Below are 55939 nucleotides of genomic sequence, written 5' to 3'. Positions count from 1 at the left end.
GACGCCTCGACCTGGTCGCGCGCATCGACGGCAAGCTCGATCAGCCGAAGGGGTGGGATGCACGCATCTATGCCAAGGGGGATGGGATACGCCTGCAGGGCATCCCCGAACAGGCGTTGATCAAACGGGCCGGCATCAAGCAGGGCGTGGTGGACGCCCGATTCTGGGCCAACTGGAGTCAAGGCCAACTCGTGTCCTTGAGCGGGGATGGCGCGGTGACGGATCTGGCACTCACGTCGAGAAACAGGCCTGCCAACGGGTTGACCGGCGTGAGCGGCAAGTTCCTCTGGTCGAGCGAGGCACAGGGCTGGCGTCTCTCCCTTGACGACTTCCAGCTGCAGCGCGACGGGCAGAAGACGCGCCCCGCCGCGCTGTTGCTGGTTTCGCATCTGGACGATACCGGCCGTTCCTATCAACTCAGTGCGGCGGATGTGAATATCGGCGATACGTTGGCAGCGGTGCTGCCTTATGTAAAGGACCGGCTGCCGAAGAGCCTGCCGCTGGAAAAGCTCGCGCCGCAAGGTGCGATTCAGAAAGTGGTGGCGGCCGCACACATTCCCGCCGAAGGCGCGCCGACTTACCGGGCCAGCGGCGTTTTTCAGGGTATATCGGTCAAGTCGCTGAAACATACGCCGGGTATCGACAGCCTCGACGGCCAATTCTCGCTGACCCAGCAGGGCGGTTCGGTACTGCTTCGATCCAAACACATAGATGTCGATTATCCGATGATCTTCTCGCACCGCGTGAGCCTGGATCATCTCGAAGGTGAGATCGGCTGGCATAGGGAGAAGGACGGATGGAACGTCTACGGACATGATCTGGCGTTCGGCAATCAGGATATCAAAAGCCAGGGGCAGTTCACTCTCGTCAGTCATGGCACGGCCTCGCCCGAACTCGATCTGCAACTGAAGTATCGTGACGGCGATGCCGCGAAGGCGCGCCAGTATCTGCCCGACCACGTCATCCCCGCCGATGCGATGAAATGGTTGAAGCAGGCATTTGTCGCCGGACATGTAACGGACGGGGCGCTGGTGTTTCACGGTCGTCTGAAGGACTTTCCCTATCACGGCAATGAAGGTGTGTTCGAGACGCGGTTTCACGTCGAGAACGCCGTGCTCAACGTCGAGCGGGGCTGGCCTGCCTTGCAGGGTATCGACGCGGAGGTCGTGTTCCGCAACGCGGCGATGCACATCGACGCGACCCGCGCCAAGGTGTTCGACACCGAGCTCAGTAACGTGCACGTGGCGATACCCAAGCTGGCCGCCCCGGTGCTCGATATACAGGGAACGGCGCATGGTCCACTGCAGGATGTGTTTCGCTATCTCGCCGCCAGCCCGCTTTCGCGGGGGAGGGAAAAGCTCCTGGCCGACGTGCGCGCCCAGGGTACGAGTGATCTCAAGTTGCGTTTGACTCTGCCGCTGAACCACACCCTGGCCGAATCCTCCCAGGTGGACGGCAAGCTGCAATTGAAAGGCGCCGACCTCGGTCTGGCATCGGAGCCGGTCAAGCTGACTCAGCTGCAGGGTGAGGTCGATTTCGGCCGCGGCCGGCTGGCGTTTTCAAAACTCAGCGGCCAGTTCAGGGGGGCGCCGATCGTGCTCGACGCGCATACCACGGCCAAGGGCGTGCTTCAGGTGGGTATGCGTGCGCATTTGACCGCCGCGCAGTTGTTGCAGAACGCACCCAAGGGAACGGCGGATTATCTCGATGGCGACAGTGACTGGGAGGGACGGCTGACCATCCCGCTCCAGGAGGAGAAGCAGGGCGGGGGAGCGGTGCTGACCCTGGCTTCCGATCTGCGCGGCACGGCGGTGAATCTGCCGGCGCCGCTGCACAAACCGGTGGGCGCGTCACGCAGCGTGATCGTATCCATTCCCCTGGCGCCCGATCAGACGGTGGTGCCGGTAAGCGTGCGCTATGGGCGGAGCCTGCAGGCGGTGCTCGGCTTGGCGGATTCGAACGGGCGACGCCATGTGGTTGCCGCCGGCCTGAGTTTCAATGACGGGGTGCCTGCGTTACCCAAGCAGGGGGTCCGTATCACCGGCCGGCTGACCGATTTCTCGCTCCAGCCCTGGCTGGGGCTGGCGGAAGGCAAGAGTGCCTTGGGTGAAGGCGCGAAACTGCCGCAACTGAAGGAACTCGATGTCAGCCTCGACGGCCTGCGGGCCTACGGTCAGAATTTCAAGAACGTCAATCTCAAGGTGCGCCGGGGCAGCAACGCATGGGAGGCCGACGTTCAGTCCTCGCTGGTGAGCGGTCATGTCACCGTTCCGTACAACCTGCATACCGCCCAGCCGTTGAAAATGGATTTGCAGAAGTTGTCGATTCCCTTGCCCAAGGGCGAGAAGGAAGCGCAGGGAGAGGAAATGCATGTGCTTAAATCGGTACGTCCCGCCAAGCTGCCGCCATTGGAAGTCCGGGCCAAACAATTCAAGCTGGGTTCCTATGCGTTCCGCGATCTGCATCTGAGCACCACCTCGGATGCGCAGGGCATGCAGATCCATTTACTGCAGCTCGGCGGCGAGTATTTGCATGCCAAGGCCAGCGGTAGCTGGTCCACACTTTCCGACGGGCGGCAAAAAACCAGCCTGCACGTCGATATCAAAACCGACAACCTGGCGAGGACCACGGAGAACCTGAACCTGCACCTCGGCCTGCGCGACGGCAAGACCACCTTGACCGGAAATCTGTCCTGGCCCGGGGCGCCCTGGCAGTTGGGCTGGAAGGGTCTGCGCGGGGAAGGAAGTTTCGAGATCCGCGACGGGCGCATCGAGAAGATCGAGCCGGGGGTCGGGCGTCTGCTGAGTCTCATCAACCTGTCGGCACTGCCCAAGCGTCTGACGCTCAATTTCTCTGATGTGTTTTCGCAGGGCTACAGTTTCAATAAGGCGAGCGGGAACTTCCGGCTCGTGGATGGCGATGTGTTTACCCACAACACGCTGTTCGAAGGTTCGGGGGCGGATATCGCCATCCAGGGGAGGATTGGTCTGCAGGCCCAGGATTACGACGCCAAGGTTGCCGTCACGCCGCAGCTGACCTCGACACTGCCCATCGCCGGGGCTCTGTTCGGTGGTCTGGGCGTCGGTGCCGCACTGATGATCCTGGAAAACACGCTGGGGATCGGCAAACGGATCGATGAGAGCGCCATCGTGCGCTATACGGTGATGGGGCCTTGGAACAACCCCAAGGTCACCCCCCTCAACGAGACGCCGCCCAAGAACACACAATCAGCGGTGCCTGCGCCCGGCGGTTTTTTGTGATTCCCGCTGTATCCGTCCGGGCATTGCTCGCTTCGGATGCGGCGCGCAGGTTATATTTAGCTGTAGATGTTTAAGCCGAGTCTTTTGCTTGGGTTGTTCCTGGCCCTGAGCCCATCCTGGGTATTGGCGCAGCCGCAGCCGGTCGGGTTCACGATCAGTGCAGATCAATGGGCCTTGCCCCGTTCCGCGCGTGAAGTTGCCCGATTGCCCGCTGTCCAGGCGGCCATGAAGTTATTGAACGCGCATCCTGAAGCCCGATTGCGAATCCTTTATCCCAACGGTGAGGCAGGGACGTTGTGGGGACGTGAGCTCCACGACTGGCTTGTGACCCTGGGTGTGTCTTCGGAGCGCCTGCAGCTGGTCCCGCAGGTTTCCCGCTCGGATACCGTTACCCTGATCGTCGATACAAAAGGAAGTCAAACTTGAACAAGGCAGCCGCCATCCAGATGGCCTCCGGGCCCAATGTACAGGCCAACCTGCACGAAGCGGACCGTTTGATCGCCCAGGCGGTCGAGGCCGGTGCCGAGCTCGTGGTGCTGCCCGAGAACTTTGCGTTCATGGGCATGAAGGAGAGCGACAAGCTCGGCGTGTGCGAACAGGAGGGTTCGGGGCCGCTGCAGGAATTCCTGTCGGATCAGGCGCGGCGTCACGGCATCTGGCTGGTGGGCGGGACCATCCCGTTGTGCAGCACCAGTTCCAATAAGGTTTACGCCGCCTGCCTGCTGTTCGACGACCATGGGAAACTCGTGGCGCGCTACGACAAGATCCACTTGTTCGACGTCGAGCTGGTGGAGAGTGCGGAGAGCTACAACGAATCCGCGACCACGGAGCACGGCAAGGATATCATCGTGGTCGATACCCCGTTCGGCCGGCTCGGCCTGGCCGTCTGTTATGACCTGCGTTTTCCTGAACTTTTCCGCGGCATGCTCGACCAAGGTGTAGAGATCGTCGCGCTGCCGTCGGCGTTCACCGCCATTACCGGGCGGGCCCATTGGGAAAGCCTGATCCGGGCGCGCGCCATCGAAAACCTGACTTTCCTGATCGCCGCGGCTCAGGGCGGCTATCACGTCAACGGCCGCGAAACGCACGGCGACAGCATGATCGTCGATCCCTGGGGCAATGTGTTGGACCGTCTGCCGCGGGGTTCCGGCGTGGTGCTGGCCGATATCGACTGTGAGCGACTCAAGAGCACCCGACGTACCTTCCCGACCATTCAGCACCGCCGCCTGACTTGCAGAATTACCTCCACGACATGACCGATACCAGCTTACAGATTGCGCAAAACCAGATCCTGTCACCGGCGGGGCTGGGCGAAAACGACCTCAACCGGGTACTGAACGGCCTGCTCGGGGCATCCGTGGACAACGGCGACCTGTATTTCCAGGTCAGCCGGCACGAATCCTGGGTGCTCGAAGACGGGCGGGTCAAGGAAGGCAGCTACAACATCGAGCAGGGCGTCGGTGTGCGCGCCATCGCCGGCGACAAGACCGGTTTCGCCTATTCGGACGAGATCGTGCTGCCGGCATTGCTGGAGGCCGCTCAGGCCGCCCGCGCCATTGCGCGGGGCAACGTCTCGGGACAGATGCAGGCCTGGCAGGCGCATGCCGGGCATGACCTGTACCTGCCGGACGATCCCCTGGCCAGTCTGGCCGAAAGCGACAAGATCGATCTGCTGCGACGGGTGGATGCGCATGCGCGCAAGCAGGATCCACGCGTCCAGGAGGTCATCGTCAGCCTGTCCGGCGTCCACGAGATGATCCTGGTGGCCGCCAGCGACGGGACGCTGGCCGCGGACGTGCGTCCCCTGGTGCGCATGAATGTCAGCGTGATCGTCGAGCAGAACGGTCGCCGCGAGCAGGGCGGTACCGGCGGTGGCGGCCGCTACGGCTACGATTATTTCCTGGAATCCGAGCGCGCCTTCGGCTATGCCGAGGAAGCGGTGCGCCTGGCCCTGGTCAACCTGGAGTCGGTTGCCGCGCCGGCCGGCACCATGAAGGTGGTGCTGGGGCCTGGCTGGCCGGGCGTGTTGCTGCACGAAGCGATCGGCCACGGCCTGGAAGGCGACTTCAACCGCAAGGGTACCTCCGCCTTCAGCGGACGGTTGGGCGAGCGGGTCGCGGCCAAGGGCGTCACGGTGGTGGACGACGGCACGCTGCCGAACCGCCGCGGCTCGCTCAACGTGGACGACGAGGGCGTCCAGACCCAGTGCACCACGCTGATCGAGGACGGCATCCTGCGCGGGTACATGCAGGACAAGATGAATGCGCGCCTCATGAACATGCAGCCCACCGGCAACGGGCGGCGTGAGTCCTATGCGCATCTGCCCATGCCGCGCATGACCAATACCTACATGCTGGCCGGCGACTACGTGCCCGAGGAGATCATCGCCTCGGTGGACCACGGCCTGTATGCCGTCAATTTCGGCGGCGGTCAGGTGGACATCACCTCGGGCAAGTTCGTGTTTTCGGCCAGCGAGGCCTACCTGATCGAAAACGGCAAGGTGACCCGCCCCGTCAAAGGCGCGACTCTGATCGGCAACGGGCCGGATGTGCTCACCCGGGTCAGCATGGTCGGCAACGACCTCAAGCTGGACGAGGGCGTTGGCACCTGCGGCAAGGAAGGCCAGAGCGTGCCGGTCGGGGTGGGACAGCCCACCCTGCGTATCGACGGGCTCACGGTGGGCGGGACGCAGCACGGCTGAGGCCGACGGGCGCCATGTCCTCGCCGGTTTTCGCATCTAAACTCAATAGGTGTGTTCGATATTGAGTGGTGAACCGCAAAGGAGGAGTCAGGCAATGGTCGATGAAGACATTCTCAGTCACGAACTCTCGCTTCCCGAGGGGCACGGCAGGGACGGCGTCGTGCATTGGCACATCTTCCGGGACAGAGATCAGGCCGAGCAGTTTCTCCCGTGCATCAAGCTTACCGACAGCCAGCAGCTGGTCGGCGGCTATACGCGTGACAGCCTGGGCAAGATCTGGTGGTTGGGTGTCCAGGTCAGCAATGTGGATCAATGGGGCAACCGCACCGCGGTGAACAAGCACGGCGCGAGTCCGTAGTCGGCGCGACCCGTCAGTCCCCGTGGCGGCGTTTGGCCAGGGCGGCGCGTATCGGTTCGGGATCGATACCGCGCATCAGCTTGCCGATGTACTGGCGTTGACGGCGCAGCGCGCCGCGGGCGCGGATCTGGCGCCCCTCGGCGAGCGCCTGGCGCAGTTCGTCGGGGAGGGGTAGGGCTGCCAGCGTCTCTTCATTGAGGGTGAGCAGGCGCTCACCCAGTTCCTGCAGCGCATGGGCCTCGCGCTTGAGCTGGGATTTGCTTTTTCTTTCGTAACTCGATTCATCCTGCATGGCGCGAGTTTACACCGTGCAGGCGGATTTTTTTGCTTTTCAGACGGAGTGAAACATGAGTGAACTGCAGCGTGCCGAAATCCAGTTCGAACGGCTGGAGCAGTCGGTCCAGGATGCATTGGATGCCGCCCGCGCCGCCGGCGCCACGGGTGCCGAAGCCAGCGCCAGCGCCGGGCAGGGCCTGTCGGTGAACGTCCGTCTGGGCGAGGTGGAGACGCTCGAGTACCACAAGGATCAGGGCGTGGCGGTTACCGTCTACATCGGCAAGCAGAAAGGTTCGGCCAGCACCTCCGATCTCAAGCCGGAGGCCATCCGGGAAGCGGCCAAGGCCGCCTGCCGCATCGCCCGCCAGACCGCGGAAGACGATTGCCACGGGCTGGCGGATCCCGCGCGCATGGCCATGAATTACCCCGACCTCGACCTGGACCATCCCTGGCAGCTGACCGGCGAACAGGCCATCGATCTGGCCCGCAGCTGTGAGGAAGCGGCGCGCCGTGCGGATCAGCGCATCGTCAATTCCGAGGGTGCCGGCGTCGACAGCTATCGCGGCACCAGCGTGTACGGCAACACCAACGGATTCATCGGCGGTTATTCGGGAACCCGCCACAGCCTGAGTTGCTCGGTCATCGGCGAGCAGGACGGCGCCATGCAACGCGATTACTGGTACAGCGTGGCCCGCAACGCCGACCTGCTGGAATCGGCCGAGGCCGTGGGTGCGGAGGCCGCCCGCCGGACGGTGGCGCGGCTCGGTGGGCGCCGCCTGGGGACGCGCAAGGCCCCGGTCGTATTCACGGCGGACCTGGCGCGCGGTCTGCTGGGGCATCTGGTTTCGGCGGTGCGTGGTGCGGCGCTGTACCGCAAGGCGAGCTTCCTGCTCGATCACCTGGGCCGTCCGGTCTTCCCCGACGGCATCCGCGTCTACGAGGAGCCGCATCTGCCGGGCGCCTTGGGCAGCGCCCCCTTCGATTCGGAAGGCGTGGCCACGCAGGCCCGCGACCTGGTCCACGACGGCCGGCTCGAAGGCTACGTGCTGGACAGCTATTCCGCCTGCCGCCTGGGCATGCAGACCACCGGCAATGCGGGAGGCGTGCACAACCTCGGCATCGATGCGGGGCAACGGCACGATCTCGCCGGCTTGCTGGGCGAGATGGGTACCGGACTGCTGGTGACCGAGCTCATCGGGCATGGCATCAACATGGTGACGGGCGATTATTCGCGCGGCGCGGCCGGTTTCTGGGTGGAAAACGGCGAGCTTCAGTATGCGGTCGAGGAAATCACCGTCGCCGGCAGTCTCAAGGACATGTTCATGGGGCTGGCGGCGGTGGGCACGGACACGGACCTGCGCGGCAACATTCGCACCGGCTCCTGGCTGCTCAACGAAATGACCATTGCGGGCGAGTGAACTCGCCCGGGGTGCTATCCATCTGACCGAAGCGGCGCGTATGCAAGGTTACGATTTTGTAACGATTTGATTTTCAACAATGGTTTTTGCGATCCAGTGTGTTAATTTTTTTAATCAAAATGTAACAGTCATTGGATGAAACTTAAGCTGGGTGGTCTGCAGGTCGGCTGCTCATCGAGGAGAATCGCAATGAACGTCCAGTCGCATCTCGAAGTCATTCGGCGAGCGAAGTCATCCCATCTGCGCTGGCGCGCCTATGCCCAGGCCCTGGCGGCCGGAGTGCCCGTCCAGGAGGATCAGGCCCCGCTGGCCCACACCCAATGCGCGTTTGGGAAATGGTATTACGGTGAAGGGCAAAGTGCGCTGGGGCATTTGTCGGTATTCCAGGATATCGAGACGCCGCACGAGCTCCTGCACGCCATCTATGCCCAGGTGCACGAGGCCGCCGCGAGCGGCAAGCTCGACAAGGCGCACGAGCGGCTTAGCGATCTCGTCGAAATGTCCAAGACCCTGTTGCAGGCCATCGAACTGCTGGAAGCGGAAGTCCGCGATATGGGATAAGCAGGCCGGCCCGCTGTAATCCGGGCCGATCCGTGCTTGTCAGTCTGCCGCCGTTACCGCGGCGGCTACCCGTTCAACCGAAGATTTCTCCCTGCAGGCCCCACTTGCTGGCCAGGGTCTCGGTGGCGTTGATGATCTCCTCGGCCCGCGCAGGGTGGTTGTAGGTGCCCGAGGCGAGCCAGCGCAGTGCGGTTTCGTGGTCCGGCGCCAGTGACAGGATGGTGATCAGCTCCCCGGCCTCGGCGCCCACGATCTCGCCTCCCAGCAGGCGGCCGCTGTCCATGTCGCTGAGCAGGCGCACGAATCCGTCCGTATCGTCCTGGCCCAGGGCGCGCGGCGAGGTCTCGAAGGCGGCGAAACCGATTGCCGGTTCCAGTTCCTCGTCCTCGGCCATGTCCTCGTCCATGCCCAGGCGCGCCAGTTCGACGGCGCTGTAGACCACGATCGGCACCCACAGACTGTCCTGGCTGCGGGTGTTGCCCTCGATGATGTTGTCCACGGCCACGGTGGCGTCCGAGATGGCGTGATTCGCGGTCATCATCTCGCAGGCGACGTCGCCGATGGCGTAGATGTTGTCGGCATCCGTCTGCAGATGGGTGTTGCGTTGCACGAAACCGTTCGCATCGGTCTTGACGCCTGCGGCCTCCAGGCCCAGCCCTTCGGTGTAGGGGACGCGACCGGTGCCGAGGCAGACCCAGTCGACCTCCACGGTCTCACCCTCGGCGAGATGAATGCGCACGCCGTCGCCGTCGGTATCGACGCGCTCGAAATGCACGCCGTTTTGCAGCTCGATGTCGTGGCGCTTCAGGGCTTCGCGCAAGGTGCCGACGGCCTGCGGGCTGAAGGGGATCTTGCGCAGCATGGGCGAGCGGGCCAGCCAGACAACCTCCTTGCCCAGCATGCTGAAGATAAAGGCGAATTCGGTGGCGATTACGCCGCTGCCGATGACGGCGACCCGTTTACCGGCCGGTGGCGGGCTGTCGAACAGCATGTCGGAGGTGAGCACCTTGCCGTCCACCTCCGCGAAGGGTTCGGGTATGTGGGGGCTGCCGCCGGTGGCGATGATGGTGTGCTTGGCGTGCAGCGTGCGCTCGCTGCCGTCGCTGGCAGTGACGGTCAGGGTCTCGCGATCCTGGAAACGGGCCGCGCCCTCGATGGGGGTGACCTTGAGGCGCTTCATGTAGTCGACGTAGCTGTCCTGTACCGTCTTGACCACCGTTTCCTGGTGTTCCCAGGCCTGCATCATGTCGCCCTGCAGCGTGCCGCTGATGCCGCGTTCGGCGAAGGCACGCTGGCCGGCGATCAGTTGGGCCGTGTGATGCCAGGCCTTTTTGGGCACGCAGCCGCGGTTCAGGCAGCAGCCGCCCCAGTCGTTCTTTTCGATAATGGCGACGGACAGGCCGCGCAAGGCGGCGAGAATGGCGGCCCGGTAACCACCGGGACCGGAGCCGATAATGGCGAGGTCGAAACGGTCGGACATGATTTTCTGTTTACAGCGGTTGGTATGAATCGATGGTCAGTACCAGCGGCGATTCGTCCTTGTGCTGCTGGCGTATGCGCACCGGCAGATAGCCGTATTTCGGTGCGTACCAGGCGTCGGTCTTGTAGGACGGCTTGTCCTTGATGCGCCTGACGTGAACGGTCTCGATCTCGCCCAGGCGGGTGTCCAGCTTTTCCCGGCCGACGATCTGGAATGCGTAATGTTTGAGCTTGGTCTTCTCCAGGGCGTCGAATTCGACCTGCTTTTCGCCGCGCGCCACGGCCTGCATGATCTTCAGTTGCAGGGAGAAGCTGTCGTCTGTGTCGGGTTTGATGTCCTGGTAGCTGAACTGTTCGTTGCCCAGCTTGCCCGTGAGCGTGCGGGTGGACCAGTCGAAGCGGGCGGTGCCGGTTTGAGGATGTTTGATGCCCTGGTGAGAATAACGGATGCTCAGCGGGCGCAGGGTGCCGTCCACCATCCCGAGCGTGGTCTCTTCGGTGATGACGTCATCGCGGAATATGGCCACGATGCCCATCGGCTTGGTGACGGTCCTGAACAGATATTCGTTTGCCTTCTGGGGGCGCAGGGACATCCACGACTTGGCGACGGGTACTTCGTCGATGCGCAGGATGTACTTGGCCTCGTAGGGGCGCAGGGGCGCCGGCAGGCTGGCCGCCATGGCCGGTGCCGTGAGCAGGAACAGCACAATCCCCGTGATCAGACGTTTCATGCTGGCACCTCCGTGAGTTCGAGGGGGTGATCAAGCGGTGCGCCGTCCAGTATCACCCGGCCGGCATTCAGTTTCAGCCGCCCGGCGCAAAACCAGGTCGTGGCGGCGGGATAAAGCCGGTGTTCCTGTTCCAGCACGCGGGCGGCCAGCGTCTCGGGGGTGTCGTCGGCGTGCACCGGCACCCGTACCCGCACGACGACCGGGCCGCCGTCCAGGTCGGGCGTTACGAAATGCACGCTGGCACCGTGTTCCCGGACGCCGTCCGCCAGGGCGCGGGCATGGGTGTGCAGCCCGCGATAGTCCGGGAGCAGGGAGGGGTGGATGTTCAGCATGCGCCCTAGGTAGTGGGTGGTGAAGGCGGGGGTGAGGATGCGCATGAAACCGGCGAGGCAGACCAGGTCAGGGGCGTAGCGGTCGATGACCTGCATCAGCGCCTGGTCGAATGCCTCGCGGGTGGCATAGTCGCGATGGTCCAGGCATTCGGCCGGGATGCCGGCCCGGCGGGCGCGTTCCAGTCCGCCGGCGCCGGGGCGGTTGCCGATCACCGCCACGATTTGCCCGGGGATCTCCCCGGCGCCGCAGGCGTCGATCAGGGCCTGCAGATTGGTGCCGGTGCCCGAGATGAGCACCACGATCTTGCAGGAGGAAGGGCTCATGCGCCCTGGTAGCGCACTCCGGGTGTCTGGCCCGGCGTGGCTTCGATGCGGCCGATCGTCCAGGCCTCGATACCTTGCTCTCGGCAATATTCGCTGGCCGTCGCGGCATGTTCTTCGGGCAGCACGACCATCATGCCGATGCCGCAGTTGAAGGTGCGCAGCATTTCCTGTGCTTCCACGTTACCGGCTTGCTGCAGCCAGTCGAACACCGGGGGGCGCACCCAGGCCCGGGGATCGACGACGGCACCGGTGCCCTCCGGCAGCACCCGCGGCAGGTTCTCGGTCAGGCCGCCGCCGGTGATATGGGCCAGGGCGTGGATCGGCAGTTGTTCGAGCAGGTGCAGCAGGGGTTTGACGTAGATGCGGGTCGGCGCCAGCAGGGCCTCGCCCAGGCTGGTGGTGCCGCAGGGCTGGTCGAGGTCGGCGTGGCTGACCTCGACCAGCTTGCGGATCAGCGAATAGCCGTTGGAGTGCGGGCCGCTGGAGGCCAGGCCGAGCAGGACGTCGCCCGCCTGTACGCCCTGTCCGTCGAGGATGCGGTCCTTTTCGACGATGCCCACGGCGAAACCGGCCAGGTCGTAATCCCCTGCTTCGTACATGCCGGGCATTTCGGCGGTCTCGCCGCCGGTCAGGGCGCAGCCCGCCAGTTCGCAGCCGTCGGCGATGCCTTTGACGACCTGGGCGGCCACTTCGACGTCGAGATGGCCTGTCGCGTAATAATCGAGGAAGAACAGGGGCTCGGCGCCGGTGACGACGATGTCGTTGACGCACATGGCGACCAGGTCGATGCCGATGGTGTCGTGGCGGTTCAGCATCATGGCCAGCTTGAGCTTGGTGCCCACGCCGTCGGTGCCGGAGACCAGCACGGGCCGGCGATAGCGGTCGGTCGGGAGTTCGAACAGGGCGCCGAAGCCGCCCAGGCTGCCCAGCACGCCGGGACGGCGGGTGCGCTCGGTATGGGATTTGATGCGTTCGACCAGTTCGGCACCGGCATCGATATCGACACCGGCGTCACGATAACTCAGGGGCGGGCGCTGGGATTCCTGGCTCATCGGGCGGCGGGGCAAGGGAAAAGAAGGCTGTGGATGGTAGCCCCGCGTTCCGGGACTGTAAACCGTGAATACGGGATATGCTATCGTACCCCGCTTGCAAGCCCAAGCTCACGGCCCGTGTTGAACATGATCCAGGACGCCCGCGGTTTTTCCCTTTTCCATCGGCTCGGCCTCGTCTTCGCCGGGCTTTGTTTCGCACTGACGCTGCTGCCCCGTCCCGCGCATGCAGTGCTGGTGAACAACCTCTATAAGGACAGCGTCGCGGTGGCCACCCGCGACCGGGATGAACGCCTCGACGCCTTCAAGCAGGCGCTCGCCCAGGTGCTGGTCAAGATGACCGGGGACGGTCAGGTGTCGGCCCAGCCGAACGTGGCCAATCTGCTCGACACCGCCACGCGTTACGTGCAGCAGTACGTTTATCAGGAAGCGCCCGGCGGGCAGGGCTACAACCTGACCATCACCTTCGACGGCAAGGCGCTGACCCGCGATCTGGTCGACCTGGGCCTGCCGGTCTGGCCGGCGGAACGGCCCGCGACCCTGCTGTGGCTGGGGGTCGAAAACCAGGGGCAGCGGTCCATAGTGAGCGGTTCCAGCAGTTCGACGGCGGCCCAGGCCGCGCAACAGGCGGCCCAGGCGCGCGGTGTGCCGATTCTGCTGCCGCTGATGGATCTGCAGGACAAGGCGCAGGTTTCCTATTCGGATATCGCCGGCGGTTTCTACGACGACGTGCTGAAGGCCTCGCAGCGCTACAAGGCGGACGACGTGCTGGTCGCGCGGGTGCAAAACCAGGCCGGCGGCTGGGTCGGCCGCTGGCATCTGTCCATCAACGGCCGGACCGACGACTGGCAGGACAGCGGAGCGACTCTGCAGGCCGTGGTGCAGGACGGCATCAACCAGTTGTCCGACCGCCTGGCGGCGCGCATGGCCTCGTCCGGGACGACGGACCAGGCCTCTGCCCTGGAGGTTTCCGTCAAGGGTATCGACACCCTGAGCCAATACGTGAAGGTACGCGATTACCTCAAGCAGGTCGGCCTGATTACCCTGGTGCGCGCCGTTATCGTGAAACCCGACGAGGTGGTCTATCTGGTCAGGTCGCGCGGAACCCCCAAGGACCTGGAGCGGGTATTGCTGCTCGGGGACACCCTGCAGAAGGCGCCGACTCCCGCTCCCGAGAGCTTCGCGCCAGCGATGCCGTCGCCCACGCCATCGGCGAATAACGCGCCGGGCACGCAGCCTGCAGCCCCGGCGGCGCAGCAGGCCCCGATGCAGCCGGTCATCCTGCACTTCATGCTGCAATAGTGAGCCCACGCGACATACCGAATCTGATCACCTTCCTGCGTCTGGCTCTCGTTCCCCCTACGGTCGCTTTCCTGTTTCTGGGGGATTTCGGCCGGGCGCTGGTGTTGTTCGCCGTCGCCGGCCTGTCCGACGGCCTGGACGGTTTCCTCGCCCGGCGTTTCGACTGGGGGTCGCGGCTCGGCGCCTTCCTCGACCCGCTGGCGGACAAACTGCTCATGCTGGGCACCTATCTGGCCCTCGGCTGGCGCGAAATGCTGCCGTTGTGGCTGGTGGGGCTGATCGTGCTGCGTGATGTGGTGATCATGGGCGGGGCGGTCGCTTACCATTTCAAGACCCATCGCCTCGAGATGGCGCCGATGCGCATCAGCAAGATCAATACCGCGCTGCAGGTGCTGCTGGTCATCCTGGTGCTGGCCGGGGTGTTCTGGCCGGCGATCGAACCGGTGGTGCAGGGGCTGATCTGGATCGTGGCGCTGACCACCCTGGCCAGCGGCGTGCAGTATGTCCGGGTATGGAGCCGCCGTGCCGCGCAGGAAGAGGAGGGGGCATGATCGACAACAGCCGTCTGATGTTCTGGTTCGTCCTGGCGCTGGTCGGGGCGGTGCTGGTATACCTGCTGGCGCCCATCCTGACGCCGTTCATCGCCGGGGCGCTGCTGGCCTATCTCGGCGATCCGCTGGCCGACCGCCTGGAGGCCCGCAAGCTGTCGCGCACCGCTTCCGTCATCGTGGTCTTCGTGCTGCTGCTGGGCGGCGTGCTGGCGCTGCTGGTGCTGATCGTGCCGGTGTTGGAGTCCCAGCTCCTCGATCTGATCCGCAAGATGCCGGAATGGCTCGGCTGGCTGAACGCACAGCTCAAGCCCTGGCTGGAGTCGCATCTGGGCATCAAGGCGGTGCTGCCGGACCCGACAGAACTTAAATCCATGTTGCAGAGCCACCTGGCCGGGGCGGGCAGCCTGGCCAAGGTGGCGCTGGATACGCTGGGGCGCTCCGGGGCGCTGCTGTTCAGCTGGCTGGCGAACCTGTTTCTGATCCCGGTGGTGACCTTCTACCTGCTGCGCGACTGGGACCGGCTCATGGCTCACTTGCGCGAGTTGCTGCCGCGGCGGGCCGAGCCGATCGTCACCGCCCTGGCACGGGAGTCGGACGAGGTGCTGGCGGCCTTTTTGCGCGGGCAGTTCCTGGTCATGCTCGCCCTGGGGGCGATTTATTCCATCGGCCTGTGGCTGGCAGGCCTGCAGTTCGCCCTGTTGATCGGCATGCTGGCCGGCCTGGTCAGTTTCGTGCCCTACATGGGCTTTATCGTCGGCATCGTGGTGGCCGGGCTCGCCATGTTCCTGCAGACCCAGGAATGGCTGGAGCTGTGGAAGGTGCTGCTGGTGTTCGGCATCGGGCAGGCCCTGGAGGGCACCGTGCTGACCCCGCTGCTGGTGGGAGATCGCATCGGGCTGCATCCGGTGGCGGTGATTTTCGCCGTCCTGGCCGGCGGCCAGTTGTTCGGTTTCTTCGGCGTGCTGCTGGCCCTGCCGGTTGCCGCCGTGATCGCCGTTCTGCTGCGTTACCTGCACCGGACCTATAAGCACAGCGGTTTGTACGGCAGCGCCTCGCCCTCGAAGTCGGAGGAGTGATGGCCGAACAGTTGGCGCTCAACGTCGGCCTGCGCGACAGCGCGGTGTTCGAAACCTATTACGCGGGGCCCAACCGGCCGGTCGTCGGCGCGCTGCAGGCCCTGGGGCTGGGGCGGGGCGAGCTGCAGATCTTTTTATGGGGCGGTGCCGGCGCGGGCAAGAGCCACCTGCTGCAGGCCGTCTGCCATCTGGCGGCCGGCGAGGGGCCGGGTGCGGTATTCCTGCCCCTGCGGACGCTGGGGGTGCATGGACCGGACATCCTGGACGGCATGCTCGGGCGCGGCGTGATCTGCCTGGACGATGTGGATGCGGTGCTGGGCGATCCGCAGTGGGAGCGGGGCCTGTTCAATCTCATCAACGATCTGCGTCTGCACGAGCAGCCGCTGCTGATGAGCGCGGCGCTGAGCCCGGTCCACTTGCGTGCCGGCCTGCCCGATCTGGCGTCACGATTGCAGTGGGGGGCGGTTTTCCAGCTGCATCCCCTGGACGACGAGGCCAAGCTGGAGGCCCTGAGCCAGCGTGCCCAGGCGCGCGGTCTGGCCCTGCCCGTCGAGGCGGGACGCTATCTGCTGCACCGTTATCCGCGTGATCTGGGTACGCTGCTGGGGGTGCTGGACCGGCTGGATGCGGCGAGCCTGGCGGCTCAGCGCCGGTTGACCGTTCCCTTCATCAAGCAGGTGTTGGGCGGGGATCTCTGAACGCTCTTAGTTAGCTTAGTGGGATTGTTTCGCGCATTTATGGGCGTGCGTTTCTAATAGACTTTTATCTCAATGCGCGAGCCGGGTTCTTTGCTCGCCCAAAGAACCCGGCGGAAGAAAGGGCGCCCCACGGCCGCGCTGTACCAACGCGCTGCCTCCTTGGTGCGTCGGCATTCGTGCATTCCTGCACATCACCTTCACACCCCGCGGTCTGACCGGAGGTCTTTCGACAGGCCATCCCTGGCCTGACGAAAGACGCGCGTGATCCGTCACGCGCCCTGACGGCTCCTGGTCAGTCCATTGCGGGGCGTTCCGGGCGCGGCCAACGGGGATTAATCGGTGAAGCGTCAGGTGTGAAGAGCCAAACCAAAAGACGGGGTGTAGAGAGGCCTCATTGGGCGCTGTCGCGCAGGCTGCGGGCCTTGAGCCGGGTGAACAGGACGGCGCCGATGAACAGCAGCAGGCTGGCGATGATCTCCGCAATGCCCCAGGGGCGCGACGCGCTGCCGGCTGCGTTCCATACCCCGATGGTGAAATAGAACAATGCCGCCATGCTGATCCAGGCATGGGTATAGGGTCTGGCGGCGACCAGTCCCGGCAGCCCCGCGACCAGCGGGGTGAGCAGGAGCAGCAGCAGGAAGCTGCGCAGACCGAGGTGGGGCCCCGTGACCGGCAGCAGGATCTGCAGCGCCAGGCTGAGGGTCACGCCCGCGACGCCGGCAAGCGTCATCCAACGGGTCAATGCCAACATCAGGCCAGCATCCTGGCAAAGCCCGCCAGGCGCCGCCCCAGCGCCAGGCAGAGCTGTTTTTCCTCGTCGCTGACCGGTGCCTTGCTGTCCGGGCCAGCGGTATGGCTGGGGCCGTAAGGGGTGCCGCCGCTGCGGGTGGTGAGCAGGGCGTTTTCCGTGAACGGCAGGCCGGTGATCAGCATGCCGTGATGCAGCAGCGGGAGCATCATGGACAGCAGGGTGGTCTCCTGGCCGCCGTGCAGGGTGGAGGTGGAGGTGAACACGGCCGCCGGTTTGCCCGACAGCGCACCCGAGAGCCACAGGCCGCTGGTCTGGTCGAGGAAATACTTCATCGGGGCGGCCATGTTGCCGAAGCGGGTGGGGCTGCCCAGCGCCAGGCCGGCGCAGTCGCGCAGGTCGTCCTGGGTCGCGTAGGGTGCGCCTTCCGGCGGTACCTCGGGATCCACGGCCTCGCAGGTGGTCGAGACGGGCGGCACGGTGCGCAGGCGGGCCTGCATGCCGTCGACTTCCTCCACGCCGCGCGCGATCAGGTTGGCCATGCGGGCCGTCGCGCCGTAGCGGCTGTAATACAGCACCAGGATATCGGCCATGGTCAGAGGATTCCCAGCACGTTTTCGGGGGGACGGCCGATCGCCGCCTTGCCGTGGGCGACCACGATCGGGCGCTGCAGGAGTTTGGGGCGCTGGACCAGGGCGTGAATCAGGGTTTCCCGCGTCAGACCGGGGTCGTCCAGGCTTGCTTCTTTATACTCAGCCTCGTTGGTGCGCATCAGTTCGCGGGGGTCGAGGCCCAGCAGGTCGAGCAGGTGAGCGATCTCTTCAGCGTTCGGCGGCGTCTTGAGATATTCGATGACATGCGGATGGATGCCGCGTTCCTCGAGCAGTTTGAGCGTTTCCCGCGACTTGGAGCAGCGCGGATTGTGGTAGATGACGACTTCGTTTTCGCTCATGATATTCAATACTCTCCTTGACGCTCTGTGTGCCTGGTGCTAGCGTTTTTTCAAATATACGAACGGCCGATGCATTATAAAGACGCGGCGTTGACTCGAACCACCCTAATCATACCTGTGCAACAGAAGTTGCCCGTACGTCAAATAGCACTCCTGTTCCTGCTGACGTTGATCGTGGCGGGATGTGCCGGTGCGCCGGTGCAAGAGATGTCGGATGCGCGTCAGGCGCGCCAGGCCGCCGTGGCCGCAGGGGCGCCGCAACATGCCGCAGCGGTTTTCGAACAGGCCGAAACGGCGCTGCATCATGCCGAAGAGGCATTGCATATCCAGGATTACGACACCGCGCATGAGCAGGCGGCGCGCGCCAAGGACCTGTACATAGAAGCGCGCGTTGCCGCGTTGCGTGCCCGCGGTAGCCCCTGATTCCATTTCTTGACAGGGGTTTTGAGGGGGTGTTAGCTTTCCGACAGCCGTTCTCGAACTCTAATTACCACCCGAAAAGAATAGGAGCGATTTTATGAAATCAACCCTCCTGAAACTCTTGGCCGTGAGTATGCTGGCCATGGGCTTGGCAGTAGGTTGCGCAACCACCAGCGAGCAAGCTACCGAAGCGGCTCCTGCGGGCAGCCAGGCTGCGGCCGAACAGGCCATCAACGCCGCCAAGGCATCCCTCGCTGAAGCCAAGAAGCTGGGTTTCGAGTGGACCACCGGCGTGAATCTCCTGAAGGACGCCCAGAAGGCTTATGACGCAGGCGATTATGCCAAGGCCGAAGAACTCGCCAACAAGGCCAAGAAGATGGGTGACGGCGGCGTGAACCAGTATTACCTGAATCAGGCCAAGTTCAAGATCGATGAATACAAGAAAATGAACAACCTGAGCGCCGAGCAGCAGGATCTCCTGAAGCAGGCCGAGGAAGCCTACGCAAACAGCGAAGGCAAGAAGGCCTACGATCTGGTCATGAAGATCGGTGCCATGTCCGCGGCGAAGATGATGAGCTACACCGTGATGCACGGTGACAACCTCTGGAACATCGCCAAGATGCCGTCCACTTACGGCAACCCTTACGAGTGGCCGCTGATCTACAAGGCCAACGCCGGCAAGATTCATGATCCCGACCTGATCTACCCCGGTCAGGTGTTCGCCATCAACCAGAGCCCGACTCAGGCCGAGGTCGACAAGGCGGTCGATCACGCCAAGCATCGCGGCGCCTGGAAGCTCGGCGAGCCGACCGCTTCCGACACATGAGGCTGGATTTCAAACGTCTGCTCCAATTCGTGACTGCGGTAGTGCGGCGCTTCAATGACGATGGTTGTCTGCGCATGTCCGCGGCCCTCTCGTACACCGCGCTGTTGTCGCTCGTGCCGCTGGTGACCGTGGTGCTGTTGTTTTTATCCACACGCCCGGAATTCGAAAGCATCGGCAATCGGATCATCGACCTGGCGCTTGAACATCTGATGCCGACCTCCGGCCAGGTGATTCACGATTATCTGCTGGGATTTACCTCCAAGGCCTCCAAACTGACCCTGCCGGGTATTTTCGGGCTGCTGGTAACGGCCTTGATGACGTTGTTCACGATCGATATGGCCTTGAACACGATCTGGCGCTCGACCCGCCATCGCAACGTGTTGACGGGATTCCTGGTCTACTGGGCGATTCTGACCCTGGGCCCGTTCCTGATCGGCGGCGGGTTCGTGATCACCTCCTACCTCACCACCCTGTCGCATGGCTATTTCAGCAGTTACAGCCCGGGCTGGCTGAACACCATGCTGATTCGCATTCTGCCCGGTTTGCTGGAGACCGCTGCATTCACCATGTTGTATCTGGCGGTGCCACGGGCACGGGTCCAGTTCAAGCATGCCCTGGTCGGGGGTGTGCTGGCAGCGGTCCTGTTCGAACTCGCCAAAAAGGGATTCGTGCTTTATGTAACGCATTTCCCCGGCTACGAAGCGATCTACGGCGCATTTTCCGCCATCCCGATCTTTTTGTTATGGGTTTACATCTCCTGGGCGATTATCCTGCTGGGCGCACAGGTTGTGTTCTGCCTGAGCCATGATTGCCTGTCCCATCACATTCAGCGCAGCGAGTCGGCCATGACCCTGGTCGATGCCTACCGGGTGGTGGGATTGTTGTGGGAGGCGCAGCAAAAAGGCGAAGCGCTTGCGGTTTCCCAGTTGTCGACGCGCGAGCCTCAGCTAACCCAGGATGCGACGCGCCGGGTCCTCGAACGGCTGCAATTGCTACAGTACGTCATTCGTTCCCAGGCGGGCAGGTGGGTATTGAGCCGCGACCTGCATGCGGTCAGCCTGCACGAACTCTACGAGCATGGCGGGTTTATGCTGCCGACGCTGCACGGTCCCTGGCGGGAGCGCGATGTCTGGAACCGGCGTCTGGCGGAGCGTCTGGATAGCATCTCGGATGAACTTTCCCGCGCCCTCGACGTCCGTTTGGCGGACATGTATCTCCCCGAACAGCCGACGCCTGCCTCCTCTGCCGACGAAGAGCCTGAATCTTCATGAGCGACTGCCGGCGGTATCGGGTTTCGGGTCGGGTGCAGGGCGTGTTTTATCGCGCCTCCGCTCAGGCGCAGGGGCAGGCGCTCGGTCTCTCCGGCTGGGTGCGCAACCTGCCCGATGGCGATGTGGAGGCAGTGGCCTGCGGCGCCGAGCCTCAGCTCGAGGCCTTCGAACGCTGGCTGGCGCAGGGACCGCCTCACGCCGTGGTGGATCTTGTGCAGACTCGTGTAGCGCATCCCGAGGAAACCGCGTCGATCGCGACCTCGGACTTCGAGATCAAAAGGACACTAATCTGATGTTGCAACCTTCCACCCTGGCGAATGGCAAACACCTCGGGCTCGACGAGGTCCTCGACGACCTGGTCGGCGACGGGATGCTGGAGAACGAAAAGGCGGCCATGCTGAAGCGCGTGGTGCTGCCGCAGGAACGCCGGGAGAAACACCCCCTGTCGGTGGTTGCGGAACGCGGCTGGCCGAATCTGCGCGATCCGAAAACCACCCTGTCGCTGGAATTCCTGAGTCAGTGGCTGGCCGAACGCAGCGATCTGCCGTATCTGCGCATCGATCCGCTGCGCCTGGACGTGCGCGCCATCACCGGCGTCATGTCCTATGCCTATGCGGCGCGTTTCAACATTCTGGCCGTCAAGGTGGAAGACGAGAGCGTGACGATCGCCTGCACCACGCCCTATCAGGGCGAGTGGGTCGAGGAGCTGTCGCAGTTGCTCGGCAAGCAGATCAAACGGGTGATCGCCAATCCCGAGGACATCAAGCGCTATCTGCTGGAGTTCTACACCCTGTCGCGCTCCGTCATCGGCGCCACCCAGGAGGACAGCAGGGGCGCGCCCGGCGCCGGTATCCAGAACCTCGAGCAGCTCATGGAGCTGGGCCGGCGCGGCCAGCTGGACGCCAACGACCAGCACGTGGTCAGTATCGTCGACTGGCTGCTGCAGTACGCCTTCGATCAGCGCGCCAGCGATATTCATCTGGAACCGCGCCGCGAACATGCCAACGTCCGCTTTCGTATCGACGGTGTGCTGCATCAGGTCTATCAGATCCCCAGCGCCGTCATGGCCGCGGTGACCAGCCGTATCAAGATCCTCGGGCGCATGGACGTGGCCGAAAAACGCCGGCCCCAGGACGGCCGCATCAAGACCCGTTCGCCGGACGGGCGCGAGGTGGAGCTGCGACTCTCGACCATGCCGACCGCCTTCGGCGAAAAGCTGGTGATGCGTATTTTCGATCCCGAGGTGCTGGTCAAGGATCCGCATGCCCTGGGATTCAGCAACGCCGACGTCGAAACCTGGCGCTCGCTTATCCATGAGCCGAACGGGATTCTGCTGGTGACGGGGCCGACCGGCTCGGGCAAGACCACGACCCTGTATTCGACGCTCAAGGAGCTGGCCCGCCCTGAGGTCAACGTGTGCACGGTGGAGGATCCGATCGAGCTGCTCGATGCGAGCTTCAATCAGATGCAGGTGCAGCACAACATCGGCCTGGATTTCGCCAGCGGCATGCGCACCCTGCTGCGCCAGGATCCGGACATCATCATGGTCGGCGAGATCCGCGACCTGGAGACCGCCGAAATGAGCATCCAGGCCGCGTTGACCGGCCATCTGGTGTTTTCCACCCTGCACACCAACGACGCGCCTTCCGCCATCACCCGCATGCTGGATCTGGGCGTGCCGCCCTATCTGCTCAATGCCACCCTGTTGGGCGTGCTGGCACAGCGTCTGGTGCGCACCCTGTGCCCGCACTGCAAGCGTCCCGGCGAAGTGGATGTCGCGGCCTGGCAGGAGCTGGTCAATCCGTGGAAGGTGGCGCCGCCCAAGACGGCCTACGAACCGGTCGGATGTCTGGAATGCCGGCAGACGGGTTACATGGGGCGGGTGGCGGTCTACGAGCTGTTGCCGGTCAGCAAGACGATCCGGGCTCATATCAAACCGGATACCGATCTCGACGAACTGGGCCGCATCTGTCTCAAGGACGGCATGAAGCCGCTGCGCATCAACGGCGCCCAGAAGGTGGCGGCCGGCCTGACCACCATCAGCGAGGTGATGAAGGTCGCCGCACTGGAACACCAGCACTAGCGCCCGTCTCTGAAGCGGGCGCCGCTTGCCGATGCGCGCGGCTTCAGTTCTTCAGCCGGTCTTTCAAAAAGCCGATCAGTTCCGCCATCGGGACCTGCATGCTGTCCGTGTCGCGGCGGCCCTTGTATTCCACCTCACCGGCGTCCAGGCCGCGTTCCCCGAGCACCACCCGATGCGGAATGCCGATCAGTTCCATGTCGGCGAACATGACGCCGGGCCGCGCGTCACGGTCGTCCAGCAGCACTTCGATGCCGGCATCCAGCAGGGTGTCGTGCAGTTGCATGACGGCCTCGCGCAGGCGCTGCGACTTGTGCATGTTGATCGGGACGAGCACGACCTGGAAGGGGGCGATGGCTGCGGGCCAGATGATGCCCTGCTCGTCGTGATTCTGCTCGATGGCGGCCGCCACCACGCGCGAGACGCCGATGCCGTAGCAGCCCATGGTGGTGATCACCGGCTTGCCCTCCTCGTCCAGGACGCTGGCCTGCAGGGTCTCGCTGTACTTGCGGCCGAGCTGGAAGATGTGTCCCACCTCAATGCCGCGCACGATGGATAGCGTGCCGTTGCCATCGGGGCTGGGATCGCCGGCCACCACGTTGCGCAGGTCGGCCACCTGCGGCAGCGCCACGTCGCGCCCCCAGTTGATGCCGAAGTAATGCTTGCCGTCGGTGTTGGCGCCGGCCGTAAAGTCGGCCAGCCCCGCGACGCTGCGGTCCACGATGCAGGGAATGGGCAGGTTGACCGGACCGAGCGAGCCCGGTCCCGCGCCGATCGCGGTACGAATCTCCGCCTCGCTGGCGAAACACAACGGCGCGGCAACCTCGGGCAGTTTTTCCGCCTTGATGGCGTTAAGCTCGTGATCGCCGCGCACCAGCAGGGCGACCAGGTCCGCGTCGCTCTCTTCGGCGGCATGCACGATCAGGGTTTTCACCGTGCGTTCGACGGGCACGTCGAACCGGGTGACCAGATCATCGATGGTGCGGGCGTCGGGGGTATCGACCAGACGCAGTTCTTCGCCGGCTTCGGGCTGGGCGTGCTGCGGCGCCACGGCTTCGGCGAGCTCGACGTTGGCCGCATAGCCGCCGCTGTCCGAGAAGGCGATGGCGTCCTCGCCTGAAGCGGCGAGGACGTGGAATTCATGGGAAAGACTGCCGCCGATGCTGCCGGTATCCGCATGCACGGCGCGGAAATCGAGACCCAGGCGAGTGAAGATCCGGGTGTAGGTCTCGTACATCACCTGGTAGGTTTCGTTCAGTGAGGCCTCGTCGAGATGAAAGGAATAGGCATCCTTCATCAGGAATTCGCGGGCTCGCATGACCCCGAAACGCGGGCGGATCTCGTCGCGGAACTTGGTCTGTATCTGGTAGAAGTTCACCGGCAGCTGCTTGTAGCTCTTGAGCTCGCGCCGGGCCAGATCGGTGATGATCTCCTCGTGCGTCGGGCCATAGCAGAACTCGCGGTCGTGGCGGTCCTTGAGGCGCAGCAGTTCGGGTCCGTACTGATCCCAGCGGCCGGATTCCTGCCACAGCTCGGCAGGCTGTACCGAGGGCATCAGTACCTCAAGCGCCCCGGCGCGGTCCATCTCCTCGCGCACGATGCGTTCCACCTTGCGCAGCACCCGCAGCCCGTAGGGCATCCAGGTATACAGGCCGGAGGCCAGGCGGCGGATCAGACCGGCACGCAACATGAGCTGATGGCTGACGATCTCGGCGTCGGCCGGGGTTTCTTTGAGCGTGGCAAGGGGGTAGCGGGATACGAGCATGGGTTGGTTTCCGTGAGACGGGCAGGCGGGGGCGCCGCCGGCCCGGTGCGGTCGGTTTAGGGTTCTAGTGCAATAGCAGGCCGTTGTTGTCGCTCAGGCGAGTACGAGAGAAGGAAAAATCGGGCGAGGAAGCGCAGTTTACTTGAGTGTAAATGAGCATTTTGAGCCTGATTTTGACGCCCTATCGTGCCGTATGCGTAGACAACAAAGGTCTGCTAGAAGGTTGAGCCGTTCCAGCCCCAGTAGCGACGGGGAGCATCGGCGAATTCGATATAGGTGCGGTCGGCCGGCACGCCCAGCCGGGTCTCGATCAGCTCGCTGAGACCCTTGGACAGCCCGGCCGTGGCCGATTCGGGCAGGCCGATGCTCTTGAGCTCCACGAAGGCCAGCGGTTCCGGGCTGCCGGCGAACAGCATGCGTTCGTTCGGTACCAGGCGCACCATGACGTAGGACTCGGGTTTGCCCAGCGCCTGGGCGACGTGGGCCGAGAGTTCGTCGAGCAGTTCGCTGTAGTCGGCATCGCTTTGCAGCACATTGCTTTCGATGGAAATCAGGGGCATGACCGTGTCGTTGCCTTAGTTGCAGTATTTCTGGATGTCTTCCTGGGCCTTCTTGACCATGTCGCTGCGTTCCGCGTCGGATACGTAGCGCTGCTGGTCGCCGTCACGCATCATCACGCGGCGGCCGCCCTGCAGGGCCTTGAGGTTCTGCTGGGCGATTTCGCAGTTGCGCTTTTTCTGATCGGCCTCCGCCTTTTTCTGGGCGGCGGCCTGCTCCGCGCTTGGCTGATTCTGGGCGGGTTTACCGCCTTCCTTGGACTTGGTCTTATCAGCGTTCTGGTCTGTGCCTTCGCCGGCATTGCCGGTATCGCCGGGCGCAGCCCGGGTCGTGGTCGCGGCGCCGGGCGCGATGTTGATGTCAAGCTCCTGATAGTTCTTGACGTGCTCGGGCGGCTGCTGGCTGTAGTGGACGTTGCCGTTGGCGTCTATCCATTTGAACACGACGGCCAGCGCGGGCGTGGCGACCAGCGTGAGACCGAGTAGCCCCAGGCGGGCAATGCGTAGCGTGTTGGGCATTCCGACTCCTGACACAGAGGTGAAACCGCACCTAGTTTAACGTAGGTGACACGCGCCGTGTATCGGTCAGCGGCAACAGGCATCGTCTATGCTTATTTTGATATTTGTCACCCGCCAGGGGTTGCAAAAAAGAATATAAGAAATTACTAATATACCAACCTGTTCACTCAACCATGTTTCCGGCCGTCAGACCGGCGGCATGGTTTTGAGAGTTGCTTCGAATAACTCAAAAAATCGGGAAAAGAGCTGATGCGACCCATGTGTAGACGATTTTGGCCACTGATGCGGGCCGGGTTAACCCCTTTGCTGCTGGGGTTGGCCATGCCGGCAGCCTTTGCGGAGCCGGCCGCACGCCAGCTGGGATTTACCGAGGCCGTTCAGATGGCCCTGCAGCAGACACCGGAGATGATGTTGGCGCGCGCCAAGCTGACGGAGGCACGTGGCGGCCTCAAGGAGGCCCGCGGCCACGGCCTGCCGAGCCTGACCCTGTCCGAGGCCGGGATGGGGAGCGACAATGCCCTGAACGTTTTCGGCATGAAGCTGAACCAGCGTCAGGCCACCTTCAACGATTTCGGGGCGGGGCAGTTCACCGGCCCGGCCAGCCTGTTCGTCGCCCCGGACAATCTCAACTACCCGGGGTATTACCGTAACTACCAGACCAAGCTGCAGCTGGACGTGCCGATCTTCAACGGCGGCAAGATCCTGGGCTACGTGCAGCAGGCCGAGGCCTATGTGCGCGCCGCCCGCAAGGGAGACGAAATGGCGCACCAGCAGGTCATCCTCGAGGTGCTCAAGGCCTACGAGGGGGTGCGTGCCGCGCAGGCCTTCGTGGGCGTATCCCAGAAGGCGGAACAGGCGGCGCAATCCTACGTCAAGACCACCAACAACCTGTTCAATCGCGGGGTCGTGTCCAAGAGCGAGCAACTGACCGCGCAACTCAACCTGGGCGATACCCAGCTCAAGGCGCGTCAGGCGCAGATCCAACTGGGCAACACCCTGACCCAGCTGCGCATCCTCACCGGCCTGTCGTCGGATCGGCCCATTTCGGTCGAAGCGGTGATGCCGCCGCCCATGCCCCAGGGGTCGCTGGACGGCGTGATCAAAACGGCACTGACCAACAACCCCGGCATTGCCGCGCTTCAGGCGCAGTTGCGGGCCGCGCAGGCCGGGGTGACGGTCGCGCGCGCCGATTACATGCCGCACTTCAATATGCAGCTCAGCCGCGAGTGGAACCAGGAAACGCTGGGCGGCGGTTTCCATAACCAGTCCAACACGGTGGCCGGGGTGCTGTCCTGGAAGCTGCTGGACCTCGGCAGCCGCGGCGGCGCTTACGACCAGGCTCAGGCCCGGCGCATCCAAGCCGAGGCCAGGCTCCACGAAATGCGGAACAAGCTGACGCTGCAGGTGGACAAGGCCTGGCGTGACGCGCAACTGGCGGATGAACGCGTGCAGGTGAAGTCCCTGGCGGTCGAGCAGGCCGAAGAGGCCGAGCGCCTCGAACGCCTGCGTTACGAAAAAGGCATTTCCACGCTGACGAACCTGCTGTCGGCCCAGGCGCAGCTCGACAAGGCGCGGGCCGACCTGATCGCCGCCCACTATCAGCAGATCATGCAGCGCGCCGGCCTGCAGATGGCGATGGGCTCGCTCGACCTGAAGCTGTTCGCCCAGTGACCCCTATCAAGGAAAAGAACTCCAGGAGTAACAATCCATGAGCATCAAGATTTCCCCCATCCGATATCTGACGGTGGCTGTATTCGCCATGACCGCCGTTCTGCTCAGCGCCTGCGGCGGGTCCGACAAGGAGGCGACCGAGGCCGGCCGGCCGGCGGTTGCGGTCCAGCTCATGACGCTCGATGCGCAGAAACTGCCGATCTACGCCTCGTTGCCCGGCACGGTGGTACCGGCCGACCAGGTCCAGATTTCCTCCCGGCTGATGGGCTACGTGCGCGATCTGAAGGTGCATGAAGGCCAGGCGGTCGAGGCCGGCCAGGTGTTGCTGAACATCGATCCCACCGACATCAAGGGCGGCATCAATCAGGCGCGCGCCCAGGTTGCGCAGGCCAAGGCCGCCCTGGACGAGGCCGAGTCGAACTATCGGCGCTTCAAGGACCTGTACGAGCAGAAGGCGATTCCGAAACAGGAGTTCGAAAAGGTCCAGACCGGTTATCAGGTGGCCAAGAGCCAGTACGAGGTGGCCATGTCCGCGTTGAAGACGGCCCAGTCGCAGCTCAAGTATGCCGAGGTCCGGGCGCCGTTCAGCGGTATCGTGGTGAGCAAGATGGTGCAGGACGGCACGCTGGCCGCCCCGGGCCACCCGCTGTTGACCCTGGAAAATCCCAAGCACCTGCAGGTTCAGGTCCAGGTGGATGGTCAGGTCTTCCAGCACATGTGGCTGGGCCAGAAGCTCGATGTGGAGGTCGATGGCCCCGATATGCAGATCCAGCGCATCGAGGGTTCGGTTGAGCGCATGGTGACCGCCGCCGATCCGGTGACCCATACGCACCTGGTCAAGATCGGCCTGCCCGAAAACGCCCAGGTGGCGAGCGGCGGATTCGCCCGCGTGCATGTGCAGGTCGGCGAAGAGTCGGGCGTGACCGTGCCCGCGTCCGCGATTCACGTGCGCGCCGGCATCCAGGGCGTATTCGTGGTCGACAAGGACAACCGCAGCTACTTCCGCATGGTGCGTCTCGGCGAGCAGCTGCCGCAGGGCGTGGTGATACTGTCCGGCCTGCAGCCCGGCGAACAGGTGGTGCTGAAGTCCGCGTCGCCGCTCGATAACGGCACGCCGGTCAAGACCGAGACCGTGCCGCAGGAACAGGCGCCCGCCGGCGAGGATCAGACGCCGCCGGCCGAACCGCAGGATCAGTCCCCGGAAAAAAAGAATGACAACAACGGAGGCAACGCATGAGTGCCGGCGAAGATCAAAAGCTCAACAGCGCGGGTAAGCTCGCCCGCGCTTTTATCGAGTCCAAGATCACCGCATTGATCATGCTGGCGCTGACCCTCTGGGGTCTGCTCGCCATTTCCGTCACGCCCCGCCTGTACAACCCCGAGATCGTGGTGCCGGCGGCGCAGATTATCGTCGTGCGGCCGGGCAGCAGCCCGCTGGAGGTCCGCAATCAGGTGGTCAAGCCGCTCGAGGCTTTGATGGCCAGCCTGAAGGGCGTGAAGCACACCTTCGGCTACGCCTTGAACGACATGGGCGTGGTCACGGTGCAGTTCGAGGTGGGGGCGGACGAGGAGAAAAGCCTGGTCACCCTCTACAACCAGATCATGCGCAACATGGACCGGCTGCCGCCCGGCACCATGCAGCCCATCGTCAAGAGCATCGGCATCACCGATGTGCCGATCGTGACCCTGACGCTGTCCTCGCATCAGGTCGGCAACGTGGCCTTGCGCGAGATCGCCGAACGCATGCTGGCCCAGCTGCGCAACATCCCCAACGTCGGCGACAGCAAGGTGATCGGCGGCCAGCCCAAGGCGGTCAATGTCTGGATCGACCCGCAGAAGCTGGCGGCGGTGGGCATCAGCCTGGATCAGGTCACCAAGATGCTGGAGGGCTCCAATGTCGTGTTGCCCGCCGGCAAACTGGTCCATTCCAACCGCGAGGTGCCGCTGCGGGTCACCGCGGCGTTCGGTAACGTCGAGGAACTGGGCAATATCGTGATCGGGGCGCCGCAGGGACGGCCCGTTTACCTGAAAAACGTCGCACACATCGAGGAAGGTCCCGCTCATCAGGACAGTTTCTCGACCTTTGCCTTCGGCCATGCCATGGCGAAGGAGGGCAAGCGCGTGGGTGACCAGGTGCCTGCGGTGACCCTGGCCATCGGCAAGCGTGCCGGCACCAATGCCGTGGTGGTCGCCGACGAGGTGCTGGGCAAGCTGAAGCGCCTCGAGCGCGAGGTGGTGCCTGAAGGCGTAAATGTGACCGTAACACGCAACTATGGGGTGCGTGCCGACGATGCGGTGAACACCCTGATGGAACACCTGGTGGTGGCCATCGCGGTGGTCATGTTCATTCTGCTGTTCTTCCTGGGCTGGCGCGAGGCGGTCATCGTCACCCTCACGGTGCCTCTGACCCTGTTCGTGGTGCTGGGCGTGGGGTGGATCATCGGTCAGACGATCAACCGGATCTCGCTGTTCGCGTTGATTCTGTCGCTGGGGCTTTTGGTCGATGCGGCGATCGTGGTGATCGAGAACATCCATCGCCATCTGCATCACAGCCGGACCACCGATTTCCGCAGCCTGCTGATCACGGCGACCAACGAAATCGGCAATCCCACCAATATCGCCACCATCGCGGTGATCCTGGCCTTCGTTCCCATGGCCTTCGTGACCGGCATGATGGGGCCGTTCATGCGCCCGATTCCGATCAATGTGCCGGTGGCCATGATCGCGTCGCTGGTGCTGGCCTATATCGTGGTGCCGTGGACGGCCTATCGCTGGCTGAAGAGCAAGGCGATGCTGCACGAGGCGCAGGCCACGCCGACGCTTGAAGAAAAGGACGCCGAGCCGAAGGATATCCTGCACCGCAGCTACGTGAAGGTCATCACGCCGTTGCTGGGCGATGCCAAGAAACGCAACATCTTCTTCGGTGTGGTGGTCGGGTTGCTGCTGCTGTCCATGGTGCAGCCGGCCTGGCAGTTCATCCGCCCCGGCGGCGTGAACGGTCCGGTGAGTCTGCTCGGCGTGCCGCTGCAGATGCTCCCCATGGGTAACGTCAACACCTTCCTGGTCGAGGTCGACACCCCGGCCGGCACGGCGCTGAACGAAACCGCGCGCGTCGCCGACGCCGTGGGCAAGGTGCTGTCCAGGAATCCGTACATCACCGACTATCAGACCTTCGTAGGCATCACCGGACCACTGACCTTTGCGGGCATGGTGCGCGGCGACAACATCCGCCAGGGCAGCAACCTGGCGCAGATCCGGGTGAACCTGGTCAGCCGCCACGATCGGCCCAAGACCAATAACGTCGCCACGGCGGTGTACGACAGTCTCAAGCCGGTGATGGCCGAGTTCCCCACGGCGCGCATCAAGCTGTTCCAGACCCCGCCGGGACCGCCGGTGCAGTCGCAGGTGCTGGCCGAGATCTACGGGCCCGACTATGACAAGCTGCGCGAGACAGCAGCGCTGATCCGCCAGGATTTCGAAAAGGTCTACGGGATGATCAACATCGACGATTCCGTGACCGCGACGGTGCCCCAGTACCTGATTCAGGTGAATCAGCAAAAGGCGATCCTGTCCGGCGTGGCGCCCGCCCAGGTCGCGAAGATTATTCACGACTACGTGGTGGGGACCAAGATCGGCACCCTGCACACCGCGCGGGCCCCCGAGCCGGTGGACATCGTCGTGCGTCTGGCGCGCAAGGATCGGGCCTGGATTCAGCAGATCCGTGACCTGACCATCACCAATGCGCAGGGCAAGGAGGTGCCGCTCGGCAGCATCATCCGGGTCATTCCCTCCAATCAGGCCAAGCCGATCATGGATCGCGACCAGCATCCGGTGGTGTACGTAACCGGCGACATGCTCAACCAGAGCCCGGTCTACGCGGTGCTGGCCCTGAACAAGATGCTGGACAACCAGACCCTGCCCAACGGGGTGCATGTCACCACGGCGAATCTGGGCTTCAAGGATGCGCAGCCGAAAGACATCACCCACTACCAGGTGCTGTGGGGCGGCGATATGCGTCTGACGCTGGACGTGTTCCGCGACCTGGGTGCGGCCTTTATCGTGGCGCTGGTGTTCATCTACCTGCTGCTGGTGGCCTATTACCAGTCCTTCATGCTGCCGGTGATCGTGATGGGCGCCATTCCGCTGACCCTGGTCGGTATCTTCCCGGGACACTGGCTGTTCAATATGCCGTTCAACGCCACGTCGATGATCGGGTTTATCGCCCTGGCGGGGATCGTGGTGCGCAACTCCCTGCTGTTGATCGACTTCATCCTCGATTACCGCAGGCAGGGTTATGACCTCAAGGAGTCGGTGATCGAGGCCGGGGCGGTGCGTTTCCGCCCGATCCTGCTGACCGCCCTGGCTATCATGTTCGGCTCGGCGGTCATGGTCGGCGACCCGGTGTTCGGTGGGCTGGCGGTGTCGCTGATCTTCGGCACATTCGCCTCGACCCTGCTGACGCTGGTGGTGATCCCGCTGCTGTACTATCTGTGGCAGCGCGCCCTGCTGGAACGGGGCTGAGCAGGCAACACCGGGCGCCGTCGTGAGGCGGGGTCCGGCCGTCGATCCGGCAGGAAAACAAAAAAGCCCGCTGTTCGTGGAATACGACAGCGGGCTTTTTTTATTGTCCCGGGCTTGCCGTTTTTTCGTGCAAGCCCCAAATGAATCCGACTTTCCGGCTTATTCGGAACGTCCCGGCGGTTTGGGCGGTGGCGGGAAGTTGGCGATTTTCCCGTCGCCACTCGCCTTGTGAATACGGTTCTGGCCTTCCTTGGCGACCTCGTCAATGCGGATGACCGCCTGCAGGGGGATGTAGGTGCGTTTGACGTTCTCGAACTCGCTTTTCAGGCGCTCTTCCGCGGGGTCGACGAGCACCTGTGAGCGTTCCCCGAATATCAGCTCCTCGACTTCCACGAAGGCATACATGCCTGCCTGATCCACCTTGCGGGCATAGAGCTCATAGACCTCGCCCTGGTTCTGAAAGATGACCCGATAAATACGTTTGGCGACCATCCGGTGTGATCCGACGACTATTTCCGGGGATTATACAGGCAACCGCCTGTCGGCCCTCTCCCGCCCCTGGAATGAACTAAGACCGCTGTGAATGGTCTTTGCCGCTAGGACAAAGAGAATTGACGAGGAGGGCTAATGTCCAGCATAGGAGTCGCGGAAACGGGGGGCGGCCTGTCCATGGCCCGGGTGATGATCACCGTGTTGGCGCTGATCTCGTTGGCACTGCTGGTGGCATTGCTGGTGATCGGACATGGTTCTCTGGACGCCTTTTTGATGGTCGCCGATGGAGCCAGCGCGCCGACCGTGACCCTGGTACTGACTGCCGGCGGCTTGGCGGCCATTTCCCTGGGGCTGAACCTGTACCTGCAATACTGCGGCAGTCGTGGCCGACTGCTGAGCCTGATGCTGATATTGGCCATGCTGCCGGTCGCCTTTTCGATCTGGTCGCCGATTCACTACAACAACCGCAAGAACGCCCAGTTGCTGGCGACTGTCCAGCGCCATCTTCAGGACGGTGCGGGTTATCAAGCTGTATATGACGGCATGAAGGCCTGTCTGGATTGGAGCCTGTCGCTGCAGTATTGGCCGGAGGCGCGCCGCCGCTGTGCCCTGAACGTGGCCTACGGCAGTGACCACCGGCCCGACGTGGTCAGGGCGTTGCGACGGCTGGGCTTGCCGACCCGGGAATAGACGCCGATTCGGCCAGCGTTTCCGCTTCCCACGTCCCGCCTTCCAGCAGATGCAGGCGGCGGGTGTGATAGGCGAGCAGGGTGCTGCGATGCCCCACGCTCACGATCGCGACCTCTGGCAGGGCCTCGACGATCAACCGGTACAGCTGCGCCTCGGTCGGTTCGTCCAGCGCGGAGCTGGCCTCGTCCATGAACAGCCAGCGCGGCCGTGTGATCAGGACCCGCGCCATGGCCAGACGTTGCTGTTCCCCCAGGGAAAGCACGTGCGACCAGGGCTGGACCTCCCCGAGCAGTTCGGCGAAGCCGCCCATTCCGACCGCCTCCAGGGCCTGTTGAATCGTGTGATCGTCCGTGGCGAGGTCGGAACGGGGGTAAAGCAGCGCCGTGCGCAGGCTGCCCAGCGGCAGATAGGGTTTCTGCGGCAGGAACAGCATTTCGTCCCGCGGCGGCAGTGCGACTTCCCCGTCACCGAAGGGCCACAGGCCGGCCAGCGCGCGTAACAGGGTGCTTTTGCCGATGCCCGAACGGCCGGTGATCAGCAGCCGTTCCCCCGCCTGGACATCGAGATCCAGGCGCTGGATGATCGGTTGCCCCTTGGGCAGGTAAAGCGTCAGGCCGCGGGTCGCGATGCCGCCGTCCTCCCGGTGCCGCAACTGGTGTTCCGTGGACTGCAGCGATTCCACTTCCTCCATGAGGTTCATGAACCCGCGCAACCGGTCGACCACGGCGTGCCAGTTGGCCAGGCTGTCGTAGCTGTTGGCCAGGTAGGAGAACGAATTCTGCACCTGGGCGAAGGCGGCGCCGACCTGCATGATGTAGCCGAGGCTCACCTTTTTGGCGAAATAGGCGATGGCCGGAAACAGGATGGGCAGGATGATGGCGATCTGGCCGAAGTAGCTGTTCATCCAGTTGAAGGCCTTTTGCCGCAGGATCAGCCGCTTGTAGTTGCCGAACACGGCGTTGAACCGGTCCATGAAGTTCGCCTTTTCGCGTGCCTCGCCGCCGTAGAAGGCCACGGCTTCGCTGTTCTCGCGCAGGCGTACCAGGGAAAAACGAAAGTCCGCCTGCAGCCGCTCTTGGTGGTAGTTCAGGCCGATGAGCGGGTTGCCGATCTTGGCGGCCAGCCAGGTGCCCGCGACCGAGTAGAGCAGGGCGACCCACACCAGGATCCCCGGGAAGTTCTGGTCGTGGCCGCCGATGGGGATGATGAGCTTTTCGGACAGCACCCACAGCAGGCCGATGAAGGCCACCAGGTTGGCGGCGGCGTTCAGCATGCCGGTGAACAGGCTGGTGGTCATGGCGGAAAACGACGACAGATCGTCGGCGATACGCTGGTCCGGGTTGTCCTGGCCGCGCTTGAAGACCTCCATGTGATAGTAGGCGCGCCCGTGCAGGTAGCGGGTGAGATATTCCTGGGTCAGCCAGCGGCGCCAGCGCAGGTCCAGCAGCTGGGTGATATAGGTCTGGTACACACCAAGGACGATGCTGACCAGGGCCAGGATGGTGAATACGCCGATCAGGTGCCAGAACGCGCCCTTGTCGTACTGCTGCATGGCGTTCCAGAACGCGTTGTACCAGTTGGTGATGCGCAGTCCGACGTAGACCTGGGCGACGGTGAAAACCATGATCACCAGCAACAGCCCCCTGGCGCCCCAGCGCTCCTCCGAATGGGTGAAGTAGGGCTTGGCCAGGTGCCAGGCATCGCGAAAAAAGGCGCGGTCGAAACGGGCCTTTTGCTTGGGGGAGGAATACTGCGGTTCGGATCCGGGCTGCATGATGTTTCGGTGATTCGGTATCTGGATATCAGATACGCATGATACAGCCGAGTTCCCCGTGCGTAAGCGGGGAATATTGCCTAGTCGTCTTCCTTGCCGCCGGGCTTGCGCCCTTTGTTGCTGCGGATCAGTTCGCGCAGCATCGCTTCCTGTTCGTTGAAGGAGGGCGGCCGGTCTCCGGATTCACCGGGCCCACTGTCGGCGCCCACGGGTTGATGTCCGCCGCGCTCACGTTCCTTCTGGCGGATGTATGCGTCCAGCTCGCTGTTGTCGTCCGTGTAACGGCCCCGGTAGTCTTTTGGCGGTTCCGTGCCGGAACGCAGGAACTGGTGGACCCGCAGCGCCTTGTTGTACTTCACCACGTACCGGTCGATCCAGAACAGGTCGAAGATCAGCAACAGGACCTCCGCCCCGAAGGGCAGCCAGGCATACGGGCTGTGCGTCCCGAACCAGAAGATCAGGGTGGCGGTGCTCAGCAGCAGATAAAGCAGGCCGCCCAACACGGAGCCGAGATAAAACCGGTGAATGCCGAGCGGGAACAGCACTGCCAGCCCGTAGGCCGCCTTGCTGTGCTTCATGCGACGTGTCAGCTCCGCGTTCAGGGTCTGCAGGCCGGCGCCGCCCAGGTCGAGTTTTTTCCATGCTTCGCTCATGACTCGATATTGTCGCGCAATCGCCATGCGGGCGCGACCGGCGCTTACTATCAGTATCGCTGTGGTTTTGTATCCCGGGGCTTGCTGCTAGACTGCGCATCAACTGAATTTATCCGCCAGCAGAACTCCCTATATGGCCGACCGCCGCCTTCAGGTCTTTTATACCGTTGCTCGCCTGTTGAGCTTTACCAAGGCGGCCGAAGCCTTGCACATGACCCAGCCGGCCGTGACCTTCCAGGTCCGCCAGCTTGAGGAGCACTTCAACACTCGGCTGTTCGACCGCACCCACAACCGGGTCAGTCTCACGGACGCGGGGCGCAGCGTGTTCGAGCATGCCGAGCGCATCTTCGAGCTGTATGCGGAGATGGAGAATTCGGTGCGGGAGATGACCGGCGATATCAGCGGTGCCTTGACGATGGGGGCGAGCACCACCATCGCGGAATACATGCTTCCCTCGCTGCTCGGCGATTTCAAGGCGCGTTACCCGGATGTGAACCTGCGTCTCAAGGTGTCGAACACCGAAGGCATCGTGTCCATGGTCGAAAACAACATCATCGATCTGGGTGTGGTGGAGGCGCCGGTCACCAACAAGCATCTGCTGGTGGAGGTCTGCCGCGTCGACCAGCTGGTGGCGATCATGCCGCCGGATCATCCGCTGGCGGACAAGCAGCAGGTCACGGTGCAGGAGGTGGCGACCTATCCCTTCATCTGCCGTGAAGAGGGTTCCGGCACCCGCGAGGTTATTCTGGAACGCCTTATCGATGAAGGCGGCGATCGCAACGCTCTGCACGTCTGCCTGGAACTCGGCAGTTCGGAGGCGATCAAGGGTGCGGTGCAGGCCGGCATGGGCGTGTCGATCCTGTCGCGGGCGACGATCGAGAAGGAGCTCGAGCTCGGTATCCTGACCTGCGTGCCGTTGGATCCGCCGCTGGAACGGCCGTTTTCGTTCGTTCGCCAGCGGCAGAAATTCCGCCTGCGTGCCATGGAGGAACTGCTCAACTTCGCGCGCAGCTATTGTGAGGTACACAACTCGGATTGGCCCATGCGGCCGACCGGGAAGGAGTATACGGTTCGATGAAGAACTATCTGGTCCTTCAGCACACCTACGCTGAATTTTTGGGCCTGATCGAGGCCCAGCTGCAACACCGCAATATCGCTTACGGTTATGTGCGCCCGTTTATCGGTGATCCGTTACCGAGCAGTGCCAGTCAGTACGACGGTGTGTTTCTGCTGGGCGGTGCCTGGCCCACGGCCGATCGGGACAAGGTTCCGCACGCGGATGAAGAGATCAACGTGATTCGCATGTTTCAAAAGGCGAATCGCCCGGTTATCGGCATCGGTATGGGGGCTCTGTTGATGGCCGAGGCGGCCGGCGGTAAGCCGCTGTTGGAGCCGGCCTATACGGCTAAATTCACCACGGCGCATTTGACGGAAGCCGGCCGTGATGACGAATTTGCAGCGAGCCTCGACGGGCGCCGACTGCTGGTGCTGTATCACGGCGACGTGGAGCTGCCCGAGGGTGTCGAACCCTTGCTGGTTGATGACGAGGGTCACTGGCTGCTGATCCGTACCGCCGGGCAAAGCTATGGCATGTTGTTCCGTCCCGAAATGAAGCCCGGCATGCTGGAAGACATACTCATGGAGGAAGGGCACAACCCGCCACCGAATATCGGCGACCTGCTGGGCGAGGCGCATATGGAGTGGGGCAACATGCAGGAATCCACGGATATCGCCCTGGTAGGCCTGGTCAAGGCCTGCGAATTGATGCAGGAGCGGCACAAGATGCCGGTGTTCAATCTGAAGGTGGAGATGGATGAATCCGCTGACCACTAATCTCAATCGTGGTTCGGACGAAAAACGGCTGGTCCGTCTGTTCAAGGCGCTGCAACCCGAGCAGCGTGTCATGCTGCTGGAATTCGCCGAGTTCCTCAGCGGACGCGGTGAAGCGCAGCCTGCGGAAATTCCCGCGCCCAAGGAGATTCCACGCCAGGAAGGCGAGAGCGTGATCAAGGCGATGAAGCGGCTCTCGGCCAGTTATTACATGCTCGACAAGGGTAAGATGCTCAACGAGACCTCCACCCTGATGGCGCAGCATGTCATGCAGGGTCGCCCGGCCGTGGAAGTCATCGACGAACTCGAGATCCTGTTCGAAACGCATTATCGAAAACTTCGCGACGAGAACGAATGATCAGACTCCTGCTTGAGTGGTACCGACGTCATTTCTCGGACCCGCAGGCCGTCATTCTCGCGCTGCTGCTGATCACGGGTCTGCTGGTGGTGGTCTTTGCCGGCCGCCTGCTGGCGCCTCTGCTGGCATCGATCGTCATCGCCTATTTGCTGGACGGGGCCGTCGATAAACTGCTGCGCTGGCGCGTGCCGCGCATGGTGGCGGTGGTTTTCGTTTTCGTACTGTTCATCGTGCTCATACTTGCGATCCTGCTCGGGCCGATCCCCCTGATCACCCAGCAGGTGGCCCAGTTCTTCTCCGAATTGCCGAATATGGTCGCCAAGGGGCAGGAGCAGCTCATGCTGCTGCCGGAGCGCTATCCCCATCTCATCAGCGAACCGCAGGTGATCGAGCTCATTAATACCCTGCGTACCGAGATCACTACGCTCGGTCAGCACGTTCTGAGCGTATCGCTGTCCTCGGTAGTCGGCTTGATCACGATCCTGGTCTACGTGATCCTCGTGCCTTTGCTGGTCTTTTTCTTTCTCAAGGACAAATACAAGATCATGACCTGGGTGACCGGTTTCCTGCCCGAGGAGCGCTCCCTGAGTTCCAGGGTGTGGGCCGAGGTGAACGACAAGATCGCGAGCTACGTGCGCGGCAAGTTCATCGAGGTCGCCTTTGTGTGGGTTGCCAGTTATATCGCCTTCATGATCCTGGGGATGAACTATGCGATGTTGCTGTCGTTTCTGATCGGCCTGTCCGTGATCATTCCCTATGTCGGTGCCACCATCATCACCTTTCCTGTGGCGCTGGTCGCTTACTTTCAATGGGGTGTGAATGTGCACTTCGCGTACGCGATGCTGGCCTACGGCATCATCCAGTTTCTGGACGGTAATCTGCTGGTGCCGTTGCTGTTTTCCGAGGTCGTCAATCTGCACCCCGTTGCCATTATCGTTTCCGTGATCGTGTTCGGCGGGCTGTGGGGTGTGTGGGGCGTCTTTTTCGCCATTCCGCTGGCCACCCTGATTCAGGCGGTACTCAACGCCTGGCCCGCACCGCTGGATCAGCAGCTCGACGAATCAGTGGAGTAAGGGTTGGCCGACGCGGCAGATCGTATCGAGCTGCTGCAGGGCGATATCACCCGGCTTGCAGTGGACGCTATTGTCAATGCCGCAAACAACTCCCTGCTCGGCGGCGGCGGGGTCGACGGTGCGATTCATCGCGCGGCCGGGCCCGGCCTGGTCGGCGAATGCCGCACCCTCGGGGGGTGTCCGACCGGCGAGGCGCGTATCACCCTCGGCTACGATCTTCCGGCCAGGCATGTCATTCATACCGTCGGCCCCGTCTGGCATGGCGGTCATCACGGCGAGCCGGAACTGCTGGCCGCCTGCTACCGCAATGTGTTGGATCTGGCGCGGGAACATGCGTTGGCGTCGTTGGCCTTTCCGTGTATCAGCTGCGGCGTCTACGGCTATCCGGCCGACCAGGCGGCCATGATTGCGGTACGCGAGGTCCGTGAAGGGCTGGGCCGGGACCCCGACCTGAAGCGGGTGATTTTCGTCTGCTTCGACACCTCCTGTCTTGGTGCCTATGAATCCGCCTTGCAGTGCTGACGTGCTCCAGGGAACCGCCCGGCATTAATAAAACTCCAGGTGCGCGCGCAGGGTGATCACGGTTGCATCCGGCAGGTCACCGCCGGGATGAACGACATGCTGGATGTCGGGCTCCAGAAAAAAGTGGCGACTGACGAACACGATATAGGCCGCCTCGATGCTGGTCTCCGGTTTCAGATTCCGCAACTCGACACGAGCGAAGCCCAGGGTGAAGCGGTCCTTGGGACGGCTCGCCACCGGTGCGTGCACATCGACGCCGCCGGCCACATAGTCGGTGGCCAGGTTCACCCGGTCGGGGGCATGACCCAACTGCAGGAACAGGGTGGTGCGGGGGTGCGGGCCGCGCGTGATCACCTGCTCGACGACGGCATAGCCACCCCAGTCGTTATGCGGTCCGAGTCCGTTGCGGGGCTGGTTATAGGACCACAGACCGAAATGATAACGGCCCGGGTAATTGCCGGGTTTGTGGTATCCGACTTCGCCGATGGCCAGATAACCGTTGGTGAACGGGCTGCCGCGTGCCGCCGGGTCGCCCTGGAACAGGCCGGTTTTAAGGGTCCAGTGACCGATCCGGTGTGCGAGCATCGCGCCATAGCCGGTTTGAGGGTAGGTCGAGACCGGGACGTTCAGGGTCAGGGCGGGATTGATGCCGAAAGAGGCGTTCAATAACGCCCCGGCTGCGTTCGTTACGTTGAAATAGGCATTGAGATCGAATATCCCCGCGTTCATGGCAGTGGTTCGGCCGAGTGGCTGATGCAGGAAGAGGTCGTAAAGCCGCATGGAATCGGGCGATGCCTCGAGATTGCTGATCCCTTGTACGTCGCCGACGTATTTGGTGCTCGGTTGTCCGCTGCGGATACCGAGCACGCTGGCCTGAATCTGCCCGCTCCGCCACAGTCCTAGCGCACCGGTCTGCACCGCGAGTCCACCCTGGAATACGCTGTCGAATGCGCTGCCGTTTTGGACGCCGCCGCTCAGGTTGTTCACCCACTCATTGTCCCAGTGAAACCCGCCCTTGATGCCTTCCCGCAGGCGTTTAAAGGGAAGGTATTGAGCGGAGGGGCGCGCCGGTGTGCCACTGGTCTGGGCAGTGGCCGGGACAGGCGCGAGACCGGCGGGCAGCGCAAATAGCAGGCACAGGAAGAGACCGCGGCGGTGCACGGTGCGGTCCCGCTGCCGGGCTGCCCGATCGGCAGCTCCTGCTTGTTCGTCCCACGGTTTCAGTTTGTCCTTCTCCCGCGCTTGAGGGTTGCAGCTTGTTATGAGCCGAACCGCAACGCCGGGTTCCTGCCGGTCGCGTCCGGCGACATGTTCTTAGGTTTATTAATAGTCGCAGTGGCGGGAAGGGACAAAACCAACCAGCATTCTCAACGAATGCGGGAATGGCAATGAGTCCCCCTCCCGGCCACGGTGATTCGACCGCGGCCGGGAAGGGGGAGAGGTTTTCTTAGAGGGTGTCCGAGGCGTAGTCGGCGAGGCGCGAACGTTCACCGCGGCGCAGGGTGATGTGGCCGCTGTGTTCCCAGTTGCGGAAGCGGTCCACCACGTAGGTGAGGCCGGAGGTGGTTTCGGTGAGATAGGGGGTGTCGATCTGCGCCACGTTGCCCAGGCAGACCACCTTGGTGCCGGGCCCCGCGCGGGTGATCAGGGTCTTCATCTGCTTGGAGGTGAGGTTCTGGGCCTCGTCCAGGATGATGTAGCGGTTCAGGAATGTGCGTCCGCGCATGAAGTTCAGCGAGCGGATCTTGATGCGCGAGCGCAGCAGGTCGTTGGTGGCCTCGCGTCCCCAGTCGCCACCGATCTCGGACTTGGTGAGCACCTCAAGGTTGTCCATCAGGGCGCCCATCCAGGGCGTCATCTTTTCCTCTTCCGTGCCGGGCAGGAAACCGATGTCCTCGCCGACCGGCACGGTGACGCGGGTCATGATGATCTCCTTGTAGAGATTTTCCTCCAGGGTCTGCGCCAGCCCGGCGGCCAGGGTCAGCAGGGTCTTGCCGGTGCCGGCGGCACCCACCAGGGTGACGAAGTCGATGTGCGGGTCCATGAGCAGGTTGAGGGCGAAATTCTGTTCCCGGTTGCGGGCGTTGATGCCCCACACCGTCTGTCTCGGGGTGGCGTAATCGCGGACGATCTCGATAATGGCGTGATCCTCCTCCACGGAGCGTACGACGGCGTCGAAAGGCGAGTCCGTATCCTCCAGGTAGAGGCATTGGTTGGGAAACCAGTCCTTGGTGAGCGGACCGCGGATCCGGTAATAGGTGTGGCCGCTTTCCTGCCACGACTCCATGTCCTTGCTGTGGCTTTCCCAGAAGTCGGCGGGCAGCTCGCCGGTGCCGCTGTACAGCAGGCTGACGTCGTCCAGCACCTGGTCGTTGTAGTAATCCTCCGCGTGAATGCCGAGCACGGCGGCCTTGATGCGCAGGTTGATGTCTTTCGAGACCAGCGTGATCTTGGTCTTGGCGAATTGCTGCTTCAGGGCCAGGGTGGTGGCGAGGATGGTGTTGTCCGCCGAATGCACGGGCAGGGACTTGGGCAGCTCGGTGTGCATGGCCTCGGTCTGGAAGAACAGGCGCCCGGTCGGCGAGAAGCTCGATTCCGCCAGCCGGCCGGGATTGATAGGCAGGCCGCGGTCGATGTCCTTCATGCTTGCCTGGGTCATGACCTCGTCGAGGAAGCGGCTGACCTGGCGTACGTTGCGCGCGACCTCGGAAACCCCCTTCTTGCCGCGGTCGAGTTCCTCCAGGACGACCATGGGTAAAAAGATGTCGTGCTCCTGAAACCTGAACAGGGCCGTGGGGTCGTGCATCAGGACGTTGGTGTCGAGAACGAACAGACGTTTGCCATTGATCTCTTTCAGGACCATGCGGGTGCCTCGCGTAATGGAAAGGGATGGCGGTGCCCGTAGCGGGCGGAAATGCTGGGGAGTAGGGGGCTGTCCGCCGGCTGGCGGGGAGACGGGCCGGGCGTGAGTGCCCCGCCGAATTTATGAAAGTGCCTTGACGGCATCCAGTACTTCTTCAATGTGCCCTTTGACTTTTACCTTGCGCCATTCGTTGCGCAGTACACCTGATTTGTCGATCAGGAAGGTGCTGCGTTCGATGCCTATGAACTCTTTGCCATAAAGTTTTTTTGGTTTGATGACATCGTACAGCTTGCATGCCTTTTCGTTTTCGTCCGACAGCAGCTGAAACGGGAACCCGTGTTTTTCCTTGAAGTTTTCGTGACGCTTGAGGCTGTCCCGGGAGACGCCGAGGATCACGCAGTCACGGGCGGTGAATTTGCGGTAGTGATCCCGGAAGTCCTGGCCTTCCTGGGTGCAGCCGGGGGTGCTGTCCTTGGGGTAAAAATACAGGACGACGTGTTTTTGGCCGCGGTAGTCGGACAGCTTGATGGTTTTGCCGCCGGTGGCCGGCAGGCTGAAGTCAGGGGCCTTGTTGCCGATCTTGGGTGCGCTCATGAGTCGAAATTATGCTTTGGCCGGTTCGATGACGCCATCCAGGTTCAGATCGTCGCACAGATCGAGAAAGTCTTCACGCAGGGCGGCGACGTGCAGTTGAGCCGGCACCTCGATATCCATGTGCACCGCGAACATCGGCGTCGCCGTATGGGCGGCACTGTAGGCATGGGTGGTCAGGTTCAGGATATTGATGCCCCGCTGGGAGAGAAAAGTGGCCAGCTGGTTGACGATGCCCGGGTGATCGAGGGAAACGACGTCCACCATATAAGGCAGCATGGGGGCGGAAACCGGTGTCAGTTCCGTGCGCCGCATGGACAGTGTGAGGTCCTGCTCGCCGGCCAGTTTGTTCAGGGCGGTCTCGAGCTTGGCGACGGCGCTCCAGTTGCCGGTGGCGAGGAGGATGATCGCAAAGCCACCGCCCAGGACGGCGGCGCGGCTGTCCTCGAGGTTGCATCCCGTTTCGCCGATGATGGCGGTGATGTCCTGGACCAGCCCCGGGCGGTCCTTGCTGAGTACGGAGATCACCAACTGTGTTTTGGCCATGGTCTGGGTATGGTTATCTGGCCGGCTGGGGAAGTGACTTCATGGGGCCAAGGTTATCAGCTCGGTTTCGGCTTGGGAACTCGGGCGCGCCTGCTTGTCTTGACCTTGCCCCGTCAGTAGTATGGCTGGCTTGATTTTCTGGAGATCAGCATGTTTCACGGCAGTCTGGTAGCCCTCGTCACGCCCATGGACGAGGAGGGCGGGGTCGACGACGCGGCCCTGGCCAATCTCATCGAGTTCCACGTCTCCAACGGTACCGATGCCATCGTGGCGGTCGGCACGACCGGCGAGTCCGCCACCCTGGATTTCGACGAGCATTGCAGGGTCATCCAGCGGGTGGTTGAACTGGCCGCCGGGCGCATTCCCGTGATTGCCGGTACCGGCTCGAATTCCACCGCCGAGGCCATCGAGCTGACCCGCTGCGCCATGCAGGGCGGCGCAGACGCGGCCCTGCTGGTGACGCCTTATTACAACAAACCGACCCAGGAGGGTCTGTACCGCCACTTCCGCGCTGTGGCGGAGGCCGTGCCCATCCCGCAAATACTCTACAATGTGCCGGGGCGCACCGCCGTCGACATGCGTAACGAGACGGTCGAGCGTCTCGCTGATATCTCCAATGTGGTCGGCATCAAGGATGCCACCGGCGACCTGGAGCGGGGGCGTGACCTGATCGAGCGCGTGCGTGGCCGTATGGATGTGTACAGCGGCGACGATGCTACCGCCATGGAACTGATCCTGGCGGGCGGCAAGGGTGATGTCTCCGTGACCGCAAACGTTGTGCCGGCAGAGATGCACGCCGTGTGCGAAGCGGCATTGCGCGGCGACCGGGCCGAGGCGGAACGTCTGAATACCCGGATTGCCGAACTGCACAGCAAATTGTTTATCGAATCCAACCCGATTCCGGTGAAGTGGGCGTTGCATGAAATGGGCCTGATCGGCCCGGGCATCCGTTTGCCGTTGACGCCGCTGTCCGAGAATGCGCGCCCCGCCTTGTGCGAGGCACTGCGCGCGACCGGCATCGCTCTCAAGTCCTGAGGCCTGATTACATAATGAGTTTTGTGCGTATCCTGACGCTGTTGTTTGCGGCGAGCCTGCTGTTGGCCGGTTGTGCCAGCGACACCAATCCCGACGGCTCACTCAAATATTCCCAGACCCAGCCGCTGCCCCCGCTGGACGTACCGCCGGACCTGACCAAGCCGGAGCTCTCCGGTCAATACGAGATCCCCGAGGCGCAGCAGGGTACGGTCAGCGCACTGGCGCTGGAAAAACAGCAACAGCAGGCACAGCCCGCGCCCGGTACCGCCGCAGGCGGTGCTGCGCCAGCCGCTGCGCACGGCGTGCTGCCCCAGTATGCCGGTCTGCAGGTGCGGCGCGACGGTGATATGTACTGGCTCGAAAGCCAGAGCACGCCGGATCAGCTCTGGCCCCGACTGCTGGCCTTCTGGCGCAAGCAGGGCCTGGAGATCAAGAAGGCCGACCCCAAGACCGGCCTGATGGTTACCGACTGGGCCGAGAGCAAGGCAGGCGTTCCCACCGGCATCATGAAGTATTTCGGCAACCTGTACGATGCCGGGGAGCGGGACAAGTACCGCCTGCGCCTGGAACGGACCACCAGCGGCGGCACGGATATCTTTCTCACTCATGAGGGCGCCCACCAGGTCGTGCTCGACCAGGACGTGACCAAATGGCAGCTTACGCCGCCCAATCCCGAACGCCAGGCCGAAATGCTCACACGCCTGATGGTGTTCCTAGGCTCCAGCGAGGATGAGGCCAAACAGGCCGTCGCCTCCGCACAGGATCAGGGTGCTCTGAAGACCAATCTGACGAGCGGCGACCGTCCGACGCTGATGGTGGCTGCGGATTACCCGCGGGTCTGGCGCCGCCTCGGCATCGCCCTGGACCGTGCCGGGCTGCCGGTGCAGGACAGCGATCAGGACAAGGGCGTCTATTACGTCTCCTATCAGTCCGAGCCCGGCGATAAGCCAGGATTTTTCGCGCGCCTGCTCGGTGGCGACAAGTCCAAGCAGGGCGTTGATCTGGACACGGGCGCGCCGCTGAAGGTCTATGCCGAGGCGCAGGGCGATCAGGTCGCGATCCGCATCGTCGACGCCAAAGACCACCCTCTTCCGGCCGGGGCGTCGAGCATCCTCCTGAAGCGGATTCAAACCGCCCTGAAGTAACCGCGTTTATGTTGCGGTTCGCCTCGCTCGGCAGTGGCAGCAAGGGAAACGCCACCCTGGTCGAGTCGGGCGGCACCCGCGTGCTCGTCGACTGCGGCTTCTCGGTGCGAGAAGTCGAACGGCGTCTGGCCGTGCTGGGCATGGAGGCGAGCCAGCTTACCGCGCTGGTTATCAGTCACGAGCATACCGATCATATCCGCGGAGCCGCGCCGCTGTCCCGTCGCTACGGCCTGCCGATCTGGATGACCAGCGGTACCATGGTCATGGGTCGCGACCTGCCCGCCGAACACTGCGAGCTGTTCCATCCCCACGAGCCTTTCGAGATCCACGGGCTCGAGATCCAGCCGTATCCCGTGCCTCACGACGCCCGCGAGCCCTGCCAATTCGTGTTCAGCGACGGGCAGTGGCGTCTGGGCATCCTGACCGACGCGGGCGGGATCACGCCGCATGTGACGGAAGTGCTTTCAGGTTGTGAGGGCCTGTTGCTGGAATGTAATCACGATGCGGACATGCTGGCCGCCGGTCCATATCCGCCGTCCCTCAAGGCGCGCGTCGGCGGTCCTTACGGACACCTGGCCAACACGCAGGCGGAGGCGTTGCTGAAGAGTATGGATACCGGCCGGCTCAGGCATCTGGTCGGGATGCATCTGTCCGAGCAGAACAACACACCCGATCTGGCACGCGATGCTTTATGTAGCGGCGTCGGCTGCGAGCCCGAGTGGCTGGAGGTGGCCGACCAGGAAGGCGGGTTCGGTTGGCGGGAATTGCGGTGATCGCGTAAGGCGCTTTTAAGTGCCCCTGACGTCTTAGCCTTTATTCTTCGCTTTCCTTGTCGTACTCGATCATGGCGTAAGCGGAGTGGTTGTGGATGGATTCGAAGTTTTCGGATTCCACCACGTAACCCAGGACGCGGTCGTCGGCATTCAGGCGCACGGCGATATCCCGCACCATATCTTCTACGAACTTGGGGTTGTCGTAGGCCTTTTCGGTGACGTATTTCTCGTCCGGGCGTTTGAGCAGGCCGAAGAGTTCGCAGGAGGCCTCCTGTTCGACCAGGTCGATGAGGTCTTCCACCCAGATGAATTTGTTGGTGCGCACGCTGACGGTCACGTGGGAGCGCTGGTTGTGCGCGCCGTAGTCGGAGATCTTCTTCGAGCAGGGGCACAGGCTGGTCACCGGCACGCTGACCTTGACGTTCATCTGCGGCTTGTTTTTGTGTATCTCGCCGATAAAGCTCACTTCGTAGTCCATCAGGCTCTGCACGCCGGATACCGGCGCGGACTTCATGACGAAGTAGGGGAAATGCATTTCGATGTGGCCGGATTCAGCCTCCAGCCGCCCGGTCATTTCCCCCAGCATATCGCGGAAGGACTTTACGGTGATCTCACGTTCGTGGCGGTTGAGGATTTCCACGAAACGGGACATGTGAGTGCCCTTGAAATGCTTGGGCAGGTTCACGTACATGCTGAAGGTGGCGATGGTGTGTTGTTCACCGCCGCTGCGGTCCGCGACCCGGATGGGGTGGCGGATGTCCTTGATGCCGACCTTGTTGATGGCGATCTGACGGGTATCCGCCGTGGCCTGCACATCAGGGATGGAATCGATCACTTGCGGGGCGGTCCTGCTCATAATGTTCAGTCCTCACTATAGCGCACACAGGCGCGGTCGGTTTCCCACAGGGTAACCGACGAGACGCGCAACCCGGGCCGGTCCAATTGCTTGCCGAGTTCGCGGAAGAAGTATTGGGCGATGTGCTCCGCGGTGGGATTGAGTTCGGTGAACGGCTCCAGTTCGTTGAGATAACGATGATCCAGCCGTCCGGCGATCTCGCGCGCAGCCTGTTTGATGTCCTTGAAGTCGATGGCCATGCCGGTTTCATTCAGGGTCTCCGCCTCGACCTCCGCTTCGACCTTCCAGTTGTGGCCATGCATGCGCGCACAGTCCCCGGGGTAATCCCGCAGGGTATGCGCCGAAGCGAAGTCGGTGAGAATCTTGAGCGTGAAGCGGCCGGGCATGGTTAAAACCTACTAAGACGCTAGGATATTAACTGAGGGCGGCGTCCCTCGCAATCCCCATTGTTGATCCAGGCCTCCACGGCATGGCGGATGCCGGCGGCGTCCAGGCCGCACTCGGCCAGCAGCGCCTCGCGTGCGCCGTGTTCGATAAAGCGGTCGGGCAGGCCTAGGTTGAGCAGGCAGGCGCGGTGGTCGTGCTCGGCCAGGCATTCGTTGACGGCGCTGCCGGCGCCCCCGCCGATGACGTTGTCCTCCACGGTCACCAGGAGTTCGTGGCTGTTGGCCAGGCGCAGGATCATCTCGGTGTCCAGCGGTTTGACGAAGCGCATGTTGATAAGGGTGGCATCGAGTGCCTCCGCGGCGGCCCGCGCCTCTTGCAGCAGCCCCCCGAAGGAAAGCAGGGCGATGCGCTTGCCCTTGCGCAGTTGCTGGGCCTTGCCCAGCGGAATGGCCTGCATCTCGGCCTGAACCGCCGCGCCCGGGCCCTTGCCACGCGGGTAGCGTACGGCTGCCGGGCCTGCATGTCGGTAGCCGGTATACAGCATCTGCCGGCACTCGTTTTCGTCGGCGGGCGCCATCACCACCAGATTCGGGATGCAGCGCAGATAGGAGAGGTCGAAGCTGCCGGCGTGGGTGGCGCCGTCCGGGCCGACCAGGCCGGCGCGGTCGAGGGCGAACAATACCGGCAGGTTCTGCAGCGCCACGTCGTGAATCAGCTGGTCGTAGCCGCGCTGCAAAAAGGTGGAATAAATGGCGACCACGGGTTTGGCATTCTCGCAGGCCATGCCCGCGGCCAGGGTCACCGCGTGCTGTTCGGCAATGCCCACGTCGAAATAGCGTTCCGGGAAGCGCTCGGAGAATTCGACCAGCCCCGAGCCTTCGCGCATGGCCGGGGTGATGGCGAGCAGGCGCTCGTCTTGTTCGGCCATGTCGCAGAGCCAGGAACCGAAGACCTCGGTATAGGTGGGGGCGCCGCCGGTCTTGCCGGCGGTCAGGCCGGTATCGGGGTCGAAGCGTCCCACGCCGTGGTAGGCGACCGGGTCGGCCTCGGCCGGGGCGTACCCCTTGCCCTTGCGGGTGCTGATGTGGAGCAGGCGGGGGCCCTGCAGTCCGTGCAGGTTGTGCAGCATCTTTACCAGGCCGTCGACGTCGTGGCCGTCGATGGGGCCGAAGTACTGGAATCCCATCTCCTCGAACAGGGTGCCGGGGATGATCATGCCCTTCATGTGCTCTTCGGCGCGGCGCGCCAGTTCCCACATAGGTGGCATGTTCTTGAGCACCTGCTTGCCGCCCTCGCGCATGGTCGAGTAAATGCGCCCGGACAGCACGCGCGCGAAGTATTTGTTAAGCGCCCCGACGTTGGGGGAGATGGACATTTCGTTGTCGTTGAGGATGACCAGCAGATTGGCCTTGAGGTCGCCGGCGTGATTCAGGGCCTCGTAGGCCATGCCAGCCGTCATCGCGCCGTCGCCGATGATGGCCACGCTCTGCCGGTCTTCGCCGGCGCGTTCCGCGGCCAGCGCCATGCCCAGCGCCGCGCTGATGGAGGTGCTGGAATGTCCCACGCCGAAGGCGTCGTACGGGCTTTCGCTACGGCTCGGGAAGCCGGACAGGCCGTCCTTCTGGCGAATGGTGTGCAGGCGGTCGCGGCGTCCGGTCAATACCTTATGGGGATAAGTCTGGTGTCCCACATCCCAGACCAGGCGGTCATCAGGTGTCTGGAAGACATAGTGCAGGGCGACGGTCAGCTCCACCACGCCGAGATTCGCGGCGAGATGCCCCCCCGAACTCGATACCGACTGCAGCAGGAATCGGCGCAGTTCGTCGCACACAGCCCGTAGCGACTTTTGCGGCAGGGCGCGCAAGTCGGCGGGGCTGTCGATGCCCTCGAGCAACGGATAGTCAGGCTGTGTCATGCGGCCGGTGCATTAGAAAAGAGCGGAATTCTACCACGCCGTCCATCGCGATGGCGCAAACAAGCCTGCAGGACCCTTCCGAATCCGGCTCTCTAGGGGCGTGTTGAGCGGGTTGTGACGGAAATCACGCTTATCCACAGGTAGGGACGTCAGAAATGTGACGCCCTTCAAGGTTTGGCGACGGTCGCTTGGCTAGGATTACAACCAAGGAAAGAAACTTAATGTACTGAATGAGGTTTGGCCCACAACGAGCGATTTATACATGGGGCAACTGCCGTGAGGCAAAGACCCCGAGGAGAGCAAAAATGAACACCATGAAGACAATCATCCTTTCGGCTGCGCTGGCTATGGCGACCGTTCCCGGCATCGCCGCCGCGCAATCCACCTCGGCGACTGGCGGCGGCGCGCTGAATGCCTCGGCCAAGCTGGACTTCCAGGTCGTGGTGCCAGCCTTCCTCTACTTCCGGGTCGGTACGGCGGGTGCCACCATCGACCAGATCGGCTTCAACGTACCGGGCGCCAATGTCGGCGACGGCACCGCGGTGGCCGGTACCGGCGGTGACGCGGGCGGTGGCGCGGTGAACGTCGTGCTGCGCAGCAATGCCGGCCAGGTCACCATCACCCCGACCAACAACAGCGCTTCGGGGCTGAGCGACGGCGCCGGCAACAATATCAGCTGGAGCGATATTACCGCCACGTCGAGCGACAGCAACCTGCCCACCCCGACCTTGAGCAATGCGGGCGGTACCGCGGTGCAGCCGACCCTGAATGGGGCGAGCTCGGTGACCACGCGTACGGCGACCTGGACCTACAGCTACGCCAACAACAGTGTGGTGCCGGCGGGTACCTACACCGGCCAGGTGACCTACACCGCGGCCACGCCGTAAGGCGCCGGTTAGAGTGTCAGCAAGCCCCGCAAGGGGCTTGCTACACTATCAGCAGGACAGGTAAAGGCGAGTGGTCATAACTAAAATGCGCTTCATACCTTCAGGATTGAAAAAGGCAACCTGGCTGATGCTGGGTTGCCTGTTTTTGTTTTCCAGTCCGGCCCACGCGGTAACGGTGACGCTCGGTGTCTACAAGTTCTTTACGGGGCGTTTGGTGCTTCAGGTGGGCAGCCCGACCGGTTCCGTCGATACGGTCAGTTTTCAGGTGCCCGCCGGCCAGGTGGGCGACAACACGCCTCTGCAGGCCACGTCGCAGCCGGTCCGGGTGTCGGTCGCCGCGCAATCCTCCCTGTGGGCCGAGTTTCTCGGCGGCGTGACGGTGACCTTGACGGCCAATTCGAGCACGCCCCTCAGCAACAACACGTATACCATTCCTTTTACCGAGATTGGCTGGACCTCTTCGGACAGTGATATTCCTTCGGGGCGTTTCGACGGATCGGCGAACCAGGTTTTGCTGACCTTTACCGGCTCAAAACAGGTTTACGTGGATCAGACCTTCTATTACGCCAACAGCCAGGTCGTCGCGCCCGGTACCTATACCGGTACGGTCACTTACACGGCGACCATGCAATGAAGACCTGGTCCTTCCTGCTTGCGTTAATGCTCTGGATGCCGGCGGCGGGCGCCATGGAGCGCCTGGACGATTCCCTTTCCCCGCAACAGAACGTTGTCCCGCAACTGCAATGGGCTTATGTGCCGACGCCGGGTCGGCGACTGAGCGCGGAACAGCTCAATGCGATCGTCGGCCACGTCAAGATCGACATCCGCCTGCGTACCCAGGACTATATCGGCAAGCATGCGCAGATCTTTCTGCGCATGCCGCTTTCCCCCCAGGGGTTGAGTCGGCCGGGCGGTCTGCGCGTCAACTGGACCACCGAGCTCGGAACCTTCGCTTCGGGGACGGCAGTTCCCGGTGAAGCCGTCCCCATTTACAATGGCCCCATCACCGAGGCCGTCATGCGCGACCTGTTCGACATGACATTTCATCTGGACGCACGCTACGTGACCGGCACCATCACCCTGAAACCCGAATTCGAGATCCAGATTCAACCGTGAAACTCCTTAAAACCATTGGATGGTTCAGCCTGGCCCTGTTGAGCCTGATGCCGCCGGCATTGTCGGCCAAGACCTTTACGCTCATGGTGGCGCCGGGACGGTTCGAATTGCAGGCCAAACCCGGGCAGGTCGTGCGCCAGGTGGTGCGGCTCACCAACCCGGACGTTTACGAGACCAAATTGCGGGTACGCACCGCCGACTGGGCTCTGCAGCCCAATGGTGGCGTGAGGATCTTTCCGCCCGAACTTCAGCCCGGCAGTTGCCGTCCCTGGGTGCGTATCGAGCGGCGTAACTTGAGTCTGGCGCCCAAGGCGGATCACCTGTACCGCTTCGAGGTGCATGTGCCCAAGGATGCCAAGGCCGGGGAATGCCGGGTGGCCTTGTTGCTTTCTCCGGCCGATCAGAGCGTCATGGCCAAGGCGGGCGACATCGAGTTTCCGGTCGAGGGCCGGATCGCGGTTATCGTCTATGTCCGCGTCGGGGACGCCCATCCACGGCTCAAGGTGGATCGCCTGGAACTGCACCGGGTCAACGGGCATCTGACCCCCGTTGCGATAATCACCAACAAAGGTAACGCACACGGACGGCCGCAGGGCATGCTGTCGGGGCAGGATTCATCCAACCAGCAGGTGGATTTCAGTGTGGCGCCCTTGCCGATCCTGCCTGGTCAGACGCGCATGGTGCCGATCTGGCCGATGAATGCCGAAGGGGTGGATACCAAGATCAAGATCCACGTGCCCCTGCATCTCAAGGGCCGCATCCTTTGGGATGGTGGGCAGAAGGATGTTGATGCGCGATTGAAATAATCGTAAGGCGTAAGGCGTAAGGCGTAAGGCGTAAGGCGTAAGGCGTAAGGGGTAAGGCGATGGCAGTGTCTTTTCGCCTTACCCCTCACGTTTCACGCCTTACCAATATCCCCGTTCCGCCTTGCCGAGCAGCTGCTGGATTGCAGGGTCAGCCCGGCAAGGACGCCGGGCTGAGGTTCGTCACGACACGACTGCATGGATGCAGGAGGTAGGGCAATGCAGGAGCAATTGCCGAGGACGTCGTGTCGAACCGACCCGTCGCAAGTAGGCGGATGCGAGGATAGCCCGTAGGGCCAAGGCGGTGGGGGCGCCTTTCTTTCGTCTCTTTCTTTGGGCAAGTAAAGAAAGAGACTCGCACGCTTCAATGGGTGTTAGATAGGGAAATCCCAGCTCAATAGCGTGCGAAACAATACCAATCACCTGTCTAACTGGGCCCCAAGCATGCAGAAACAATTCCAATAACCTAACAAATCGCCATCAGTCTTCCTCTCACCGAGCTACCCATCGGCTGCTCGGCAAGACGGGAGGGGGAGTGGTGAAACGTGAAGGGTAAGGCGAAAAGACACTGCCACCTCCTCACTCCTTACCCCTATCACCTCACGTTTGTCCCCTTACTCCTCACGGCAATCAGTTATTCAACTTCACCAGCGGAATCGGCAGTTCAGCCGTGCCGCGGACCGGCACCGAAACCTTGAACCGGTCGTTCTTTTCCAGCCCCCAGGGCAGGGGTACGTCCTGAATGGCAATCTGCACCATGTGCGGCCCGGTCGGTACCGGCTCGAAGCTGAACCGTCCCTGACTGTCGGTCTGGGTCGGGTACTGGCCGTCGAGAATGACGGTCAGGCCGGGGAGCACCTTTTCGTTTGCTTCACGAATGCCGTCGCGGTTTTCGTCCAGGAAGACCTGGCCCGAGACGCGGCCGTAACCGGCAGTTGCGCCATAGCGGCGGCCGAAGGCGATCAGCGGAGTGCCCTCGGTGCGGGTATAACGCACGCTGAGGTAGACGCTGCTTTCGGTTTGCCGGTCGGTGGGGGTGTAGCCGGGGATCGACACGATGTCCTGGTATTTCAATTGGTTCCAGCCGCCGCGCAGGCTGACCGCCCACTCGTCGCTGATCTGCCAATCACCCTGGACCGTGGCATTGAAATTATTCGTCGCGCCGGTACCTGTGACCTGCGTATAGCCCACGCCGCCTGACCAGTTGAAATTCCCCGTCACGGACTGCCGCCAGACGACGCCGGTATCCAGGCGCTCGGTCGAGCCGTCGGAGGTGTCCGCCCGTTCACCGCTGAGCGAGGTGGTCAGTTGCAGCGCACTGTTGGGATACCAGTCGTGATCGATGCTGAGTTTGTTGCCCTGTCCCCTGAAATTCCCCATGTGGTTTTCGTTCCAGGTCAGCTGGTAGCGCGTGGTGCCGAGCGAGCTCTGCTGGCTCAGGCGCCCGGAGAGCGAGGTGCTATCCGAGTCCTGGGTCGCTGTTCCCGAGCGCGCGGCGGCATTCTGGTAGGTCAGGCTGCCGCCGATCGTCAGCTTATAGTTGAGCCGGTAATTGCCGTTGGCGTACAGGTTGGTGTAATCGATGCCGGCAAGCGTGGGATCGTCGTTGAGGTTGGTTTGCGACCAGTCACCGCCCAGGTTGACGTTGTATAACGAGCGGCTCAGGTCGGCGCGTGCGTAGACGCCCTGGGTGTCGTTGATGATGGGGGCGTCGGTCCACAGCAGTCCGGGGTCCATGCGGTACAGCCCGAAGCGGTTCGTCCAGCGCCGGCCGGTGAATCTCGTGTCCAGCCAGCTGCCGTTGTGTCCGAGGCTGTCCTGCATGACATGCAGCTGGTAATCCTGGCTGTTATCGCGATTGTTGTATTCCACCGCCCCGACGGCGGTTTCGTGGTTCGCGACATCCTCATGCCCATGCAGCGAAACGATGCGCGCCGCCGCCCGCCAACGGGAGCCGAAACGGTGTTCGTATCCCGCCTCGGTCAGTTGTCCCTGCGTGGATTGAAAGTCCTGCACGGCAGTGCCCTGGTAATTGCCGGTGTCGCCGCTCAACAGCGTCAGGGTGCCGTTATGCGACAGGGTCTGCGATCCGACACCTTCGATCAGGGAACTGGGCAGGCGAATCCGGTAACCGCCGTTGATCAGGGTATTGCCGGGGGTGCGCGCCACGCCGACGGCATTGTTCATGAGCAGATTCGGCGTGAGGGCAAAGTTGTGCTGGAGCAGGGTGAAGTGGCCTCCGCTGCCGGTGTTCAGGAAGGGATTACCCGGATCCGAACGATAGTCACGGACCAGGGCGGTCAGATCGAGCGTGCCGAAATTCAGGGTCTCCTGTTGCCAGCGCCCCAGCAGGCCCTGCTCCTGTGCATGTCCGTAGGTCGAATTGTCCGTGGCGTAATACCGGTATTCCAGGCTGTACAGACGGCGTCCGTTAGGCTGCTTTGAGGGTGCTTCGGCACTCTGTTCCTCCCCGGCACCGCCGCCGGGGGCGATGAGTTGGTCGACGTAGGGTTGCGGTTTCGTGGAAGCGGTGCCGGTTGCCGCGGGCGTTTGCGCAGCCGCCTCGTTCCCCGTCGGAGAGGAAGGGGTGTCGTTGGTCGCGCTGCTCATCGTGGAAGCGGCTGCCAGGTGTCGGGGTGTCGTTTCCTGCTGTTTAGTCGTTCCGGCCGCGGTGGTGCCATCCGGTGTGGCAGGCGGTTCCTGGTTGGATGTCGTCGCGACGATTGCGGGCTCGGCCGGGGCTGACGGGATGGCGGCTGCCGGTGGGGTCGCCGCGTGGGCGGCCGGGATGGTGGCGTCGAGATTGGCCAGGTAATAGCCGGCCGCGCTGCTGAACATGAGCAGCAAAAGAAGCAACAACAGCCACCGTTTGCGGTAATGGAAAGGGCGCTGTTCAGGCTGCGGATTGAGGGGCGCGTTGGCCAATGAGTCTCCGGACTGGTCTCAACTTGAGGACATAACTTATTGTCTTTGTTGAGGGTAACAGCCCGGGACGTGCGGGTTAATCACGAGGCGTCGGAATTGTGACGCACTTCACCTGTTTGATGACGAATATCCGTCGGATCAGCTGATACGGCTGACGATAAAGCCTGCGATCCAGCGTAGCAGCTCGGCGTCGGGGCCAAAATCGGTCAGTGCATCCATGGCTTCCTGATACAGCAGGCGGGCCTGCTGTTTGGATTCCTCCAGGCCGAGGATGGCGGGGTAGGTGGGTTTGTTCAGCGAGACGTCCGCGCCCTGGGTCTTGCCCAGGGTTTCGGTATCGCCTTCGATATCCAGGATGTCGTCACGGATCTGAAAGGCGAGACCGACGTTCTTGGCGTAATGATCGAGGCGGTCCAGGGTGTGCTGATCGGTATCGGGATTGGAGAGCGCCGCCATCACCACGCTGGCCCGGATCAGTGCGCCGGTCTTGTGGATGTGCATGTCCTCCAGTTCGGCGATATCCAGCTGCTTGCCGACCGAGGCTAGGTCGATGGCCTGTCCGCCCGCCATGCCGCGCGAGCCGGCCGCCTGGGCCAGGGTGCCGATGATCCGCAGCCGGAGTTCCGCCGCCTGTACCATGTCGGGATCCTGGGCGAGGATCTGGAAGGCGAGCGCCTGCAGGGCGTCGCCGGCCAGGATGGCGGTGGCTTCGTCGAAGGCGATATGGCAGGTGGGTTTGCCGCGCCTCAACGCGTCGTCGTCCATCGCCGGCAGGTCGTCGTGGATCAGCGAGTAGACGTGGATGAGTTCCACGGCCGCGGCGATGCCGTCGACCCGCTGCAACGGCAGTCCCAGCGCCTGGGCCGTTGCGTACACCAGAACCGGCCGGATGCGCTTGCCGCCGCCGAGCACGCTGTAGCGCATCGCCTCGTGCAGACGGCCGGGGTGAATCTCATCGGCGGGCAGGTGCCGGTCCAGAACCGTTTCTATGCGCGCTTGCAGCGTTGCGAGCGTACGCTCCATGGACGTCATGCCTCTTCGTCGGGCGCGTCGAGATCCTTCTCCCCTTCGGCGGTCAGCTGACGAACCTTCTGTTCGGCATCTTCCAGGGCGCTTTGGCAGGTGCGGGTGAGGGTGATGCCGCGCTCGAAGGCCTGGAGCGATTCCTCCAGGCTCAGGTCGCCCTTTTCCAGACGGTCAACTAGGGTTTCAAGCTCCTGCAGGGCCTGCTCGAAATCAAGTTTTTCGTCTGTTTTTTT

The 55939-nt window shown here is 63.0% G+C and carries 56 protein-coding genes (1 of these 56 running past the window's edge); 32 read left to right on the top strand and 24 right to left on the bottom strand.

Annotated features, from left to right (window positions below):
- From P8Y64_04925 to P8Y64_04905, 5 genes are all read left to right on the top strand, one after another.
- On the top strand, positions 1-3260 hold the 3' portion of the coding sequence (locus P8Y64_04925) for a YhdP family protein (protein MEJ2059813.1). It extends 622 nt beyond the left edge of the window; the window shows 3260 of its 3882 coding nt (coding positions 623-3882); the start codon falls outside the window, past its left edge; the stop codon is at positions 3258-3260.
- Between the two features lie 66 nt (positions 3261-3326).
- Positions 3327-3686: a hypothetical protein gene (locus tag P8Y64_04920; GenBank protein MEJ2059812.1), complete on the top strand. Its 360-nt coding sequence runs from the start codon at positions 3327-3329 to the stop codon at positions 3684-3686.
- Complete coding sequence (locus P8Y64_04915; GenBank protein ID MEJ2059811.1) at positions 3683-4516, top strand: carbon-nitrogen hydrolase family protein; 834 nt, start codon at positions 3683-3685, stop codon at positions 4514-4516. Before P8Y64_04920 ends, P8Y64_04915 begins: the two co-directional genes overlap by 4 nt.
- Entirely contained in the window at positions 4513-5961 is a 1449-nt protein-coding gene (tldD, locus tag P8Y64_04910) for a metalloprotease TldD (GenBank protein ID MEJ2059810.1), read from the top strand. Before P8Y64_04915 ends, tldD begins: the two co-directional genes overlap by 4 nt.
- 94 nt (positions 5962-6055) lie before the next feature.
- Positions 6056-6319, top strand: coding sequence for a hypothetical protein (locus P8Y64_04905; GenBank protein MEJ2059809.1), 264 nt, complete (start codon positions 6056-6058; stop codon positions 6317-6319).
- Positions 6320-6332: 13 nt separating this feature from the next.
- Here the strand turns inward: P8Y64_04905 and yjgA are convergent, their stop codons facing one another.
- The gene (gene yjgA, locus P8Y64_04900; GenBank protein MEJ2059808.1) at positions 6333-6611 is read right to left on the bottom strand and encodes a ribosome biogenesis factor YjgA; all 279 of its coding nucleotides are present in this window, start codon (positions 6609-6611) and stop codon (positions 6333-6335) included.
- A gap of 55 nt (positions 6612-6666) precedes the next feature.
- Here yjgA and pmbA point away from each other — a divergent pair, with 55 nt between their 5' ends.
- Positions 6667-8013, top strand: coding sequence for a metalloprotease PmbA (gene pmbA / locus P8Y64_04895; GenBank protein ID MEJ2059807.1), 1347 nt, complete (start codon positions 6667-6669; stop codon positions 8011-8013).
- Positions 8014-8148: 135 nt separating this feature from the next.
- Positions 8149-8574, top strand: a complete 426-nt coding sequence (locus P8Y64_04890; protein MEJ2059806.1) for a CZB domain-containing protein — start codon at positions 8149-8151, stop codon at positions 8572-8574.
- Between the two features lie 73 nt (positions 8575-8647).
- Here the strand turns inward: P8Y64_04890 and P8Y64_04885 are convergent, their stop codons facing one another.
- Genes P8Y64_04885 through purM form a run of 4 tightly spaced genes read right to left on the bottom strand, consistent with a single transcriptional unit; the run spans position 8648 to position 12492 of the window.
- A complete protein-coding gene (locus P8Y64_04885; protein MEJ2059805.1) occupies positions 8648-10054 on the bottom strand; it encodes an NAD(P)/FAD-dependent oxidoreductase in 1407 nt (468 codons plus the stop codon).
- Positions 10055-10064: 10 nt separating this feature from the next.
- Complete coding sequence (locus P8Y64_04880) at positions 10065-10784, bottom strand: DUF3108 domain-containing protein (GenBank protein MEJ2059804.1); 720 nt, start codon at positions 10782-10784, stop codon at positions 10065-10067.
- Positions 10781-11440 (bottom strand): phosphoribosylglycinamide formyltransferase, encoded by a 660-nt coding sequence (gene purN / locus P8Y64_04875; GenBank protein ID MEJ2059803.1) that lies wholly within the window; start codon positions 11438-11440, stop codon positions 10781-10783. Before purN ends, P8Y64_04880 begins: the two co-directional genes overlap by 4 nt.
- Entirely contained in the window at positions 11437-12492 is a 1056-nt protein-coding gene (gene purM, locus P8Y64_04870) for a phosphoribosylformylglycinamidine cyclo-ligase (GenBank protein MEJ2059802.1), read from the bottom strand. The genes purN and purM overlap by 4 nt, the downstream gene beginning before the upstream one ends.
- A 126-nt stretch (positions 12493-12618) precedes the next feature.
- Between purM and P8Y64_04865 the strand changes: the two genes are divergently transcribed.
- From P8Y64_04865 to hda, 4 genes are read left to right on the top strand one after another with little or no spacing between them, the layout of a single operon-like run.
- Positions 12619-13791, top strand: coding sequence for a DUF2066 domain-containing protein (locus P8Y64_04865; GenBank protein ID MEJ2059801.1), 1173 nt, complete (start codon positions 12619-12621; stop codon positions 13789-13791).
- Positions 13791-14342, top strand: a complete 552-nt coding sequence (locus P8Y64_04860; GenBank protein MEJ2059800.1) for a CDP-alcohol phosphatidyltransferase family protein — start codon at positions 13791-13793, stop codon at positions 14340-14342. Before P8Y64_04865 ends, P8Y64_04860 begins: the two co-directional genes overlap by 1 nt.
- Positions 14339-15418, top strand: coding sequence for an AI-2E family transporter (locus P8Y64_04855; protein MEJ2059799.1), 1080 nt, complete (start codon positions 14339-14341; stop codon positions 15416-15418). Before P8Y64_04860 ends, P8Y64_04855 begins: the two co-directional genes overlap by 4 nt.
- Entirely contained in the window at positions 15418-16116 is a 699-nt protein-coding gene (gene hda / locus P8Y64_04850; protein ID MEJ2059798.1) for a DnaA regulatory inactivator Hda, read from the top strand. The genes P8Y64_04855 and hda overlap by 1 nt, the downstream gene beginning before the upstream one ends.
- A 391-nt stretch (positions 16117-16507) precedes the next feature.
- On the opposite strand, the gene P8Y64_04845 is transcribed toward hda, so the two are convergent.
- Genes P8Y64_04845 through arsC form a run of 3 tightly spaced genes read right to left on the bottom strand, consistent with a single transcriptional unit; the run spans position 16508 to position 17816 of the window.
- Positions 16508-16867 carry a DUF2069 domain-containing protein gene (locus P8Y64_04845; GenBank protein ID MEJ2059797.1) on the bottom strand — a complete coding sequence of 120 codons (360 nt, stop codon included), beginning with the start codon at positions 16865-16867 and terminating at the stop codon, positions 16508-16510.
- Positions 16867-17457: an NAD(P)H:quinone oxidoreductase gene (gene wrbA, locus P8Y64_04840; protein ID MEJ2059796.1), complete on the bottom strand. Its 591-nt coding sequence runs from the start codon at positions 17455-17457 to the stop codon at positions 16867-16869. Before wrbA ends, P8Y64_04845 begins: the two co-directional genes overlap by 1 nt.
- Positions 17458-17459: 2 nt before the next feature.
- Positions 17460-17816 (bottom strand): arsenate reductase (glutaredoxin), encoded by a 357-nt coding sequence (gene arsC / locus P8Y64_04835; GenBank protein ID MEJ2059795.1) that lies wholly within the window; start codon positions 17814-17816, stop codon positions 17460-17462.
- A gap of 129 nt (positions 17817-17945) precedes the next feature.
- On the opposite strand from arsC, the gene P8Y64_04830 reads away from it, so the two are divergent.
- From P8Y64_04830 to P8Y64_04810, 5 genes are all read left to right on the top strand, one after another.
- The gene (locus P8Y64_04830; protein MEJ2059794.1) at positions 17946-18239 is read left to right on the top strand and encodes a DUF4398 domain-containing protein; all 294 of its coding nucleotides are present in this window, start codon (positions 17946-17948) and stop codon (positions 18237-18239) included.
- Positions 18240-18333: 94 nt separating this feature from the next.
- Positions 18334-19062: a LysM peptidoglycan-binding domain-containing protein gene (locus P8Y64_04825; protein MEJ2059793.1), complete on the top strand. Its 729-nt coding sequence runs from the start codon at positions 18334-18336 to the stop codon at positions 19060-19062.
- Positions 19059-20333: a YihY family inner membrane protein gene (locus P8Y64_04820; protein ID MEJ2059792.1), complete on the top strand. Its 1275-nt coding sequence runs from the start codon at positions 19059-19061 to the stop codon at positions 20331-20333. Before P8Y64_04825 ends, P8Y64_04820 begins: the two co-directional genes overlap by 4 nt.
- Positions 20330-20626 (top strand): acylphosphatase, encoded by a 297-nt coding sequence (locus P8Y64_04815; GenBank protein MEJ2059791.1) that lies wholly within the window; start codon positions 20330-20332, stop codon positions 20624-20626. Before P8Y64_04820 ends, P8Y64_04815 begins: the two co-directional genes overlap by 4 nt.
- Complete coding sequence (locus P8Y64_04810; GenBank protein ID MEJ2059790.1) at positions 20626-22416, top strand: GspE/PulE family protein; 1791 nt, start codon at positions 20626-20628, stop codon at positions 22414-22416. The genes P8Y64_04815 and P8Y64_04810 overlap by 1 nt, the downstream gene beginning before the upstream one ends.
- 43 nt (positions 22417-22459) lie before the next feature.
- Here the strand turns inward: P8Y64_04810 and P8Y64_04805 are convergent, their stop codons facing one another.
- The 3 genes from P8Y64_04805 to P8Y64_04795 form a co-directional block, all read right to left on the bottom strand.
- Positions 22460-24178: a proline--tRNA ligase gene (locus tag P8Y64_04805; GenBank protein ID MEJ2059789.1), complete on the bottom strand. Its 1719-nt coding sequence runs from the start codon at positions 24176-24178 to the stop codon at positions 22460-22462.
- A gap of 215 nt (positions 24179-24393) precedes the next feature.
- Positions 24394-24738 carry a phenylpyruvate tautomerase MIF-related protein gene (locus tag P8Y64_04800; protein ID MEJ2059788.1) on the bottom strand — a complete coding sequence of 115 codons (345 nt, stop codon included), beginning with the start codon at positions 24736-24738 and terminating at the stop codon, positions 24394-24396.
- Between the two features lie 15 nt (positions 24739-24753).
- A complete protein-coding gene (locus tag P8Y64_04795; protein ID MEJ2059787.1) occupies positions 24754-25254 on the bottom strand; it encodes a DUF4124 domain-containing protein in 501 nt (166 codons plus the stop codon).
- A 282-nt stretch (positions 25255-25536) separates the two neighbouring features.
- Here P8Y64_04795 and P8Y64_04790 point away from each other — a divergent pair, with 282 nt between their 5' ends.
- The 3 genes from P8Y64_04790 to P8Y64_04780 are packed head-to-tail and all read left to right on the top strand — an operon-like array spanning position 25537 to position 31446.
- Positions 25537-26925 carry a TolC family protein gene (locus P8Y64_04790; protein MEJ2059786.1) on the top strand — a complete coding sequence of 463 codons (1389 nt, stop codon included), beginning with the start codon at positions 25537-25539 and terminating at the stop codon, positions 26923-26925.
- Positions 26926-26962: 37 nt separating this feature from the next.
- Positions 26963-28162 carry an efflux RND transporter periplasmic adaptor subunit gene (locus P8Y64_04785; protein MEJ2059785.1) on the top strand — a complete coding sequence of 400 codons (1200 nt, stop codon included), beginning with the start codon at positions 26963-26965 and terminating at the stop codon, positions 28160-28162.
- Positions 28159-31446, top strand: a complete 3288-nt coding sequence (locus P8Y64_04780) for an efflux RND transporter permease subunit (GenBank protein ID MEJ2059784.1) — start codon at positions 28159-28161, stop codon at positions 31444-31446. Before P8Y64_04785 ends, P8Y64_04780 begins: the two co-directional genes overlap by 4 nt.
- A 159-nt stretch (positions 31447-31605) precedes the next feature.
- Here the strand turns inward: P8Y64_04780 and P8Y64_04775 are convergent, their stop codons facing one another.
- Positions 31606-31938 (bottom strand): DUF1820 family protein, encoded by a 333-nt coding sequence (locus tag P8Y64_04775; GenBank protein ID MEJ2059783.1) that lies wholly within the window; start codon positions 31936-31938, stop codon positions 31606-31608.
- A 135-nt stretch (positions 31939-32073) separates the two neighbouring features.
- Between P8Y64_04775 and P8Y64_04770 the strand changes: the two genes are divergently transcribed.
- Positions 32074-32628 (top strand): hypothetical protein, encoded by a 555-nt coding sequence (locus P8Y64_04770; GenBank protein ID MEJ2059782.1) that lies wholly within the window; start codon positions 32074-32076, stop codon positions 32626-32628.
- Here P8Y64_04770 and P8Y64_04765 read toward each other — a convergent pair.
- Both P8Y64_04765 and P8Y64_04760 read right to left on the bottom strand, forming a co-directional pair.
- Positions 32588-34402 carry an ABC transporter ATP-binding protein/permease gene (locus P8Y64_04765; GenBank protein ID MEJ2059781.1) on the bottom strand — a complete coding sequence of 605 codons (1815 nt, stop codon included), beginning with the start codon at positions 34400-34402 and terminating at the stop codon, positions 32588-32590. The genes P8Y64_04770 and P8Y64_04765 overlap by 41 nt on opposite strands.
- An 80-nt stretch (positions 34403-34482) precedes the next feature.
- Positions 34483-35055 (bottom strand): TM2 domain-containing protein, encoded by a 573-nt coding sequence (locus P8Y64_04760; GenBank protein ID MEJ2059780.1) that lies wholly within the window; start codon positions 35053-35055, stop codon positions 34483-34485.
- Positions 35056-35188: 133 nt separating this feature from the next.
- Here P8Y64_04760 and P8Y64_04755 point away from each other — a divergent pair, with 133 nt between their 5' ends.
- The 5 genes from P8Y64_04755 to P8Y64_04735 are packed head-to-tail and all read left to right on the top strand — an operon-like array spanning position 35189 to position 38838.
- Complete coding sequence (locus P8Y64_04755) at positions 35189-36133, top strand: LysR substrate-binding domain-containing protein (protein MEJ2059779.1); 945 nt, start codon at positions 35189-35191, stop codon at positions 36131-36133.
- Complete coding sequence (locus P8Y64_04750) at positions 36130-36888, top strand: GMP synthase (protein ID MEJ2059778.1); 759 nt, start codon at positions 36130-36132, stop codon at positions 36886-36888. The genes P8Y64_04755 and P8Y64_04750 overlap by 4 nt, the downstream gene beginning before the upstream one ends.
- The gene (locus P8Y64_04745; GenBank protein ID MEJ2059777.1) at positions 36869-37243 is read left to right on the top strand and encodes a Crp/Fnr family transcriptional regulator; all 375 of its coding nucleotides are present in this window, start codon (positions 36869-36871) and stop codon (positions 37241-37243) included. The genes P8Y64_04750 and P8Y64_04745 overlap by 20 nt, the downstream gene beginning before the upstream one ends.
- Entirely contained in the window at positions 37240-38316 is a 1077-nt protein-coding gene (locus tag P8Y64_04740; GenBank protein ID MEJ2059776.1) for an AI-2E family transporter, read from the top strand. The genes P8Y64_04745 and P8Y64_04740 overlap by 4 nt, the downstream gene beginning before the upstream one ends.
- Before the next feature lie 3 nt (positions 38317-38319).
- Positions 38320-38838 (top strand): O-acetyl-ADP-ribose deacetylase, encoded by a 519-nt coding sequence (locus P8Y64_04735; GenBank protein MEJ2059775.1) that lies wholly within the window; start codon positions 38320-38322, stop codon positions 38836-38838.
- Between the two features lie 24 nt (positions 38839-38862).
- Here the strand turns inward: P8Y64_04735 and P8Y64_04730 are convergent, their stop codons facing one another.
- The 4 genes from P8Y64_04730 to P8Y64_04715 all read right to left on the bottom strand — a co-directional run bounded on the left by P8Y64_04730 (position 38863) and on the right by P8Y64_04715 (position 42838).
- A complete protein-coding gene (locus P8Y64_04730) occupies positions 38863-39999 on the bottom strand; it encodes a carbohydrate porin (GenBank protein ID MEJ2059774.1) in 1137 nt (378 codons plus the stop codon).
- A 286-nt stretch (positions 40000-40285) separates the two neighbouring features.
- Positions 40286-41701, bottom strand: a complete 1416-nt coding sequence (locus tag P8Y64_04725) for a PhoH family protein (GenBank protein ID MEJ2059773.1) — start codon at positions 41699-41701, stop codon at positions 40286-40288.
- A gap of 120 nt (positions 41702-41821) precedes the next feature.
- Positions 41822-42295: a peroxiredoxin gene (locus tag P8Y64_04720; GenBank protein MEJ2059772.1), complete on the bottom strand. Its 474-nt coding sequence runs from the start codon at positions 42293-42295 to the stop codon at positions 41822-41824.
- A gap of 9 nt (positions 42296-42304) precedes the next feature.
- Positions 42305-42838, bottom strand: a complete 534-nt coding sequence (locus P8Y64_04715; GenBank protein MEJ2059771.1) for an ACT domain-containing protein — start codon at positions 42836-42838, stop codon at positions 42305-42307.
- Positions 42839-42988: 150 nt separating this feature from the next.
- On the opposite strand from P8Y64_04715, the gene dapA reads away from it, so the two are divergent.
- Genes dapA through P8Y64_04700 form a run of 3 tightly spaced genes read left to right on the top strand, consistent with a single transcriptional unit; the run spans position 42989 to position 45791 of the window.
- Positions 42989-43873: a 4-hydroxy-tetrahydrodipicolinate synthase gene (gene dapA, locus P8Y64_04710; GenBank protein MEJ2059770.1), complete on the top strand. Its 885-nt coding sequence runs from the start codon at positions 42989-42991 to the stop codon at positions 43871-43873.
- Positions 43874-43887: 14 nt separating this feature from the next.
- Positions 43888-45018: an outer membrane protein assembly factor BamC gene (bamC, locus tag P8Y64_04705; GenBank protein ID MEJ2059769.1), complete on the top strand. Its 1131-nt coding sequence runs from the start codon at positions 43888-43890 to the stop codon at positions 45016-45018.
- 8 nt (positions 45019-45026) lie between these two features.
- Entirely contained in the window at positions 45027-45791 is a 765-nt protein-coding gene (locus P8Y64_04700; protein MEJ2059768.1) for an MBL fold metallo-hydrolase, read from the top strand.
- 40 nt (positions 45792-45831) lie between these two features.
- Here P8Y64_04700 and folE2 read toward each other — a convergent pair whose 3' ends face one another.
- The 3 genes from folE2 to dxs are packed head-to-tail and all read right to left on the bottom strand — an operon-like array spanning position 45832 to position 48949.
- Positions 45832-46647, bottom strand: a complete 816-nt coding sequence (gene folE2, locus P8Y64_04695; GenBank protein MEJ2059767.1) for a GTP cyclohydrolase FolE2 — start codon at positions 46645-46647, stop codon at positions 45832-45834.
- 5 nt (positions 46648-46652) lie between these two features.
- Complete coding sequence (queD, locus tag P8Y64_04690; GenBank protein MEJ2059766.1) at positions 46653-47033, bottom strand: 6-carboxytetrahydropterin synthase QueD; 381 nt, start codon at positions 47031-47033, stop codon at positions 46653-46655.
- Between the two features lie 20 nt (positions 47034-47053).
- A complete protein-coding gene (gene dxs / locus P8Y64_04685) occupies positions 47054-48949 on the bottom strand; it encodes a 1-deoxy-D-xylulose-5-phosphate synthase (GenBank protein MEJ2059765.1) in 1896 nt (631 codons plus the stop codon).
- A gap of 305 nt (positions 48950-49254) precedes the next feature.
- Here dxs and P8Y64_04680 point away from each other — a divergent pair, with 305 nt between their 5' ends.
- From P8Y64_04680 to P8Y64_04665, 4 genes are all read left to right on the top strand, one after another.
- Positions 49255-49836, top strand: a complete 582-nt coding sequence (locus P8Y64_04680; GenBank protein MEJ2059764.1) for a hypothetical protein — start codon at positions 49255-49257, stop codon at positions 49834-49836.
- Positions 49837-49906: 70 nt separating this feature from the next.
- Complete coding sequence (locus P8Y64_04675) at positions 49907-50470, top strand: hypothetical protein (GenBank protein MEJ2059763.1); 564 nt, start codon at positions 49907-49909, stop codon at positions 50468-50470.
- A complete protein-coding gene (locus P8Y64_04670) occupies positions 50467-50952 on the top strand; it encodes a hypothetical protein (protein ID MEJ2059762.1) in 486 nt (161 codons plus the stop codon). The genes P8Y64_04675 and P8Y64_04670 overlap by 4 nt, the downstream gene beginning before the upstream one ends.
- Positions 50949-51758, top strand: a complete 810-nt coding sequence (locus P8Y64_04665; GenBank protein MEJ2059761.1) for a hypothetical protein — start codon at positions 50949-50951, stop codon at positions 51756-51758. Before P8Y64_04670 ends, P8Y64_04665 begins: the two co-directional genes overlap by 4 nt.
- Before the next feature lie 627 nt (positions 51759-52385).
- Here P8Y64_04665 and P8Y64_04660 read toward each other — a convergent pair.
- The 3 genes from P8Y64_04660 to P8Y64_04650 form a co-directional block, all read right to left on the bottom strand.
- Positions 52386-54680, bottom strand: coding sequence for a hypothetical protein (locus P8Y64_04660; protein ID MEJ2059760.1), 2295 nt, complete (start codon positions 54678-54680; stop codon positions 52386-52388).
- 138 nt (positions 54681-54818) lie between these two features.
- Positions 54819-55703, bottom strand: coding sequence for a (2E,6E)-farnesyl diphosphate synthase (gene ispA, locus P8Y64_04655; GenBank protein ID MEJ2059759.1), 885 nt, complete (start codon positions 55701-55703; stop codon positions 54819-54821).
- A 5-nt stretch (positions 55704-55708) separates the two neighbouring features.
- Positions 55709-55939, bottom strand: a 231-nt coding sequence (locus P8Y64_04650; GenBank protein MEJ2059758.1) for an exodeoxyribonuclease VII small subunit, incomplete at its 5' end; no start/stop codon positions are given.

This window comes from Gammaproteobacteria bacterium (assembly GCA_037388465.1).
In the GTDB taxonomy this organism is placed as follows: Bacteria; Pseudomonadota; Gammaproteobacteria; order SpSt-1174; family SpSt-1174; genus JARRKE01.
Note: the sequence above shows the minus strand (reverse complement) of the source record. Positions and strands in the feature narration are given on the sequence as shown.

Coding starts and splice junctions, on each gene's coding strand:
- P8Y64_04920 (MEJ2059812.1), top strand. CDS start 3,327: ATGTTTAAGCCGAGTCTTTTGCTTGGGTTGTTCCTGGCCCTGAGCCCA.
- tldD (MEJ2059810.1), top strand. CDS start 4,513: ATGACCGATACCAGCTTACAGATTGCGCAAAACCAGATCCTGTCACCG.
- P8Y64_04905 (MEJ2059809.1), top strand. CDS start 6,056: ATGGTCGATGAAGACATTCTCAGTCACGAACTCTCGCTTCCCGAGGGG.
- yjgA (MEJ2059808.1), bottom strand. CDS start 6,611: ATGCAGGATGAATCGAGTTACGAAAGAAAAAGCAAATCCCAGCTCAAG.
- pmbA (MEJ2059807.1), top strand. CDS start 6,667: ATGAGTGAACTGCAGCGTGCCGAAATCCAGTTCGAACGGCTGGAGCAG.
- P8Y64_04890 (MEJ2059806.1), top strand. CDS start 8,149: ATGAAACTTAAGCTGGGTGGTCTGCAGGTCGGCTGCTCATCGAGGAGA.
- P8Y64_04885 (MEJ2059805.1), bottom strand. CDS start 10,054: ATGTCCGACCGTTTCGACCTCGCCATTATCGGCTCCGGTCCCGGTGGT.
- P8Y64_04880 (MEJ2059804.1), bottom strand. CDS start 10,784: ATGAAACGTCTGATCACGGGGATTGTGCTGTTCCTGCTCACGGCACCG.
- purN (MEJ2059803.1), bottom strand. CDS start 11,440: ATGAGCCCTTCCTCCTGCAAGATCGTGGTGCTCATCTCGGGCACCGGC.
- purM (MEJ2059802.1), bottom strand. CDS start 12,492: ATGAGCCAGGAATCCCAGCGCCCGCCCCTGAGTTATCGTGACGCCGGT.
- P8Y64_04865 (MEJ2059801.1), top strand. CDS start 12,619: ATGATCCAGGACGCCCGCGGTTTTTCCCTTTTCCATCGGCTCGGCCTC.
- P8Y64_04855 (MEJ2059799.1), top strand. CDS start 14,339: ATGATCGACAACAGCCGTCTGATGTTCTGGTTCGTCCTGGCGCTGGTC.
- hda (MEJ2059798.1), top strand. CDS start 15,418: ATGGCCGAACAGTTGGCGCTCAACGTCGGCCTGCGCGACAGCGCGGTG.
- P8Y64_04845 (MEJ2059797.1), bottom strand. CDS start 16,867: ATGTTGGCATTGACCCGTTGGATGACGCTTGCCGGCGTCGCGGGCGTG.
- wrbA (MEJ2059796.1), bottom strand. CDS start 17,457: ATGGCCGATATCCTGGTGCTGTATTACAGCCGCTACGGCGCGACGGCC.
- arsC (MEJ2059795.1), bottom strand. CDS start 17,816: ATGAGCGAAAACGAAGTCGTCATCTACCACAATCCGCGCTGCTCCAAG.
- P8Y64_04825 (MEJ2059793.1), top strand. CDS start 18,334: ATGAAATCAACCCTCCTGAAACTCTTGGCCGTGAGTATGCTGGCCATG.
- P8Y64_04820 (MEJ2059792.1), top strand. CDS start 19,059: ATGAGGCTGGATTTCAAACGTCTGCTCCAATTCGTGACTGCGGTAGTG.
- P8Y64_04815 (MEJ2059791.1), top strand. CDS start 20,330: ATGAGCGACTGCCGGCGGTATCGGGTTTCGGGTCGGGTGCAGGGCGTG.
- P8Y64_04810 (MEJ2059790.1), top strand. CDS start 20,626: ATGTTGCAACCTTCCACCCTGGCGAATGGCAAACACCTCGGGCTCGAC.
- P8Y64_04805 (MEJ2059789.1), bottom strand. CDS start 24,178: ATGCTCGTATCCCGCTACCCCCTTGCCACGCTCAAAGAAACCCCGGCC.
- P8Y64_04800 (MEJ2059788.1), bottom strand. CDS start 24,738: ATGCCCCTGATTTCCATCGAAAGCAATGTGCTGCAAAGCGATGCCGAC.
- P8Y64_04795 (MEJ2059787.1), bottom strand. CDS start 25,254: ATGCCCAACACGCTACGCATTGCCCGCCTGGGGCTACTCGGTCTCACG.
- P8Y64_04790 (MEJ2059786.1), top strand. CDS start 25,537: ATGCGGGCCGGGTTAACCCCTTTGCTGCTGGGGTTGGCCATGCCGGCA.
- P8Y64_04785 (MEJ2059785.1), top strand. CDS start 26,963: ATGAGCATCAAGATTTCCCCCATCCGATATCTGACGGTGGCTGTATTC.
- P8Y64_04780 (MEJ2059784.1), top strand. CDS start 28,159: ATGAGTGCCGGCGAAGATCAAAAGCTCAACAGCGCGGGTAAGCTCGCC.
- P8Y64_04775 (MEJ2059783.1), bottom strand. CDS start 31,938: ATGGTCGCCAAACGTATTTATCGGGTCATCTTTCAGAACCAGGGCGAG.
- P8Y64_04770 (MEJ2059782.1), top strand. CDS start 32,074: ATGTCCAGCATAGGAGTCGCGGAAACGGGGGGCGGCCTGTCCATGGCC.
- P8Y64_04765 (MEJ2059781.1), bottom strand. CDS start 34,402: ATGCAGCCCGGATCCGAACCGCAGTATTCCTCCCCCAAGCAAAAGGCC.
- P8Y64_04760 (MEJ2059780.1), bottom strand. CDS start 35,055: ATGAGCGAAGCATGGAAAAAACTCGACCTGGGCGGCGCCGGCCTGCAG.
- P8Y64_04755 (MEJ2059779.1), top strand. CDS start 35,189: ATGGCCGACCGCCGCCTTCAGGTCTTTTATACCGTTGCTCGCCTGTTG.
- P8Y64_04750 (MEJ2059778.1), top strand. CDS start 36,130: ATGAAGAACTATCTGGTCCTTCAGCACACCTACGCTGAATTTTTGGGC.
- P8Y64_04745 (MEJ2059777.1), top strand. CDS start 36,869: ATGAATCCGCTGACCACTAATCTCAATCGTGGTTCGGACGAAAAACGG.
- P8Y64_04740 (MEJ2059776.1), top strand. CDS start 37,240: ATGATCAGACTCCTGCTTGAGTGGTACCGACGTCATTTCTCGGACCCG.
- P8Y64_04725 (MEJ2059773.1), bottom strand. CDS start 41,701: ATGGTCCTGAAAGAGATCAATGGCAAACGTCTGTTCGTTCTCGACACC.
- P8Y64_04720 (MEJ2059772.1), bottom strand. CDS start 42,295: ATGAGCGCACCCAAGATCGGCAACAAGGCCCCTGACTTCAGCCTGCCG.
- P8Y64_04715 (MEJ2059771.1), bottom strand. CDS start 42,838: ATGGCCAAAACACAGTTGGTGATCTCCGTACTCAGCAAGGACCGCCCG.
- dapA (MEJ2059770.1), top strand. CDS start 42,989: ATGTTTCACGGCAGTCTGGTAGCCCTCGTCACGCCCATGGACGAGGAG.
- bamC (MEJ2059769.1), top strand. CDS start 43,888: ATGAGTTTTGTGCGTATCCTGACGCTGTTGTTTGCGGCGAGCCTGCTG.
- P8Y64_04700 (MEJ2059768.1), top strand. CDS start 45,027: ATGTTGCGGTTCGCCTCGCTCGGCAGTGGCAGCAAGGGAAACGCCACC.
- folE2 (MEJ2059767.1), bottom strand. CDS start 46,647: ATGAGCAGGACCGCCCCGCAAGTGATCGATTCCATCCCTGATGTGCAG.
- queD (MEJ2059766.1), bottom strand. CDS start 47,033: ATGCCCGGCCGCTTCACGCTCAAGATTCTCACCGACTTCGCTTCGGCG.
- dxs (MEJ2059765.1), bottom strand. CDS start 48,949: ATGACACAGCCTGACTATCCGTTGCTCGAGGGCATCGACAGCCCCGCC.
- P8Y64_04680 (MEJ2059764.1), top strand. CDS start 49,255: ATGAACACCATGAAGACAATCATCCTTTCGGCTGCGCTGGCTATGGCG.
- P8Y64_04670 (MEJ2059762.1), top strand. CDS start 50,467: ATGAAGACCTGGTCCTTCCTGCTTGCGTTAATGCTCTGGATGCCGGCG.
- ispA (MEJ2059759.1), bottom strand. CDS start 55,703: ATGGAGCGTACGCTCGCAACGCTGCAAGCGCGCATAGAAACGGTTCTG.